Source organism: Kribbella sp. NPDC055071 (assembly GCF_053608045.1).
On record NZ_JBSGUS010000011.1, the window covers coordinates 55,727 to 111,958 of the forward strand.

Annotated in this window: 58 protein-coding genes (2 of these 58 only partly in view); 27 read left to right on the top strand and 31 right to left on the bottom strand. The window is 67.2% G+C overall.

What is annotated here, in order from left to right; translation table 11 throughout:
- Together ACWF4Z_RS19380 and ACWF4Z_RS19385 are read right to left on the bottom strand one after the other, a co-directional pair.
- Nucleotides 1-212 carry the start of a hypothetical protein gene (locus ACWF4Z_RS19380; protein ID WP_452244459.1) on the bottom strand. The gene continues 667 nt to the left of window position 1, outside the view, so only the first 212 of its 879 coding nucleotides appear in the window; it begins with the start codon at nt 210-212; its stop codon lies off the left edge, out of view.
- Between the two features lie 9 nt (nt 213-221).
- Nucleotides 222-1,004, bottom strand: coding sequence for a sigma-70 family RNA polymerase sigma factor (locus ACWF4Z_RS19385; RefSeq protein ID WP_452244460.1), 783 nt, complete (start codon nt 1,002-1,004; stop codon nt 222-224).
- Between the two features lie 183 nt (nt 1,005-1,187).
- On the opposite strand from ACWF4Z_RS19385, the gene ACWF4Z_RS19390 reads away from it, so the two are divergent.
- Nucleotides 1,188-1,901, top strand: coding sequence for an NIPSNAP family protein (locus ACWF4Z_RS19390; RefSeq protein ID WP_452244461.1), 714 nt, complete (start codon nt 1,188-1,190; stop codon nt 1,899-1,901).
- A 149-nt stretch (nt 1,902-2,050) separates the two neighbouring features.
- Nucleotides 2,051-2,989 carry a serine protein kinase RIO gene (locus ACWF4Z_RS19395; RefSeq protein WP_452244462.1) on the top strand — a complete coding sequence of 313 codons (939 nt, stop codon included), beginning with the start codon at nt 2,051-2,053 and terminating at the stop codon, nt 2,987-2,989.
- A 49-nt stretch (nt 2,990-3,038) separates the two neighbouring features.
- On the opposite strand, the gene ACWF4Z_RS19400 is transcribed toward ACWF4Z_RS19395, so the two are convergent.
- The gene (locus ACWF4Z_RS19400) at nt 3,039-4,694 is read right to left on the bottom strand and encodes an FAD-binding dehydrogenase (RefSeq protein ID WP_452244463.1); all 1,656 of its coding nucleotides are present in this window, start codon (nt 4,692-4,694) and stop codon (nt 3,039-3,041) included.
- A gap of 201 nt (nt 4,695-4,895) precedes the next feature.
- Between ACWF4Z_RS19400 and ACWF4Z_RS19405 the strand changes: the two genes are divergently transcribed.
- Nucleotides 4,896-5,312: a hypothetical protein gene (locus ACWF4Z_RS19405; RefSeq protein ID WP_452244464.1), complete on the top strand. Its 417-nt coding sequence runs from the start codon at nt 4,896-4,898 to the stop codon at nt 5,310-5,312.
- A gap of 66 nt (nt 5,313-5,378) precedes the next feature.
- On the opposite strand, the gene ACWF4Z_RS19410 is transcribed toward ACWF4Z_RS19405, so the two are convergent.
- On the bottom strand, nt 5,379-6,008 hold the full coding sequence (locus ACWF4Z_RS19410; RefSeq protein ID WP_452244465.1) for a TetR/AcrR family transcriptional regulator: 630 nt from the start codon (nt 6,006-6,008) through the stop codon (nt 5,379-5,381).
- A 116-nt stretch (nt 6,009-6,124) separates the two neighbouring features.
- Between ACWF4Z_RS19410 and ACWF4Z_RS19415 the strand changes: the two genes are divergently transcribed.
- Both ACWF4Z_RS19415 and ACWF4Z_RS19420 read left to right on the top strand, forming a co-directional pair.
- Nucleotides 6,125-7,273, top strand: coding sequence for a phosphatidylinositol-specific phospholipase C1-like protein (locus ACWF4Z_RS19415; RefSeq protein ID WP_452244466.1), 1,149 nt, complete (start codon nt 6,125-6,127; stop codon nt 7,271-7,273).
- Nucleotides 7,274-7,280: 7 nt separating this feature from the next.
- Nucleotides 7,281-7,730 (top strand): OsmC family protein, encoded by a 450-nt coding sequence (locus tag ACWF4Z_RS19420; protein WP_452244467.1) that lies wholly within the window; start codon nt 7,281-7,283, stop codon nt 7,728-7,730.
- Nucleotides 7,731-8,110: 380 nt separating this feature from the next.
- Here ACWF4Z_RS19420 and ACWF4Z_RS19425 read toward each other — a convergent pair whose 3' ends face one another.
- Nucleotides 8,111-8,251 (bottom strand): hypothetical protein, encoded by a 141-nt coding sequence (locus ACWF4Z_RS19425; RefSeq protein ID WP_452244468.1) that lies wholly within the window; start codon nt 8,249-8,251, stop codon nt 8,111-8,113.
- Between the two features lie 71 nt (nt 8,252-8,322).
- Nucleotides 8,323-9,477 (bottom strand): FUSC family protein, encoded by a 1,155-nt coding sequence (locus ACWF4Z_RS19430; RefSeq protein WP_452244469.1) that lies wholly within the window; start codon nt 9,475-9,477, stop codon nt 8,323-8,325.
- A gap of 67 nt (nt 9,478-9,544) precedes the next feature.
- Here ACWF4Z_RS19430 and ACWF4Z_RS19435 point away from each other — a divergent pair, with 67 nt between their 5' ends.
- Nucleotides 9,545-10,048, top strand: a complete 504-nt coding sequence (locus tag ACWF4Z_RS19435) for a DUF5709 domain-containing protein (RefSeq protein ID WP_452244470.1) — start codon at nt 9,545-9,547, stop codon at nt 10,046-10,048.
- On the opposite strand, the gene ACWF4Z_RS19440 is transcribed toward ACWF4Z_RS19435, so the two are convergent.
- Nucleotides 10,029-11,360, bottom strand: coding sequence for a cytochrome P450 (locus ACWF4Z_RS19440; RefSeq protein ID WP_452244471.1), 1,332 nt, complete (start codon nt 11,358-11,360; stop codon nt 10,029-10,031). The genes ACWF4Z_RS19435 and ACWF4Z_RS19440 overlap by 20 nt on opposite strands.
- Nucleotides 11,361-11,565: 205 nt before the next feature.
- Nucleotides 11,566-14,580, bottom strand: a complete 3,015-nt coding sequence (locus ACWF4Z_RS19445; RefSeq protein WP_452244472.1) for an alpha-mannosidase — start codon at nt 14,578-14,580, stop codon at nt 11,566-11,568.
- Between the two features lie 166 nt (nt 14,581-14,746).
- Between ACWF4Z_RS19445 and ACWF4Z_RS19450 the strand changes: the two genes are divergently transcribed.
- Nucleotides 14,747-15,802 (top strand): TAXI family TRAP transporter solute-binding subunit, encoded by a 1,056-nt coding sequence (locus ACWF4Z_RS19450; RefSeq protein WP_452244473.1) that lies wholly within the window; start codon nt 14,747-14,749, stop codon nt 15,800-15,802.
- 91 nt (nt 15,803-15,893) lie between these two features.
- Here the strand turns inward: ACWF4Z_RS19450 and ACWF4Z_RS19455 are convergent, their stop codons facing one another.
- On the bottom strand, nt 15,894-17,234 hold the full coding sequence (locus tag ACWF4Z_RS19455) for a sensor histidine kinase (RefSeq protein WP_452244474.1): 1,341 nt from the start codon (nt 17,232-17,234) through the stop codon (nt 15,894-15,896).
- A gap of 36 nt (nt 17,235-17,270) precedes the next feature.
- Nucleotides 17,271-17,936, bottom strand: a complete 666-nt coding sequence (locus tag ACWF4Z_RS19460) for a response regulator transcription factor (protein ID WP_012918592.1) — start codon at nt 17,934-17,936, stop codon at nt 17,271-17,273.
- 118 nt (nt 17,937-18,054) lie between these two features.
- Here ACWF4Z_RS19460 and ACWF4Z_RS19465 point away from each other — a divergent pair, with 118 nt between their 5' ends.
- Nucleotides 18,055-20,079, top strand: a complete 2,025-nt coding sequence (locus tag ACWF4Z_RS19465; protein WP_452244475.1) for a TRAP transporter permease — start codon at nt 18,055-18,057, stop codon at nt 20,077-20,079.
- Complete coding sequence (locus tag ACWF4Z_RS19470) at nt 20,076-21,053, top strand: TAXI family TRAP transporter solute-binding subunit (RefSeq protein ID WP_452244476.1); 978 nt, start codon at nt 20,076-20,078, stop codon at nt 21,051-21,053. Before ACWF4Z_RS19465 ends, ACWF4Z_RS19470 begins: the two co-directional genes overlap by 4 nt.
- A 747-nt stretch (nt 21,054-21,800) precedes the next feature.
- On the opposite strand, the gene ACWF4Z_RS19475 is transcribed toward ACWF4Z_RS19470, so the two are convergent.
- The 3 genes from ACWF4Z_RS19475 to ACWF4Z_RS19485 all read right to left on the bottom strand — a co-directional run bounded on the left by ACWF4Z_RS19475 (nt 21,801) and on the right by ACWF4Z_RS19485 (nt 24,640).
- A complete protein-coding gene (locus ACWF4Z_RS19475; RefSeq protein ID WP_452244477.1) occupies nt 21,801-22,454 on the bottom strand; it encodes a hypothetical protein in 654 nt (217 codons plus the stop codon).
- A gap of 148 nt (nt 22,455-22,602) precedes the next feature.
- A complete protein-coding gene (mgrA, locus tag ACWF4Z_RS19480; RefSeq protein ID WP_452244478.1) occupies nt 22,603-23,628 on the bottom strand; it encodes an L-glyceraldehyde 3-phosphate reductase in 1,026 nt (341 codons plus the stop codon).
- Between the two features lie 133 nt (nt 23,629-23,761).
- Nucleotides 23,762-24,640, bottom strand: a complete 879-nt coding sequence (locus tag ACWF4Z_RS19485; protein ID WP_452244479.1) for a phosphotransferase — start codon at nt 24,638-24,640, stop codon at nt 23,762-23,764.
- A gap of 84 nt (nt 24,641-24,724) precedes the next feature.
- Here ACWF4Z_RS19485 and ACWF4Z_RS19490 point away from each other — a divergent pair, with 84 nt between their 5' ends.
- Nucleotides 24,725-25,348, top strand: a complete 624-nt coding sequence (locus tag ACWF4Z_RS19490; RefSeq protein WP_452244480.1) for a flavin reductase family protein — start codon at nt 24,725-24,727, stop codon at nt 25,346-25,348.
- Nucleotides 25,349-25,414: 66 nt separating this feature from the next.
- Here the strand turns inward: ACWF4Z_RS19490 and ACWF4Z_RS19495 are convergent, their stop codons facing one another.
- Entirely contained in the window at nt 25,415-26,464 is a 1,050-nt protein-coding gene (locus ACWF4Z_RS19495) for a hypothetical protein (protein WP_452244481.1), read from the bottom strand.
- Nucleotides 26,465-26,613: 149 nt separating this feature from the next.
- On the opposite strand from ACWF4Z_RS19495, the gene ACWF4Z_RS19500 reads away from it, so the two are divergent.
- The 10 genes from ACWF4Z_RS19500 (at nt 26,614) to ACWF4Z_RS19545 (ending at nt 33,768) form a co-directional block, all read left to right on the top strand.
- Nucleotides 26,614-27,186, top strand: a complete 573-nt coding sequence (locus ACWF4Z_RS19500; RefSeq protein ID WP_452244482.1) for an acyl-CoA thioesterase — start codon at nt 26,614-26,616, stop codon at nt 27,184-27,186.
- 3 nt (nt 27,187-27,189) lie between these two features.
- The gene (locus ACWF4Z_RS19505) at nt 27,190-27,852 is read left to right on the top strand and encodes a potassium channel family protein (RefSeq protein WP_452244483.1); all 663 of its coding nucleotides are present in this window, start codon (nt 27,190-27,192) and stop codon (nt 27,850-27,852) included.
- A 104-nt stretch (nt 27,853-27,956) separates the two neighbouring features.
- Nucleotides 27,957-28,442, top strand: a complete 486-nt coding sequence (locus ACWF4Z_RS19510) for a MarR family winged helix-turn-helix transcriptional regulator (RefSeq protein WP_452244484.1) — start codon at nt 27,957-27,959, stop codon at nt 28,440-28,442.
- 1 nt (nt 28,443) lies between these two features.
- Nucleotides 28,444-29,676 (top strand): glycoside hydrolase family 3 N-terminal domain-containing protein, encoded by a 1,233-nt coding sequence (locus tag ACWF4Z_RS19515; protein WP_452244485.1) that lies wholly within the window; start codon nt 28,444-28,446, stop codon nt 29,674-29,676.
- Nucleotides 29,676-30,020: a YidH family protein gene (locus tag ACWF4Z_RS19520; protein ID WP_452244486.1), complete on the top strand. Its 345-nt coding sequence runs from the start codon at nt 29,676-29,678 to the stop codon at nt 30,018-30,020. The genes ACWF4Z_RS19515 and ACWF4Z_RS19520 overlap by 1 nt, the downstream gene beginning before the upstream one ends.
- 24 nt (nt 30,021-30,044) lie before the next feature.
- Complete coding sequence (locus tag ACWF4Z_RS19525; RefSeq protein ID WP_452244487.1) at nt 30,045-30,353, top strand: DUF202 domain-containing protein; 309 nt, start codon at nt 30,045-30,047, stop codon at nt 30,351-30,353.
- A gap of 305 nt (nt 30,354-30,658) precedes the next feature.
- The gene (locus ACWF4Z_RS19530) at nt 30,659-31,291 is read left to right on the top strand and encodes a DUF47 domain-containing protein (protein ID WP_452244488.1); all 633 of its coding nucleotides are present in this window, start codon (nt 30,659-30,661) and stop codon (nt 31,289-31,291) included.
- Between the two features lie 2 nt (nt 31,292-31,293).
- The gene (locus ACWF4Z_RS19535; protein WP_452244489.1) at nt 31,294-32,292 is read left to right on the top strand and encodes an anion permease; all 999 of its coding nucleotides are present in this window, start codon (nt 31,294-31,296) and stop codon (nt 32,290-32,292) included.
- A gap of 89 nt (nt 32,293-32,381) precedes the next feature.
- A complete protein-coding gene (locus ACWF4Z_RS19540) occupies nt 32,382-33,521 on the top strand; it encodes an anion permease (RefSeq protein WP_452244490.1) in 1,140 nt (379 codons plus the stop codon).
- A 13-nt stretch (nt 33,522-33,534) separates the two neighbouring features.
- Complete coding sequence (locus ACWF4Z_RS19545; protein ID WP_452244491.1) at nt 33,535-33,768, top strand: hypothetical protein; 234 nt, start codon at nt 33,535-33,537, stop codon at nt 33,766-33,768.
- Between the two features lie 55 nt (nt 33,769-33,823).
- Here the strand turns inward: ACWF4Z_RS19545 and ACWF4Z_RS19550 are convergent, their stop codons facing one another.
- Both ACWF4Z_RS19550 and ACWF4Z_RS19555 read right to left on the bottom strand, forming a co-directional pair.
- Nucleotides 33,824-34,348 carry a hypothetical protein gene (locus ACWF4Z_RS19550; protein ID WP_452244492.1) on the bottom strand — a complete coding sequence of 175 codons (525 nt, stop codon included), beginning with the start codon at nt 34,346-34,348 and terminating at the stop codon, nt 33,824-33,826.
- 179 nt (nt 34,349-34,527) lie between these two features.
- A complete protein-coding gene (locus ACWF4Z_RS19555) occupies nt 34,528-35,274 on the bottom strand; it encodes a lysophospholipid acyltransferase family protein (RefSeq protein ID WP_452244493.1) in 747 nt (248 codons plus the stop codon).
- Between the two features lie 164 nt (nt 35,275-35,438).
- Between ACWF4Z_RS19555 and thiC the strand changes: the two genes are divergently transcribed.
- Entirely contained in the window at nt 35,439-37,061 is a 1,623-nt protein-coding gene (thiC, locus tag ACWF4Z_RS19560; RefSeq protein ID WP_452244494.1) for a phosphomethylpyrimidine synthase ThiC, read from the top strand.
- Here the strand turns inward: thiC and ACWF4Z_RS19565 are convergent.
- On the bottom strand, nt 37,040-38,023 hold the full coding sequence (locus ACWF4Z_RS19565) for an alpha/beta hydrolase (RefSeq protein ID WP_452244495.1): 984 nt from the start codon (nt 38,021-38,023) through the stop codon (nt 37,040-37,042). The two genes, thiC and ACWF4Z_RS19565, sit on opposite strands and share 22 nt — an antisense overlap.
- The gene (locus ACWF4Z_RS19570) at nt 38,016-38,582 is read right to left on the bottom strand and encodes a PadR family transcriptional regulator (RefSeq protein WP_452244496.1); all 567 of its coding nucleotides are present in this window, start codon (nt 38,580-38,582) and stop codon (nt 38,016-38,018) included. The genes ACWF4Z_RS19565 and ACWF4Z_RS19570 overlap by 8 nt, the downstream gene beginning before the upstream one ends.
- A 246-nt stretch (nt 38,583-38,828) precedes the next feature.
- Between ACWF4Z_RS19570 and ACWF4Z_RS19575 the strand changes: the two genes are divergently transcribed.
- Together ACWF4Z_RS19575 and ACWF4Z_RS19580 are read left to right on the top strand one after the other, a co-directional pair.
- Entirely contained in the window at nt 38,829-39,428 is a 600-nt protein-coding gene (locus ACWF4Z_RS19575; RefSeq protein ID WP_452244497.1) for a transposase, read from the top strand.
- On the top strand, nt 39,425-39,979 hold the full coding sequence (locus tag ACWF4Z_RS19580) for a hypothetical protein (protein WP_452244498.1): 555 nt from the start codon (nt 39,425-39,427) through the stop codon (nt 39,977-39,979). Before ACWF4Z_RS19575 ends, ACWF4Z_RS19580 begins: the two co-directional genes overlap by 4 nt.
- On the opposite strand, the gene ACWF4Z_RS19585 is transcribed toward ACWF4Z_RS19580, so the two are convergent.
- Nucleotides 39,973-40,581, bottom strand: a complete 609-nt coding sequence (locus ACWF4Z_RS19585) for an RDD family protein (RefSeq protein WP_452244499.1) — start codon at nt 40,579-40,581, stop codon at nt 39,973-39,975. The genes ACWF4Z_RS19580 and ACWF4Z_RS19585 overlap by 7 nt on opposite strands.
- 34 nt (nt 40,582-40,615) lie before the next feature.
- Complete coding sequence (locus tag ACWF4Z_RS19590; protein WP_452244500.1) at nt 40,616-41,368, bottom strand: RDD family protein; 753 nt, start codon at nt 41,366-41,368, stop codon at nt 40,616-40,618.
- Between the two features lie 106 nt (nt 41,369-41,474).
- Here ACWF4Z_RS19590 and ACWF4Z_RS19595 point away from each other — a divergent pair, with 106 nt between their 5' ends.
- Complete coding sequence (locus tag ACWF4Z_RS19595; protein WP_452244501.1) at nt 41,475-41,918, top strand: DUF2752 domain-containing protein; 444 nt, start codon at nt 41,475-41,477, stop codon at nt 41,916-41,918.
- Nucleotides 41,919-41,965: 47 nt separating this feature from the next.
- On the opposite strand, the gene ACWF4Z_RS19600 is transcribed toward ACWF4Z_RS19595, so the two are convergent.
- On the bottom strand, nt 41,966-42,610 hold the full coding sequence (locus tag ACWF4Z_RS19600) for a DUF4190 domain-containing protein (RefSeq protein ID WP_452244502.1): 645 nt from the start codon (nt 42,608-42,610) through the stop codon (nt 41,966-41,968).
- A gap of 105 nt (nt 42,611-42,715) precedes the next feature.
- On the opposite strand from ACWF4Z_RS19600, the gene ACWF4Z_RS19605 reads away from it, so the two are divergent.
- Nucleotides 42,716-43,351, top strand: coding sequence for a hypothetical protein (locus ACWF4Z_RS19605; protein WP_452244503.1), 636 nt, complete (start codon nt 42,716-42,718; stop codon nt 43,349-43,351).
- A 79-nt stretch (nt 43,352-43,430) separates the two neighbouring features.
- On the opposite strand, the gene pstB is transcribed toward ACWF4Z_RS19605, so the two are convergent.
- From pstB to pstC, 3 genes are read right to left on the bottom strand one after another with little or no spacing between them, the layout of a single operon-like run.
- Complete coding sequence (gene pstB / locus ACWF4Z_RS19610) at nt 43,431-44,207, bottom strand: phosphate ABC transporter ATP-binding protein PstB (protein ID WP_452244504.1); 777 nt, start codon at nt 44,205-44,207, stop codon at nt 43,431-43,433.
- Between the two features lie 21 nt (nt 44,208-44,228).
- Entirely contained in the window at nt 44,229-45,149 is a 921-nt protein-coding gene (pstA, locus tag ACWF4Z_RS19615; protein WP_452244505.1) for a phosphate ABC transporter permease PstA, read from the bottom strand.
- The gene (pstC, locus tag ACWF4Z_RS19620; RefSeq protein ID WP_452244658.1) at nt 45,146-46,180 is read right to left on the bottom strand and encodes a phosphate ABC transporter permease subunit PstC; all 1,035 of its coding nucleotides are present in this window, start codon (nt 46,178-46,180) and stop codon (nt 45,146-45,148) included. Before pstC ends, pstA begins: the two co-directional genes overlap by 4 nt.
- A 308-nt stretch (nt 46,181-46,488) precedes the next feature.
- Here pstC and ACWF4Z_RS19625 point away from each other — a divergent pair, with 308 nt between their 5' ends.
- Complete coding sequence (locus tag ACWF4Z_RS19625) at nt 46,489-46,701, top strand: hypothetical protein (protein WP_452244506.1); 213 nt, start codon at nt 46,489-46,491, stop codon at nt 46,699-46,701.
- Here the strand turns inward: ACWF4Z_RS19625 and pstS are convergent.
- The 4 genes from pstS to ACWF4Z_RS19645 form a co-directional block, all read right to left on the bottom strand.
- On the bottom strand, nt 46,694-47,806 hold the full coding sequence (pstS, locus tag ACWF4Z_RS19630; protein WP_452244507.1) for a phosphate ABC transporter substrate-binding protein PstS: 1,113 nt from the start codon (nt 47,804-47,806) through the stop codon (nt 46,694-46,696). The two genes, ACWF4Z_RS19625 and pstS, sit on opposite strands and share 8 nt — an antisense overlap.
- A gap of 340 nt (nt 47,807-48,146) precedes the next feature.
- Nucleotides 48,147-48,620: a bifunctional nuclease family protein gene (locus ACWF4Z_RS19635; RefSeq protein WP_452244508.1), complete on the bottom strand. Its 474-nt coding sequence runs from the start codon at nt 48,618-48,620 to the stop codon at nt 48,147-48,149.
- 165 nt (nt 48,621-48,785) lie between these two features.
- On the bottom strand, nt 48,786-49,664 hold the full coding sequence (locus tag ACWF4Z_RS19640; RefSeq protein ID WP_452244509.1) for an NUDIX hydrolase: 879 nt from the start codon (nt 49,662-49,664) through the stop codon (nt 48,786-48,788).
- A 9-nt stretch (nt 49,665-49,673) separates the two neighbouring features.
- Nucleotides 49,674-51,833, bottom strand: coding sequence for an RNA degradosome polyphosphate kinase (locus ACWF4Z_RS19645; protein WP_452244510.1), 2,160 nt, complete (start codon nt 51,831-51,833; stop codon nt 49,674-49,676).
- 115 nt (nt 51,834-51,948) lie between these two features.
- Between ACWF4Z_RS19645 and ACWF4Z_RS19650 the strand changes: the two genes are divergently transcribed.
- Nucleotides 51,949-53,004, top strand: a complete 1,056-nt coding sequence (locus ACWF4Z_RS19650) for an alpha/beta hydrolase (RefSeq protein WP_452244511.1) — start codon at nt 51,949-51,951, stop codon at nt 53,002-53,004.
- 695 nt (nt 53,005-53,699) lie between these two features.
- On the opposite strand, the gene ACWF4Z_RS19655 is transcribed toward ACWF4Z_RS19650, so the two are convergent.
- From ACWF4Z_RS19655 to mshD, 3 genes are all read right to left on the bottom strand, one after another.
- Nucleotides 53,700-53,996, bottom strand: a complete 297-nt coding sequence (locus ACWF4Z_RS19655) for a PKD domain-containing protein (RefSeq protein ID WP_452244512.1) — start codon at nt 53,994-53,996, stop codon at nt 53,700-53,702.
- A gap of 647 nt (nt 53,997-54,643) precedes the next feature.
- A complete protein-coding gene (locus ACWF4Z_RS19660) occupies nt 54,644-55,276 on the bottom strand; it encodes a DUF6318 family protein (protein WP_452244513.1) in 633 nt (210 codons plus the stop codon).
- Between the two features lie 169 nt (nt 55,277-55,445).
- Nucleotides 55,446-56,232 carry the 3' portion of a mycothiol synthase gene (gene mshD, locus ACWF4Z_RS19665; RefSeq protein ID WP_452244514.1) on the bottom strand. The gene runs 161 nt beyond the window's last position, so the window shows 787 of its 948 coding nt (coding positions 162-948); its start codon lies beyond the right edge, outside the window; its stop codon occupies nt 55,446-55,448.

Consider the following 56,232-nt stretch of genomic DNA (forward strand, 5'->3'; position numbering starts at 1 on the left):
AGCGCGAGCAGGTCGTCGAGATCGTCCTGCAGCTTCCGCGAGACCAGGTTCGCCACCCAGGCGGCGACGGTCGGCTTGCGCATCGCCTTCAGCCGGGTCGATCCGACCTGGTCGCCGTCCGCCTTCAGCTGCTTCGCAAGCTCGTTGCGGGTAGCGATGAAGTCGGCCGCCGGCGCCGCGTACAGCGCGTCTGCCGCCTCCTCGAAGTCCACACGCCGACGCTACCCCACCGCCAGCTGCCCGCGGAGGTTGTCGAGGATGCCACGCAGCAGGCGGGAGACCTGCATCTGGCTGACGCCGAGCTCGTTGCCGATCTCTTCCTGGGTGAAGCCGTTGCGGAAGCGCAGCTCGAGGATGCGCTTGTCCCGGTCGCCGAGGCTCGCCACTGCCGGGGACAGGGTGTGCACGTTCTCGACCAGGTCATAGCCGTCCTCGGCGTCGGCGACCGACTCGAGCAGGCTGGTGCCACCCTCGACCGAACCGGGCGCGTCCAGCGACAACGCGGTGAAGCAGCCGCGTACGGCGCCTGCCTCGGCGACGTCGGCCGCCTCCGTCCCGATCGCCTCGGCGGTCTCCTCGTTCGTCGGGACGTGCCCGAGGCGCTGGATGAGCTCGGGCTCGGCAGCGGCGATGCTGCCCTGGATCTCCTGGACCCGGCGGGGTGGTCGGACGGTCCACGCGCAGTCGCGGAAGTATCGCTTCAGCTCGCCGCGGATCGTCGGTACGGCGTATGACAGGAACGCCGTGGACGCGTCGATCCGATAACCGTTCGCGGCCTTGACCAGACCGAGGTAGGCGACCTGGTCGAGATCGTCGGAGTCCACGCCCTTGCTGCGGTACCGCGACGCGATCGAGCGGGCCACGGGAGCGTTCAGGATGACGACTTCGTCCAGTAGCTGCTGGTGGCGCGGATCCGGTACGGCATCGGCTTCGAGCAGGAGGTCGTGGGTGGTGTCGGCAATGCGCTGCTTGGAATCATCGGTGCTGACAGCTGCGATCGTCACGGGAGAAACCTCGTCGTGTCGTTGTGCAGGTCGGTGGCTTCACGGGTTGAACCACTACCTCCACCAGATCAAACTCAGCCGCCCGTTGCAAGTCTTCACGGGTTAAATGTGTTTGAACGACCACTCACAGTGATGTCTCAATCCTGTCAGCACCTGTCAGGTATCGCTGGTTCACTCACGGCTATGGACGACTGCTGCGCCGTGGTGGACCTGCGTCAGTACACGCTGCATCCCGGGCAGCGCGACACCTTGATCGACGTCTTCGACGAGCACTTCGTCGAGGGGCAGGAGTCGGCCGGCATGCACATCGTCGGACAGTTCCGCGACCTCGACGACCCGGACCGGTTCGTCTGGATCCGCGGGTTCCCGGATCTCGAGGCCCGGGCCGAGGCGCTGAACGCCTTCTACTACGGTCCTGTCTGGCGTGAGCATGCCGCGACGGCGAACGCGACGATGATCGACTCCGACAACGCGCTCCTGCTCAAGCCGCTGTGGTTGGGCGCCGGGTATCCGTCGCGTGAAGCGCCGCGCACCCCGCCCGCTCCGGCCTCGGTGATCGCCGGCGCCGTCTATCACCGTGGTTCGGTGCATGACGGCTTCGTCGAGTTCTTCGCCGACCACGTCGTGCCGGCGTTGCGGGATTGCGGTGTGGAGCTGGTGGCGGCGTTCGACACGTTGGTTGCCGAGAACAACTTTCCCGCGCTGCCGTTGCGGGATGAGGTCGTGGTGGCGTGGTTCGCCCGGTTCGACGACGACGCTGCGTACGACGACCATCGCCGGCGGCTCGCGGGATCCGAGCGATGGCAGCGGCACGTGCTGCCGGAGCTTGTCTGCCGATCGGTCGCGCCGGCCCAGGAGTTGCGGCTCCGGCCGACCGGTCGATCCCAGCTGCGATAAATAGATTGCGCGGCCCGGGACGGGCGTGCATCCTGGTTCAGCCGGTTAGCGACTAGCGCTGCCTGGACCTAAGGAGGGCTGACGGATGGCCATCACTGTGCTGCGGCATGTCCGCGTCAGTCTCACCTCAGAGTTCAGGAGCACTCCAGATGTCTTCCGACGTCTTTCGTCGTACCGAATCACACTTTTCTGACCACATCACCGACCTCGACTCCCGCTGGGCCGAATTCACCGGCGAAGAGTCGCAACCTGATCCGGCGGATGCCTTCGTCTTTCGTTTTCAGGAAGTCGAAGAGCAGTTAGGTCCGGATCAGCGCTGGTCCACTTGGCTGGACGTCGAGCGCGGCTCTCGCGGCCCGGAACCACGGCCCGCCTGGGTAGTGACGGAACAGGCCGCGATCGATACCGAGCTCGGCGTCCTCAAAACCGGTAAGGAAGCCGACGTCTTCCTGCTCGAACGGGCCGTCGAAGCCATCGGCGACAACCCGGCGCGTTCCTCCCTGCTCGCCGCGAAGCGGTACCGCTCGGAGGAACACCGGTCCTTCCACCGGAGTTCGTCGTACGTCGAAGGCCGGCGGACCCGCAACAGTCGCGACACCCGCGCGATGGCGAAGAAGACCGCGCACGGCCGGAACGTCGCCGCCGGGCACTGGGCCTATGCGGAATGGGACGCGCTGAACCGGCTGTGGAAAGCCGGTGTCCCGGTGCCGTATCCGGTGCAGATCGACGGCACCGAGCTGCTGATGGAGTTCATCGACGACGGCGAGGGCGGGGCCGCGCCACGGCTCGCCCAGGTCCGGCCGTCGAAGGAGCTGCTCGGCCAGTACTTCGAGCAACTCCGCGACGGGATGCGCGAGTTGGCCAGGGCGGGGTTGGCCCACGGTGACCTGTCGCCGTACAACGTGCTGGCCCAAGGGGATCGCATCGTCATGATCGACCTCCCACAGGTGATCGACATCGTCGGCAATCCGAAGGGGATGGACTTCCTCCTCCGCGACTGTCACAACATGGCCACCTGGTTCACCAACCGGGGTCTGGACGTCGACGAACAAGAACTGTTCGCCGACCTCCTGACGATGGTGTTCTGAGCGGTCTTCTGGGTGGTCTTCTGGGCGGTGCTACGCCAAGGCGGTGTCGTTACGACACCGCCTTGGCTGCCGCGCGTCCCGCCGTACGGCCCGTGAAGAGGCAGCCGCCGACGAAGGTGCCTTCCAGCGAGCGGTAACCGTGCACACCGCCGCCACCGAAGCCGGCCACCTCGCCGGCCGCGTAGACGCCGGGAAGCGGCGTGCCGTCGGTGCGGAGGACACGGGAGTCGAGGTCGGTCTGCAGACCGCCGAGAGACTTGCGCGTCAGGATGTTCAGCCGTACGGCGATGAGCGGGCCGGCTTTGGGGTCGAGGATGCGGTGCGGGGGCGCGACCCGGATCAGCTTGTCGCCCCGGTAGTTCCGGGCACCGCGCAACGCGGTGACCTGCAGATCCTTGGTGAAGGTGTTGGCCAGCTCGCGGTCGCGGGCGACGATCTGACGCTCCAGGTCGCCGAGGTTGATCAGGCTCTCGCCGGTCAGGTCGTTCATCGCGCGCACCAGATCGGGCAGGTTGTCGCGGACGATGAAGTCGGCGCCGTTGTCCATGAACGCCCGCACCGGGGCGGTCGCGCCGCCGCGGGCACGGCCGAGCACCGCCTTGATGTCCTTGCCGGTCAGGTCCGGATTCTGCTCCTGGCCGGACAGCGCGAACTCTTTCTCGATGATCTTCTGCGTCAGCACGAACCACGTGTAGTCGTACCCGGTCGTCATGATGTGCTCGAGTGTGCCGAGGGTGTCGAACCCGGGGAACAGCGGTACCGGGAGTCGCTTGCCGGTGGCATCGAACCAGAGCGACGACGGACCGGGCAGGATCCGGATGCCGTGCATCGGCCAGATCGGGTCCCAGTTCTGGATGCCTTCGGTGTAGTGCCACATCCGGTCACGGTTCACGTACCGGCCGCCGGCCTTCTCGGTGATCGCGAGCATCCGGCCGTCGACATGCGCCGGTACGCCGGAGATCATCCGCTTCGGCGGCTCACCCATCCGCCTCGGCCACTGCTGCCGGACGAGATCGTGATTACCGCCGATGCCGCCGGACGTGACGATGACGGCCTGCGCGGTCAGGCTGAAGTCGCCCACTTCGACCCGCGAACTGGCGGCGCCCCGTACGACGTCGCTCGCCTCCAGCACCTTGCCCGCAACGCCGTCGACCACTCCGCCCGTCACCGTCAGCTCGTCGACCCGATGCCGGAACCTGAACTCCACCAGGCCTTTGGCCGCAGCCTCACGGACCCGTCGTTCGAACGGCGCGACCAGCCCCGGCCCGGTTCCCCAGGTGATGTGGAAGCGCGGGACCGAGTTGCCGTGGCCGTCGGCGTTGTACCCACCGCGCTCGGCCCAGCCGACGACCGGGAAGAACCGCACACCCTGGGCATGCAGCCACGGACGCTTCTCGCCGGCGGCGAAATCGACGTACGCCTCGGCCCACTGGCGGGCCCACTTGTCCTCGTCGTCGAGCCGGTCGAACCCGGCTGAGCCGAGCCAGTCCTGCAGCGCGAGGTCGTGCGAGTCCTTGATCCCCATCCGGCGTTGCTCGGGGGAGTCGACGAACATCAGCCCGCCGAACGACCAGAACGCCTGGCCGCCGAGTGACGCCTCGGGTTCCTGGTCGAGCAGCAGCACCTTCCGGCCCGCGTCGGCCAACTCGGCGGTGGCGGCCAACCCGGCCAGTCCCGCCCCGACGACGATCACATCCGCATCCATGCGTGTCCCCTCTCGGTGGCTCCATGTATAGCGCAACCGCACAGCCTGGTGGAGCCGAAAGCTGACACGGAAAATTGTTTGTGCGGACGTGGAACCGACTGGGTGTGAGTGGCGTCTCACCGTTGTGCGGCAAGGGCCGCGCAAGGCAGTTCGACTACGACGACCGCGCTGCTCGCGGGCGGCGCGTCGGGGGTGAGTGCCATGTTGACGATCGTTGTGCTCGGTGGATTCGGCCTGGTGCTGCTGGTTGCGGCATGCATCGGGGCGGACGTGATCGCCGGTCTCCGGCGAAGCGACACCCCATCGAGTGTGGAAGAGAAGACCGCGGGACGAGTGATCCGGGTCAGAGGCCCGGTCCGCGGTCAGCTGGACGGCGGGAGCCCGGCCGAATACACCGAGGTCACCGTCGAGTACTACACCCGCCGGGGTGAGGGACCCTTCGAGGTCTCCCGCAAACTCCCGCTGGGCAGCAGGATCGCGTACGCCAAGAACGACCGGGTGATCGTGAGCTACGACGTCCGGACGCCCCGCCGCGGACGCATCGCGGGCCGGGTCAGCCACTGGCCCCAGCTCGGACCGCGCTCCGCACAGTCCGCCGACCCGGTGCCACAACCCTAAGATTTATTGCGCTACCGCCCCATCACCCCTCGCCAGCGGCGAGGGTTTTCCAGTTACCGCACCTGCCTACTGCGACGGCAGGTGCGGTGCCAGCAGGGCGTAGAGGGCCGGGCGGCCCTGATCCAGCACGTACGCCGCTTCGTCCGCCGGCAGCCGGTCCGCCAGGTGGGCCAAGGCCTCGCCCATCGCGATGCTCAAGGTCACGACCAGCCGGAAGTCGTGGGTGTTGGCCGCACCGAACCGGACACTGAGCAGCTCTGCGAACTCGCCCGCGTGCTGATCGTCGAACTCACCGGGCTTGGTCTCCAGCTCCGGATCGCCCAGTCCACTCAGGACCACCGCGCGGAACCCAGGATCGGTCCGGTGCATCTCCCGGAAGGTGTCCAGCGTCACGTCGACCGCGTCGCGCCAGGTCGCCACCGTCGCCAGCCGCTCGCTGACGGCCTCGGTGTAGCGGGCCTGGTTCCGCCGTTCGATCGCCTGGATCAGGCTGCGCTTGTCCGGAAAGTAGCGGTACACGCTGCCGACCGCGATCTCGGCCCGTTTCGCGATCCCGCTGGTCGAAGCCGCGTCGTACCCACGCTCGACCACCTCGGCGCAGGCCGCGTCCAGGATCCGCTCGACCTGCCGGCTGGCGCGATCCTGGGTCGGCGTCCGGCGCAACGGATACGCCCCCGATGTCACCATGTCGCTCATTGTCCATCCTTGGAGGGGACAACGTTGCCACCTTCCTGTGACAGATTGCCGACAGATCGGCGTCATCACCGCCGACCGACAATCTGGCCGACGGCCAGAGGGAGGGAAGACTTCGTATGCGTTTCAGCAGAACAGTCGTCGCGGGGATCGCGTCCGCGGCCGTCGCAACGTCCGGCCTCGCCGGTACGGCGCTCGCCCGGCACGAGCCTGGAGTCGCCGGCAACAGCCTGCGGCTGAACCAGATGCAGGTGGTCGGCTCGCACAACTCCTACCACCGCGAGCTCAGCCCGAACGAGCAGAAGGTTCAGCAGCAGCAGAACCCGGGCTCGGTCGACCTCTGGTACTCGCACGCGCCGATCACCCAGCAGCTGGAGGACCAGAACGTCCGGTCCCTCGAGCTCGACCTGTTCCCGGACCCGGCGGGTGGGCTGTACACCTACCCGCTGATCCGCAAGCTGACCGGCCAGGGACCGCTGACCGACCCGGCGATGGCCCAGCCCGGGATCAAGGTCATGCACGTCCCGGACTTCGACTACAACACCAACTGCGACACGTTCGTGCTGTGTCTGCAGCAGGTGAAGACGTGGTCCGACCAGCACCCGAACCACGTGCCGATCGCGATCAACCTCGAGCTCAAGCAGTCCGACCCGGCTGTGGTCGCTGCCGGTGGGGTCAAGGCTCCGCCGTGGGACGCGACGAACCTGGACAGCGTGGACACCGAGATCCGGTCGGTCTTCTCGGAGCAGGAGCTGTTGTCGCCGGACGACGTACGCAAGCCTGGTCTGACGCTGGAGCAGTCCGTGCTGACGAAGGGCTGGCCGAAGCTGAGCTCGGTCCGAGGTCAGGTGATGTTCTACTTCGACAACGGTGGTCCTGGTGAGATCCGGGACACCTACACCGCCGGCAAGCCGAACCTGGAAGGCCGGGCGGTCTTCACCCGCGGTCCCGAGGGCGCTCCGGACGCCGCGGTCACCGAGGTGAACGACCCGCGTGGTGCTGGTGAGGCCGAGATCCAGCGGCTGGTCGGCAAGGGTTACTTGGTACGGACGCGGTCCGACGAGCCGATGGCGACGATCCGGGACAAGGACTACACCCGGCTCGGTATCGCGCTGGACAGCGGCGCGCAGTGGGTGACCACGGACTTCCCGGTCGCCGGGATGGCTGCTCGCTACGACAGCGACTTCGTCGCCAAGCTGCCCGGGCACACCCCCGTACGCTTGAACCCCGTCACGGCACCTGCCAAGGCGGCTGTCTCGGAAGGATGAGTTGAGCATGTCGGAGCACGTGGTCGATGTCAGTTGGAGCCGCGGTGAGTACGAGTTCACCTACGACACCTACAACCGCGACCACGAATGGCGCTTCGACGGCGGCATCACCGTCCCCGGCTCGGCGAACCCGAAGTACCTGGGCAATCCCGGCCCGGTCGACCCCGAAGAAGCGTTCGTGGCAGCACTCTCGTCCTGCCACATGCTCACCTTCTTGTCGATCGCGGCCCGGAAACGCCTGGTCGTGGACACCTACGACGACCACGCCGTCGGCCTGATGGCCAAGAACCCCCAGGGCCGCCTGGCCATCACCGAAGTAACCCTCAACCCCACCATCACCTGGTCCGGCGAGGTTCCGTCCGACGAAACCCTCGCTCGCCTGCACCACCTGTCCCACCAAGAATGCTTCATAGCCAACTCGGTAACCACCGAAGTAAAAGTCGCCGGCCTCGAGTAACCAAAAGATAGCGGGGGGCCGGGTGCCTGGCTGAGGTCGCACCCGGATCTCCAGGCCATCACAATCTCCGACCAGCGGCGGACTCACGCCTGACCTCGACCAGAACCACAGATTGTGATGGCCTGGAGATCGCTCACTCAACAATCTTCTGGTGGGCAATGACAAAAACCACCCGCCGGACTGGCCTGAGCCTCGCGCAAGCGGCGTCAGGACAGTCGGCGGGTGGTTTTGGGATGCACCTCTGTGGTGGTGCATCCGGACGGATCCGGCGGCGCTTCGCACTGGGCGCCTCTGCGTTGCGTGCGATCTCCGTGCGGTCTGGCTCGGTGGGCCCGACCGTCCGGCGCGCTGCCTGGATCCGTTCGTCCGGTTCGCGCCAGTTAGTGCTTGGCGGCGGCGTCGCTCCGGTCGTCCGGTGTGGGGGTGGTCGTTTCGACGGCCAGCAGGTCCTCGAGCTCGCGGACCTCTTGGGTGGCCATCGCGGTCATCAGTCGGTGGATCGTCATGCCTGTGAGACGCACCGCGGCACCAGGTATGACGGAGATCCTGACAAACTTTTCGATGTGACCTGGACCACGCCGTAGTCAGGCGGCTACTTCTCGTCCAACCCGTCCAGCCGCAACGGCACCAGCTTGCGTGCTTCGTCGTACGACGTCCCCGTCAGCTCGAGCAGGTCGACGACGGTCGAGCGCATCTGGCCGAGCACGACCACGGCGGACAGGCCGGTCGGCAGCGGCATCTCCGCGGTACGGCGGCCGAGCTCGCCCAGGACGCGGTGAGCCGCGGTTTCGGCCTGCGGCTCGAACAGTGACTCGGCGATCAGCCGAGTACCGTCCGCGAGGCGTTCGAGGAGCATCGGGTACTCGGCCGGCATCTCCTCGTCGCGCCAGACCGAGACCGCGCACCGGCGGACGAGGACGCGGATGTTCCGGATCGCACGGTCGAGCGGGATGACCAGGTCCGCGATCTCCTGCACTCGACCGCGGTGCCGACGCCGGAACGGCGACAGCCGGACCACGGCCACCCCTTCGGCTGCCGCGCTGCGGAGGTCGTCGAGCTGCGATTCGCTGGCGCGGGCCCGGCGCAGGGCGTCCGTGATTGCGTCCTCGTTGCGGGTGCGGAGACCATCAGCGGTCTCGATCAGGATCGCGGCGAGCTCGTTGAGTACGCCGGTGGCTTGTTGCCGGGGGCGCCTGATCGCGGCGGCGGGAGCGATCGTGGCGGCGGCCAGCGCGACCACCCCGCCGAGGACCGCGTCGAGCCAGCGGCTGAAGCCGGCGCCCGGGTTCGGCAGGAGGGTGGTGACGATCGCGGCCTGGACGCCGGCCTGGGTGGTCATCAGCGTGCCGGCGCCGAGCAGGACGGCAACGCTCATCGCCAGAGCGATCACAAAGACGATCTGGATGATGCCGGTGCCGAAGAAGCGGACGAACAGGTCACCGACGCCCACCCCGACCGCGACGCCGACCATCACCTCGGCGACTCGGCGTAACCGCTGGCCGAAGCTGAACCCGAGACACACCATCGCGGCGACCGGCGCGAAGAACGGTTGCTTGTGGCCCACGACGTACCGGGCCAGCACCCAGGCCACGCCGGCGGCGAGCGCGCACTGGGCGATGAAGAAGGCTCGGTTGCGCCAGCGTTCGAGCCTGCGGGCGATCGAGGCGCGCGAACGGCGGGCTGCCCGCGGCGCGATGTCGTCGCGCAGCTCCCGCAGCTGGTCCAACGTCAACCTGACCGGATCCACGCGCCCCATTCTGCGGTACAGGCCCCCCGGCTTGATTCATCCGCGCCCGAAGGGTCAGGGTGTGCACATGAGTGACAACAACCGTGAGGACTACGGCAGCTACAGCGTCGATGACGAGGATCAGCTGCAGGCGGAGGACACCCTGAACGACCGCGGGGTGGACGATCTGCTGGACGAGGGCTACTCGCCGCCGGAGAAGTGGTCCGCGGGCGAAGGCTTCGGTACGACGGCCGACGAGGCGCTGGAGGGGGAGACGCTGGATCAGCGGATCGCCCAGGAGGTTCCGGACGTCGACCCGTACGCCGAGGACGGGGAGGACGTCGGCGGCCCTGAGGTCGGCGTACAGCGCTCCGGGCGCCTGGTCGCGCCGGACGAGGGCGCGCACAGCGACGACGACCAGGAGCTGGTGGCCGAGGACGTCGGCTTCGACGGTGCCGCCGCCTCTGCCGAGGAGGCGGCCGTTCACGTCGTCGACGACGAGGACGACTTCGAGCTCGAGGACGATGACGACGAGGACCGCGAGTCGTACCAGGACGTGGACCTGGGCGACGTCACCGATCCCGAGGAGTAACAGCCACTACCGCACCCTTGCCGGGGACCAGCGTGACGTTCTTGGGTTGGGCCGGCTCCGGTTCGGGGTGCGGGGCGGTGAAGTCGTAGGCGGCGAGGGCGGCGCGGAGGATCTCGGTTCCTTCCATCAGGGAGAAGCCGGCTCCGATGCACCGCCTCGCTCCACCGCCGAACGGGATCCAGGTCCCGGGCGCGGGCGGGTCGTCGGACAGGAAGCGCTGCGGCCGGAACTCCTTCGGCAGCGGGAAGTGCTCACCGTCGCGGTGGACCAACCCGATCGCCGCCATGATCGTCGTACCCCGCGGCAGCCGGTAGCCGGCGATGTCCGCGGTCTCGGTCAGGCGCCGCCCGACCTGGTACACGACCGGGTGCAGGCGCAACGCCTCCTTGACGATCGCCTCGAGTTCGTCGTCGGCGCCGCCGTCCGCGGCCCGCTGACCGAACTCCAGGTCCTCCGGGCTGCGGGCCAGTTCGTGGAACGCCCAGGCCAGCGCTGTCGCCGTCGTCTCGTGACCAGCGAGCAGGAGCGTGACCAGTTGGTCCCGCAGCTCCTCGTCCGTCCAGTTGCCGGCGGCAAGCAAACGGGAGAGTACGTCGGTCCGTCCGCCGAGATTCCCGCGACGCTTGGCGATCTCGTCGTACAGGATCTCGTCGACCTTGCGCTGCGCCTCCAGGAACGAGCGCCACGGGCGGATCTTGAGCAGGGGTGGGTAGAAGCCGCCGAGCATGATCACCGGTGAGACCGACACGATCTTGTCCATCAGCGGGCGGAGCGTGTTCAGCCGGTCGACGTCGGTCACGCCGAAGATGACCTGCAGGATGATCTCGAGGGTGAGGTTCCGCATCCGTTGGTGGACCTTGAACGGCTGCCCGGGGGTCCAGGTCGCGACCTCAGCTTTCGCCAGCTCGTGAACCATTCCGGCGTAGCCGCGCAGTGCCTGTCCGGAGAAGGCCGGCATCAATTGGCGGCGCATCCGGACGTGGTCCTCGTCGTCCAGCAGCAGCAGCGAGTGCGCGCCCATGATCGGCTCGAGCACGGTGTTGCCCTCACCCGCGTGCATCACCGACGGCGGGCTACCGAACACCTCGCGGATGTGCTCCGGCCGGCTCAGCACGACGCAGACCCGGCTTCCCGGGACCAGCCGGATCGTGAACACATCGCCGTACTTGTCCCGCATGCGCGGGAAGAACGTCTTGCGGTGACTCGCGAACAACACGGTCTGAACCAGGGTGGGAAGCCGCGGCCCCGGCGGCAACGTCCGCGCAGTCTGCCGATCGAGCGTCCGCGCCCCGAGCAAAGGTGTCGAAGCCATAACCCCAAGCTACGTCAGCCGGGTAAACACCAAGCATCAACAGCCCCAACCCCGCACCGCCCCCACCGCCCCCGCCATTTGCCTGGTCCACCCACCAAATCGGGGGTTCCGGACCCGTTATCAGGGTCACAAACCCCGGAATTGGTGGGTGGACCAGGCAAATCCACTTGGTGGCGCGCTCGAGGGTGGGCGCGCCACCGGAGGTTCAGGGGCGGGTGAAGCGGAGGGTGAGGATTTGGAAGGGGCGGAGGTCCAGGGCTACTCCGTTGTCCTTCAGGTCCCGGTCGGCCAGGTGGCGTTCGAGGAGGTCTACCTCGGTGACCGCGGTTGTCTCGAAGCTCGGCTTGATGGTGGCTCGGGAGCGACCACCGCTGGACTCGTAGAGGCGGACCACGACGTCGCCGGAGCGGTCGTCGGCGAGCTTGACCGCCTCGACGACGATGTTGTCGTTGTCGAGGGCAACCAGCGGCTCGACACCGTCGGCGCCCGTGACCACGCGCTCGGGGAGGTTGATCCGGTACCCCTCCTCGATCGCCTCGCCGATCCCGGCGCCGACGACGAGCGCGTGGTTCACGGTGTGAACGCCCTGGTCGGTCAGCGGGTCGGGGAAGCGCGGTGCCCGGATCAACGACGTGCGGATCGTGGTCGTCGTACCGCCGTCCTCGCGCGCGGTCCGGTTGACGTCGTGCCCGTACGTCGAATCGTTGACCACGGCAACGCCGTACCCCGGTTCGCCGACGTGCACCCACCGATGCGCGGCGATCTCGAACTTCGCCGCGTCCCAGGAGGTGTTCTGGTGGGTCGGACGGAAGATGTGCCCGAACTGTGTCTCGGACGCCGACCGGTCCGCGTGCACGTCGACCGGGTACGCCGCCTTCAGGAACTTCTCCGACTCGTGCCAGTCCATCGACGTCTCGATCTCGACCCGCTTCGTCCCCGGCCGCAGCCGCAGCGTCTGCGTCACCGACGACCGGTTGAACGACCGCTTCACCACAACGGTCGCGACGCCGTCGACGGCGCTGAAGTCGACCGAGTCGACCTCCGTCACGTCGCGGACGTTGTTCTTGTAGAACGAGTCGACGTCCCACGCGTCCCAGTGGTTCGGGGTGTCCACGTGCAGCTGCAGAAGGTTGCCCACGGCACCTGGCGCGATCACCTCGCGCCGGGCCTCGACGTCGTACAGCGAGGTGATCAGACCACGCTCGTCGATCGTGACCCGGACCAGTCCGTTGTCCAGTACGCCGTCCTGCACCGTCACGGACTGTCCTTCGCCCGCGGCCACACCCGCACCGAGACCGGCAACGCCGTTCCGCCCGTGCGGCGCGGCGTTGAAGACGATCTGCGCGGAACCCGACCCGGCCAGCGCCTGCTGGGCCTTCGCGATGATCGCCTCGAGCTCCGACGCCAACCGCGCGTACGTCGCCTCGGCCTCGCGGTGCACCCACGAGATCGACGACCCCGGCAGGATGTCGTGGAACTGGTTCAGCAGCACGGCCTTCCAGATCCGGTCCAGGTCCTCGTACGGGTACGCGTCCAGCTTGCCGGCGACCACGGCCGCGGCCGACCAGAGCTCGGCTTCGCGGAGCAGGTGCTCGCTGCGCCGGTTGCCCTGCTTGGTCTTGGCCTGCGACGTGTAGGTCGCCCGGTGGATCTCCAGGTAGAGCTCACCGGACCAGACCGGCGCGTGGTCGCGGTACTCCTCCTCGGCCGCGGTGAAGAACTCGGTCGGCGACTCGATCGTCACCTTCGGCGAGGACTCCAGGTCGTGCACCCGGCGCGCGGTCGCGATGAACTCACGGGTTGGGCCGCCACCACCATCGCCGTACCCGAACGGCACCAGCGACCGCGTCGCCGAGCCGTTCTCCTGGAAGTTGCGCTGCGCGTGCGCGAGCTCGCGACCCGACAGGTCGGAGTTGTAGGTGTCGATCGGCGGGAAGTGGGTGAAGACGCGCGTCCCGTCCAGGCCCTCCCACCAGAAGGTGTGGTGCGGGAACTTGTTCTCCTTGTTCCAGGAGATCTTCTGGGTCAGGAACCACTTCGACCCGGACAGCTTCACCAGCTGCGGCAGGGCCGCGGTGTAGCCGAACGAGTCCGGCAGCCAGACCTCCTGGGTGTCGATCCCGTACTCGTCCAGGAAGAACCGCTTGCCGTGCACGAACTGCCGGGCCAGCGCCTCGCCGCCGGGCAGGTTGGTGTCGGACTCCACCCACATGCCACCGACCGGGACGATGTGGCCCTCGGCAACGGCCTTCTTCAGCCGCTCCCACACCTCGGGGTAGTTGTCCTTCACCCAGGCGTGCTGCTGGGCCTGCGAGAACGCGAAGACGAGCTCCGGGTACTCCTGTGCGAGGGTGGCGACGTTCGAGACCGTCCGGGCTACCTTGCGCCGGGTCTCCCGCAGCGGCCAGAGCCAGGCCGAGTCGATGTGCGCGTGCCCGACCGCGGACAGCTGGTGCGCGCTCGCGTGCGCAGGGCGGCTCAGTACGTCGGTCAGCTGCGCGCGAGCGTCCGCGGCGGTACCGGCAACGTTCTCGTAGTCCAGGGCGTCCAGCGCGCGGCTCAGGGCCCGCAGGATCTCGCGGCGGCGCGGCTCCTGCGGGGACAGCTGCTCCTGCAGGCTCCCCAGCGCCTCGAGGTCGACGATCAGGTCCCAGACCTCGGCGTTGAACACGGCCAGGTCGGCCCGGGTCAGCGTGTAGATCGGCGTCTCGCCGAGCTTCGCGCCGATGTCGACCTTCGCGGTGGCGTTGTCGAGCGGGATCTCCGGGTTGGCGGCGCCCTCGACGTAGAACTCGATCGAGTCGCCCGGGGAGGCCGCCGTGCCGTCGGGGCCGAGGATCGAGAGCGGGGCGTAGGTCTGCCGCGGGTGCAGGCCCTTCAGCGGTACGCCGGAGGTCGTGTGCACCAGGCCCTCCGCGGAGAACCCGGGGCCACCGCTGAAGCCGAGGTCGATGACCGCCTCGATCTCGCGGCCGGCCCACTCGGCCGGCACCTGGCCGCTGAACTTGAACCATGCGGTACCCCAGGCGGGACCCCACGGCTGGCCGATGGCGGCCGGCTCGAAGGTCTGGGCCAGCGCCTCGGCGGGGGACACCGGCTCACCAGGGGCGTGCCACACCTCGATGTCCAGCGGGACCGCCGCGCCGTAGATCGCGGGGCGGATCCGCTCCCGCAGGGCGCGCCTGAGCCGCTCCTCGATGAGTTGACGGTCGTCGTGCACGAAATCATCCTCCGGAGGGGGTCTGCCGCGGCCCATGCGACCGCAGGCTGACAACGCTGTCACACCCACCCCTGGCCCGTCCAGACGCAGTTCACCGCGATCTCTCCCGGTAGCGGTTCGATGACGTCGCTACCGGCGCGGCCCCATTGTTGTCTAGGTTGTGTGCATGGATCGCCCCCGCCTGCTCACCCCTGCCCGGCCGACCGGTCTGACCCGGCGCAGCGTCCTCGGCTTCGGCGCGGCCGCCGCCTCGGCGCTGCTCGTGCCCGGCTGCTCGCGTGGGCGCGCCGACGAGCCGGCTCCGAGTGAGGCGGCCAAGCTCGCGACCGGGAACGCCGGCGGTGTCTACGCCCAGTTCGGGGCGGCGCTGAGCGCGCTGGTGAGCGAAGTCACGGGGATGGAGCTCAAGCCGGTCGCGACCAACGGGTCGATCGACAATCTGCGGCAGCTGAGCACGGGCAAGGCCGACCTCGGGTTCAGTACGTCGGACTCTGCGCTGGCCGCCTACGAGGGCACCGGGGAGTTCAACCCCGGTCGGCTGAAGATCCAGGCGCTGGCCCGGTTGTACGACAACTACGTGCACGTCGTCGTGCCGATGGCCTCGAAGGTGTCGAGCCTCGACGACATGAAGCCGACCAAGCTGGGCCGGAAGCTGGTCGTCAGCGTCGGCCCGAAGAACTCCGGGACCAAGGTCGTCGCGGACCTGATCCTGCAGACCGCCGGCGTCGAGGTGACGCCGCGCTACCTGTCGCTGGAAGACGCGGTCGCGCAACTGGAGAAGAAGGCCGAAAACCCCAAGTACAACGGCATCGACGCGCTGATCTGGAGCGGGGGCATCCCGACCACCCCGATCGGAGCGCTGCAGAAGTCGATCGGCTTCCGGCTGGTCGACATCGGCGTGACCGCGCAGAAGGTCGCGCTGCGGAACTTCGGCGGTTACGTGGTCTCGTCGATCCCGCCCTCGCAGTACGGGCTGGCCAGTTCGGTGCCGACCCTGGCGATCCCGAACTACCTGCTCTGCAAGCCGAACCTGTCCAATTCCTGGGCCTGGTGGACGGTCAACACGTTGTTCCGGCGGCAGTCCGACCTGATCGGCAACCCTGCCGACCCGACGAACTACCACCCGGAGGCCGGTGCGCTCGACCCGCGCTCGGCGATCGCGACGATGCCGATCCCGCTGCACCCCGCCGCCGAGAACTGGTTCCACGACAACCACATCTGAGCCCCGGCAAGAAACCACACAGCCCGTACGGCGTTGCGTCGTACGGGCTGTCCATGCCACCTAGGGCCACCTAGGGCCACCTAGGTTGCTGTCAGACGTCGTAGTCGTCGATCAGGGGGACGCGGACCTCGATCACCAGGCCGCCGCCGATCGGTGGGCGGGCGACCACGCGGCCGCCGACCCGGGCCGCCTCGGAGCGGACGATCGCCAGGCCGAGGCCGGTGCCCGGCATCTCCCGGTGGTGCGCGCTGCGCCAGAACCGTTCGCCGACCTTCTTCAGGTCGCGCGATCCGAGCCCGAGGCCGTGGTCGCGGACCGACATCACCACTTCGGTGCCGTCGCGGGTGACCGAGACCTCGACCGGCGGAGCGCCGTACTTGGAGGCGTTGTCGAGCAGTACGTCGAGGATGTCGTCGACCTCGAGCTCCGGCGCGACACCGCCCGGGACCATCTCGCCGATGATCAGCTCCAGGTCGTCGGCCGAGTACACGGCCTTCCACCCGACCAGCCGCTCCTTGACCGCCTGGGCCAGGTCCAGTGGCGCCTCGTTGCCCTCGACCTCGGCACCCGGGCGGTCGGAGCCGGCCAGCCGCGACAGCCGCTGGACGATCCGGCCGAGCCGGTCGATGTCGCTCAGCGCGAACCGTGCGGTCGGTGAGAGCCGGGACAGGCCCTCGATGTGGATCCGGGCCGAGGTCAGCGGCGTACGCAGCTGGTGCGACGCGTCCGCGACGAACTCCCGCTCGCGCTGCCTGGCCTGGTGCAAGCTGAGCGCCATCGAGTTGAAGCTGTCGCCGAGCCGCCGGAGCTCCGGTGCACGACCGTCCGTCGACACCCGGGTATCGAGGGCGCCGCGGGTGATCTGGTGGGTCGCGTTGTCCAGGTCCTTCAACGGCCGCAGCACCCAGCGGGTGATCGGCCGGACGATACCGATGATGATCGCGCCGATGCTGATCAGCAGGCCACCCAGGAGCAGGAGCAGCTTGTTCTGTACGTCTTCGCGGGCGGTGTCGGTCGGGACCCGCAGTACGGCGGCCCCCAGCACACTGCCGTTGTTGACGACCGGACGGGACACGACCATCTCGCCCGTACGCCACGGCCACAGCGCCGGTGGCTCGGCCGGCAGCCGACCGGCCAGCGTGCTGTGCAGCGCCGTGTCGATGTCGGGCTCCTTCACGTCCACACCGGACACCGAGGTCGCGACCACCCGGGAGTCGACGTCGACCACGAAGACCGGGGTGTTGTAGAGCTCCTGGTAGCGGACCGCGAGTTCACGCAGGTTCGCGATGTCGCCGGTCTGCAACGGGGACTCCGCCATCGTGGCGAACCAGTCCGCGTCGTTGCTGCGGGACAGGAACAGTGTGCGCGACGCACCGGTGGCGATGAAGTTGGCCAGCGGTACGACGGCGACGATGGCCAGCGCGACCACCATCGGAACGAGGGACTGCAGTAGTCGACGGCGCAACGGTCAGTCCGAACCCAGGCGGTAGCCGACACCGCGGATGGTCTGGACCAGCTCGGGCCGGCCGAGTTTGGCGCGAAGGCTCGCCACGTGCACGTCCATCGTGCGCGACGAGGCCTCGAAGACGGACTGCCACGCGTACAGGGCCACCTGTTCGCGGGGAACCACCCGGCCGTGGTGTGCGGCCAGCACAGCAAGCACGTCGAACTCCTTGCGGGTCAGGCTGATGGGCTTGTCCGCAACCTGAACCGTCCGAGCCTCGATGTCCACGGTCAGGTCGCCGACAGTCACCCGGGGGCGGGGCTGCAAGAGGCCGGTACGACGAAGTACAGCATCGATGCGGGCCAGGAGCTCGGAAATCGCGAACGGTTTCACCACGTAGTCGTCGGCACCGCTGCGCAACCCACGGACCCGGTCCGCGGCCTCACCTCGCGCGGTCACCGCGATCACCGGGACATCGGAGACCGTCCGGATCTGCCGGCACACGTTGATACCGTCCCCGTCCGGCAGCCCGAGGTCCAGCAGAACCAGGTCCCCGGGGTCCGCCGCGAGGGCGTCGGCGGCCGTCCGGACATGGGTCACCATCAAGCCGTAACGCCGCAACGCCGGTATCAGGGCATTGGCGATATCGAGATCGTCTTCGACCAGCAGAATCCTGACGGCGCCACTCATGCGGTGATCGTAGGCCAGGTGACGCTCATATGTGTCAGATCTTGGTAAAGACGTAATCACGCGACTCCACCCAGTGGTCGGCATCGTTAGCCTTCCGGACACAGGAGGGAACCGGTAGATGACTGTCGGTGTCGGTACGGGGGACAGCATGACCACGCCCTCGGACGAAGAACTGGCCGAGTACGAGCAAGAACGGCCCGCTCGGCGGCTTCGACCTGCCCTGGACCTGGCGATCTCGGTCTGGTGCGCGGTCATCAGCGTCGGCGTGCTCGTGCAGGTGTTTTTTCCACTACCACAAGGCACGCAGTTTTACTTGGTGATCTTTCTCGCAGCCGTTCTGCCGATCACGCTGCTGTGTTACCGGGGCTTTCGCGTGCCGGCGTTCCTGAATCCGTTCAAGGCCCGGTCGCACAACGATCCCGGCATCACCGACTGGATCCTCGCCGCCGTGGCCTTGGTGGTGTGTGTCTACCCGCTCTTCGACTTCGACGGTTATCTCGAACGGCGACAGGCGCCGACCACGCTGGACGTGGTCGCGGGTGCGGTCCTCCTGGTCCTCTTGCTCGAGGCATGTCGTCGGACGACCGGCTGGGTGCTGCCGGTGGTGAGCCTGCTGTTCATCGCGTACGCGTACTACGGCGGCTACCTGCCCTACACCTGGTCGCTGGCGCATCAGGGCTTCAACTTCGACGCGATCATCGCGCAGTTCACGATGGGCACGGCCGGGTTCTACGGGACACCGTTGAGCGTGGCGGCGTCGTACATCGTGCTGTTCACGATCTACGGCGCAGTGCTCGACTACTCCGGTGCCGGCAAGTTCTTCATCGACCTGTCCTTCGCTGCCTTCAAGCGCAGCCGTACGGCGCCGGGCCGGACCGTCACGCTGGCCGGCTTCCTGCTCGGCAGCGTCTCCGGATCCGGTACGGCGACGGCCGTCTCCCTCGGCACGGTGTCCTGGCCGATCCTGCGTCGCGCCGGGTACCCGCCCGAACCGGCCGGTGGAATGCTCGCCGCGTCCGGCATCGGCGCGATCCTCTCGCCGCCCACGCTGGGTGCGGCGGCGTTCATCATCGCCGAGTTCCTGCAGGTCTCGTACCTGACGGTGCTCGGGTACGCCGTCATCCCGACCATCCTGTACTACCTGGGCATTCTGCTCGCGATCGAGATCGACGCCCGTAAGCACGGGACCACGTCGGCCGAGACGTCGACCGACTCCGCGTGGCGGTTGCTGCTGCGGTTCGGGTACCACTTCCTCTCGCTGTTCGTGATCATCGGCTTCATGGCGGTCGACGTACCGCCGTTCAAGGCTGTGGTCTACGCGGTGGTGATCCAGTTCGCGTTGTCGTTCCTGGATCGCGAGCATCGGCTGACGGCCGGGCGGTTGTTCAAAGCGCTTGCCCAGGGCACCCGTTCGGTGTTGCCCGTGGTGGCCACGTGTGCGACCGCCGGCGTGATCGTTGCCGTCACCACGCAGACGGGTCTCGGGCTGAACCTCGCGGAGATCATCGTCGACGCGGCCCACGGGCTGACCGACAACCACACCGTCGTACTCGTCCTCACGGTGGTGTTGTCGGCGTTCGCCGTACTGATCCTCGGGCTTGCCGTGCCGGTGACCGCGTCGTTCATCATCGCCGCGGTGATCATCGCGCCGGCGCTGGTGCAGCTGGGGGTGACGCAGCCCGAGGCGTACATGTTCATCTTCTACTACGCCGTACTCTCCGAGGTCTCGCCGCCGACCGCACTGGCCGCTGTCGCGACGGCCGCGATCACCGGTGGCAAGGTGATGCCGACGATGTGGCAGGCGTGGAAGTACACGCTGCCTGCGTTCTTGGTGCCGTTCGCGTTCGTGCTCACCGACAATGGCGCGCACCTGCTCGGTCAGGGATCGCTCGTCGGCATGGTGTGGACGTGTCTGGTTTCGATGCTGGCGGTTGGTGCACTGGCCGTGGTGACGGGTGGGTGGATCGTTGTTGCCGCGGGTTGGGTCGAGCGGTTGGTGTGCGTGCCGGCCGCGATCCTGCTGCTTTACCTCGCGCCCGTAACCATCATCGTCGGAATCTGTTTGCTACTTGTTGCCGTCGTCATCAATCTGGTCCGGCGGCAACGCCAGACCTCTTCTTTGGAAGGATCCGTGAGCCTATGAGACTCCGTCGCCTCCCCACCGCCGTGGTGGCGCTCGCCGCTGCCGTCTCACTTGTTGCCTGCGGTGGTCAGCGCGAACCTTCCGGATCCGGTACGGCGACTGGTGGCCGCCTGACCATTGCCACTGGCAACACGACCGGCGTCTACTACCAGCTTGGTGGTGCGTTGGCGTCGGTCATCTCGCAGAAGGTCTCCGGGTATCGCGCGACCGCTAGCGAGACCGGTGCCTCGGTGCAGAACGTGCAAGGCTTGGTGGCGGGGAACTACGACATCGCGTTCTCGCTCGGGGACACGGCGTCCGATGCGGTCAAGGGTGAGAACAGCTTCACCTCGAAGCAGGACGTCGTCGCGTTGACCCGGCTCTACAACAACTACACGCAGGTTGCCGTGCGTACGTCGGCGAACGTCAACTCGATCGCCGATCTGAAGGGCAAGCGGGTCTCGACCGGCTCGCCGAACTCCGGGACCGAGGTGATCGCGCGGCGGTTGCTGGCGGCGGCGGGGCTCGATCCGGCCAAGGATGTGACCGCGCAGCGGCTCGGTCTGCCGGAGTCGGTGGATGCGATGAAGTCCGGCTCGATCGACGCACTGGTCTGGTCCGGCGGGCTGCCGACCGGCGGGATGACAGACCTGTTCACCAGCATGGGTAAGGGCGTGAAACTCTTGCCTCTGGTGGATCTGTTGCCCAAAATGCAGGACAAGTACGGGTCGATCTACGCCCAGGCGCCGATCCCGGCCGCGACGTACAAGCAGCCGGCCGACGTGGCGACGATCATCGTGCCGAACGTGCTGCTGGTCCGCAAGGACATGAAGGACGACCTCGCCGAGCAGCTCACGAAGGTCATCTACGACAACATGGACGCCTTGGTCGCGGTGAACGCCGCAGCCAAGGGCATCACGCTGGACAACGCCGACAAGACCGACCCGGTGCCGTTGCACCCCGGCGCGAAGAAGGCGATCGACAGCCTGAAGTAACCCCCAGACCGTCCTCCCCCGCACACCAGGCGCAGCGGGGGAGGACGCAGGGCCCACCTCCGCACACCAGGCGCAGCGGAGGCGGGACCCAGCCGGCCCCACAACCAGGCGCAGTGGAGCCGGCCGACCGGGCCCGCCCCGAGGAGGCATCCAAAGGACCCGGGCCCGGTCACCCCACCGCCTTCGCCCAGCACCAGAACACCCCACACCCGGCTCGCCCGCCCACCCCGGCTGGTTGTCGCCAGCTCACCTGGTTTCTGTTAGTTGAGGGTTATTCATAACCCTCAAAGAAGAAGAGCAAAAAAGAATAAGAAACAGTAAAAAAGATAGAGTGGCTGGGTGCCTGGCTGGGTGCCTGGCTGGGTGCCTGGTGGGTGAACCGACGATCGTGCCGAGGTCGCGCACCGGACCGTGTCCAACTGGCTGAGCGACCACCCTCGGCTCGTCAGGCGAGCAGTCACAGCAGCCGCACCCCGACCGCCAGGCCATCACAATCGTCGTCCAGCAGGCGACTCACGCCTGACCTCCACCGCAACCGTGGATTGTGATGGCCTGGAGAACGCTCACTCAGTGACTGGTCCTCGGCAGCCCCGATCCCTCGGCTGTGGTGAGTCGCCGCACTCCTCACCCGCCGACCACCGACTGGCCGCGCCTACGGACCAGGCCCGCCAGGCAACCAGCCCCTCTACTTTTCTGTCCCTGTTCTTTTTCCTTTCCTCCTCTTCTTCTCTGGGTTATGAATAACCCTCAGTTGTCTTTTTCTTCGGTTTGGATGGGGGTGCCGTAGAGGTAGTGGGAGAGGGTTGAGTCTCGTTTGGGGTGGGCGTGGTAGTTGGTTGGGACTACTCGGCCCTCGGCGTTGTCCCAGGCGTTGTCGGCCATGCGCCACATGCGGTGGGCCAGACGACCAGCCATGCCGGTGTGCGGGGAGTGCGGGTGTGCGCGAGTCGGGGCGACCTCCTCCGCCTCGAGGAGGGTCTCGGTCAGCGTGTTCACGTCAGAGCCGTCCAGCTGTTCACAGATCTGCCGGCCGTACGACGTCTCCATCGCCTCGTGCTCGGCAAGCAGACCGTCGATCCGCCGCCAGACATCGTCGTGACGCAGATGCAGTACGCGACTGTCGCCGTTCTGGCGTCCCTTCAGGAACCGCAGTGAGCGCTCGAGCTCCTTCGCGTTCCCGACATACCGGCTGACCAGGTCCCCGCCGCCGGGCAACCGCCGTACGTGCGGCAGCAGGACGTCCTCGGCGGCGGCCAGATGCTGGGCCGCTATCGCGTAGAACCAGTCGGTCTGATGCCTACGCTCCGGATGCGCCGCCGCCGGGTGATGAGCCGGTTCGGCCAGCTCACGAATCCGGGCGTGTTCGTAGGTCAGAGCCATTTCCAGCGTTGAAGCGGTCATGGCAACCACCTCCAGGGGGGTCTCCCCTTCAGCCTGTGCCTAACCCTCCCCCACCGCAACCACCCGAAAGCACTCCGTAACCGCCTGAACGGAGAAAGCCTCCGTCCGAGCGGGACGACCGCTGCGGATGGAGGCTTCTTCGTGAGTTTCAGGCGTCGGAGCTGCGCTTCCAGAGGTTGATACCCGCCTCGACGGCGTCGGCGTCGATGGCTTCGAGCTCGTCCTCGGAGAACTTGAGGTTCTTGACCGCGGCGAGGTTGTCCTCGAGCTGGGAGACGCTGGAGGCGCCGATCAGCGCGCTGGTGACCCGGTGGTCCCGCAGCGTCCAGGCGAGCGCGAGCTGCGCGACGGACTGGCCGCGCTCCTTGGCGATCTCGTTCAGCGCGCGGACGTGGGTCAGGATCTCCTCGGTCGGGGCGTCCGTCTTGCCGAGCCCGGCCCGCGAGTCCTCCGGTACGCCGTTCAGGTAGCGATCGGTCAGCACACCCTGCGCGAGCGGCGAGAACGCGATCACCCCGATGCCCAGCTCACCGACGGTGTCGAGCAGGTCCTCCTCAATCCAGCGGTTCAGCATCGAGTACGACGGCTGGTGGATCAGCAGCGGCGTCCCGAGCTCCTCGAGGATCCGCGCCGCCTCCCGGGTCCGATCTGCCGAGTACGACGAGATCCCGGCGTACAGCGCCTTGCCCGACCGCACGGCCGCGTCGAGCGCGCCCATCGTCTCCTCGAGCGGCGTGTCCGGGTCGAACCGGTGCGAGTAGAAGATGTCGACGTAGTCGACGCCCATCCGGCTCAGCGACTGGTCCAGCGAGGCGAGCAGGTACTTCCGCGAGCCGCCACCCTGACCGTACGGCCCCGGCCACATGTCGTACCCGGCCTTGGTGGACAGGATCAGCTCGTCGCGGTACTTCGCGAAATCGCGCGCGAAATGCGTCCCGAAGTTCGTCTCGGCCGAGCCGTAGGGCGGACCGTAGTTGTTCGCCAGGTCGAAGTGCGTGACGCCGAGGTCGAACGCCCGCCGCAGGATGTCGCGCTGCGTGGCGAACGGCTTGTCGTCGCCGAAGTTGTGCCACAGCCCCAGCGAGATCGCGGGCAGCTGCAAACCGCTGCGCCCGGTCCGCCGATAAGCCATCTGGTCGTCATACCGGCCTTCAGCCGCCACATAGTCAGTCACGGAACCCCAGTCTGCCCCATGTCCCGACATGTGCAAACCCCTTGTTTTACAGCACAAACCACAGCACTAACACCCAGAACCCCACCTTCTTGATCCCGCCCCCACCCGACCACACTCCGGAGTCGGGCCACGGTCAGGCGAGGGTGGGCCAAGGGGCTGGGGGAGCGGTGGCGAAGAAAGTGAGGATGTTGAGGATTCGGCTGGCCGGAGGTGCGGTCCAGTGGCGCTGGTCGGGCCAGGGCCCGGCGGTCAGTTTGCCGAGTCCCCAGGCCAGGTGGAACCAGAGGATCGCCGCGGCCAGCTCTTCCTCGCGTACGGCGGAGTCCGTGTGCCGCACGTACGCCGGGAGGATCGCCGCGACCTGCGTGAGCGGCAGCTTCGCGAACTCCATCGCCGGTGGTGCCCAAGCGGCGTCACCCCAGTCGATCAGCGCGCGGAGCTCGTCATCGGGTCCGGCGAGAAGGTTGTGTGCGGCAACATCTCCGTGGATGAGCACCTTCGGGCCGGTGCGGTCGAACCGTTCGGCGAGCCGGGTGAACCATCCGGCCAACCAGTTCGCCGTACCGAGATCGACGTAGCCGCGGTCGGCCAGGTCATCAACGGTCCGCCACGGATCGCCCCAGTCGTCCTCCGGCACGCCGGGGATCGGCACCCGCCCGATCCGGTGCAGCAGCGCGAGTTGCTCGGCCAATCCGGTCGGGACCCCGGCCGGCTCGATCCCGTGCACCCGCTCCATCACGACGTACGGCGCGTCGATCAGCCTGCGGCTCCCGTCGTACTCGACGATCGCCGGTGTCAACACACCCACGAACCGGGTCACCGGTACGACGTTGGTCTCCTTGCGGAGGTCGTCTTCGTACTCCGGCCGGGATACGCGCAGGAACAAGTCGTCGCCGAGGACGAAACCCCGGTTCGCGACTCCGCCGGGCACCTCGGTGACCTGCCAGGGCTCCACGCCATGCCGCTGGGCGATGGCGGTCACCTGGTGCAGGAACTCCTGTTGCTCGCCCAATCCACTTCTCCGTCGAACTGTGTCGCCGGCGCGGTCCGGGTGGCGGGGCGCGGCGGCATCCACCGAGTTTGATGTACTGGCTCTGTGCGTGTCGATGTGGATCCGGAGTCCGTAGGGCGACGAGAGTTCTACGCGTTGCTGAATTCCGTGGTGGTGCCCCGGCCGATCGCGTGGGTCTCCAGCCAGTCGGCCGACGGCGTGCTGAACCTTGCGCCGCACTCGTTCTTCACGGTGTCGTCGGTGCAACCGCCGATGGTGCAGTTCACCTCGGTCGGTCGCAAGGACAGTCTGAACAACGTCGAAGCCACCGGTGAGTTCGTGGTCAACTTCGCCGCTGAACCGTTGTACGAGCAGGTGAATGCCTCCGGCACCAACTTCTCCCCGGACGTCTCCGAGTTCGACGCGATCGGCGTCCACACGGAGCCCTCGACGACGGTCGCCGTTCCCCGGGTCGCGGAATCGCCGGTTGCGATCGAGTGCACCCTGCACGCCACCATCGGTCTCGGCGACTGCACCCTCGTCATCGGCCACGTCCGCCACATCGCCCTCGACGAAGCGGTCCTGGTCGACGGCCACCCCGAGATCCAGCTCCTCCGCCCACTCGCCCGCCTCGGCAAAGACGAGTGGTCCACGATCGGCGAAGTCCGCACCATCACCCGAATCCGAGCCAAAGACTGGCCCGGCCACTTCACCCCACCAACCGCCTAACTCCAGCTCCGGGCATCGCTTGGCTCCGGTACCCGAGCACCAACTGCTTCCACTCCCGCGCATTGGCTACTCCCTGCTGGGTTCTTGGGTGGCTAGGTGGTGGGTGAGGGCTTCTAGGTGGGGGGAGAGGCGGAGGGGGGTGTGGTCTGGGGAGGTGGTGGTCGAGGCGTGCCAGGTGAGGGCGGCGGGGAAGGTCGGGTCGGGGATGACCAGGTGGACGTCGGGGGAGAGCGGGCCTGGGTCGTGGTCGTAGGAGCGGGCGGCGAGGTTGAGGAGTTGGCCTAGGGCCGGGATGACGGAGAGGTCCTTGATGACGTGGATCAGGAGGAGCTCCCGGGCAGGGAGGGCGACCAGAGCGCCGTGAGTCAGGTGGTCAAGGTGGAGGGACTCGTGCAGGACGGTGTCCAGGACGAGTGCGCGGGAGGCGGCGAACGAGCTGCCGGTGACGAAGGCGATGCGGATGTCGTCGTGATCGACCCACTCGACGTCGTCGGTACGGCTGCGGAGGTTGGTCAGGCCGATGTGCTCTGCGGCACTCCAGGTGAGGCCGAGGTCGGACGGATTGAGGAACATGGCGACGATGCCGTTGTCCTCGGTGGCAGGGACCGAGAGCAGGCCGGGCACGAAGTCGGGACGATCAGCTGTCCAGTCGGGCGGGAGCGCGTGGCGAGGGACGAGGCGCTGGATCAGCTCCTGCTCGGGGTCGGTCGGCGGAGCCGGCGGGCCGTGTCTGACGGAGTCGAGCAAGTGGCGGAAGTGATTCTCGATCAGGTCGGGCCAGCACTCCTCCTGGTATCTGGACAGGGTCCGGGCGAGATTGGTCAGGCCGAGAACCGGGCCTGAGGCGGACGACGCCACCGGGACGAGGGCCGCGCCGCCCTCGTAGGTGACGTCGAGCCCGAGCCGGGACGCGACGTCCAGGCCGATGTGCACGAGGAGCGTCGCCTGCTGCCGGCTGAGCGGAGTAAGAGCCGGGTCCGCCCAGTCGGAAGGGTCGCCGTCGGAAGGGTCGCCGTCGACCTGGTCGCCGCCGAGATAGTTGCCGCGGGCATAGTTGTCGTGATCGGTCCGGGGATGGTTGTCGGGTGCGTGGCCTGTGCAGTGGTGGATGGTCATCGGAGCCACCTCCTCGCCCAAGAAAGTACGAGTTTCGGCTCCCGCCGCGACCGGCGATTTCGAACCTGTGGATAACCAAGGCTCGAAGTCGTGGCGGATCAGGCGGGATAGTCTGCGCAGACCCTGCCAGGTGAGTTGAAGGAGTTCGTATGTCCAGCAGTCCGTCGTCGCGGTCGACTTCCGAGACGCGGCTGTCGTTGTCGCACATCACCGCGCAGAACGAGACCAACCTGCTCGGCACCGTGCACGGTGGCGTGATCATGACGTTGGTCGACTCGGTGGCCGGAGTGGTCGCGGCGCGGCATTCGGGTGGGCCGGCGGTCACGGCGTCGATGGACGAGATGGTGTTCCTGGTCCCGGTCCGGGTGGGCGACGTCGTGCACTTCAGCGCGCAGGTGAACTGGACCGGTCGCAGTTCGATGGAGGTCGGCGTGCGGATCACCGCCGACCGGTGGGACTCGGTGGGACCACAGATGCACGTCGCATCGGCGTACCTGGTGTTTGTCGCGGTCGATTCGGATGGGTCGCCGCGGGCGGTGCCGCAGGTGGTCCCCGTGACGGACGAGGATCGGCGCCGGTTGCGCGAGGCCGAGATCCGCAGGAGCCACCGCCTCGCCCGTCGCGCCGCCATCATCGAGTCCCGCGAGCAAACCGCCCGCGAAGAAGCAGCCCAAGAAGGAGCAGCTGCACAAGAGGCAGCCACAGAAGAGAGCCGAGGCTAGACGGTGAGCGTGTTCGGGAGCGCCCGGCGGCACCCGTCGGCGATTCTCCTGGTGGTGCAGCTGCTAGGTGTCCTTGTCTATCCCGCGATGGAGGGCTCCCGCACTGGTCGGGTTGCCTTCGAGATCCTCGGCATCGTCGTACTGGTGCTCGCCGTCGTCTCCGTGCGCGCGACGCCCGGCCTGACCTGGGTCAGCATCGGCCTCGGCATCCCGGCGGTCGTGCTCTCACTCGTCGACGCCTTCAACCCGACCGAGCCGGTCGTCGCCGTCTCGGCGGTCCTCCACGCCGCCTTCTACTTCTACGCGGCGTACAGCCTGCTGCGCTACATGCTCTCCGACCACGACGTCAGCGCCGACGAGCTCTTCGCCACGGGTGCGACGTTCACCTTGGTGGCCTGGGGCTTCGCGTACCTGTACGTCTTCGTGCAGGCACTCGTCCCCGGCAGCTTTACCGCGGCCGTCGATCCGAGCAACGATCGCACCTGGATGGAGCTGCTGTTCCTGAGCTTCACGACGATGTCCAGCACAGGCCTCAGCGACATCATCCCGATCACGGCCTGGGGACGGTCCGTGGTCATGCTCGAGCAGCTCGCAGGCGTTGGGTACGTCGCCATGGTCGTCTCCCGTCTCGTCGGCCTGACCATCACCCGCCGCAGCAGCACCTGAGCCGCAGCAGCACCTGAGCCGCGGCAGCACCTGAGTCGCAGCAGCACGTAAGGCCCCGACGCGGCAGACGAGCGTGACCGAGCTGTACTGGATACGCTGCGGGGATGGCGGAAACCCGGTGGCTGGACCAGAAGGAACAACAGGCCTGGCGCGCGTTCATTGCGGCACAGCGAGTGGTGAACGGCCGGATCGAGCAACAACTCCAGCGCGACGCGGGCATCCCGCATACGTACTACGAAATCCTGGTCCGATTGTCCGATGCGCCAGAGGGCCGGCTGCGGATGAGTGAGCTCGCGGTCGCCACGCTGGGCTCACGCAGCCGGCTGTCGCACGCGGTGAATCGACTCGAGCAGAACGGCTGGGTCCGGCGGGAGGGTATCGAGTCCGACCGTCGTGGCCAGGTCGCGATTCTCACCGAGATCGGCCGGCAGAAGCTGGTCGAAACGGCACCGGGCCACGTCGAGGAGGTCCGGAAGTCGATCTTCGACGCACTCACCGAAGAGCAGGTCGAGCACCTGTACGACGTCTGCGCGACACTGGCCCGGCACTCCGGCGACACGGTCGACCGCGCCGCCTGGGAGCGTCGCTGAGATGAGGCGTCCGGTCGCGTTGATAGCGCTGACAGCGCTCGTGGTGGCCGGCTGCAGCGACACCAACGCGCCGACCGCCGGACCCACCACGGCCCCGTCCCCCTCGGTGCCGCTGCCGACGACCGGCTCGCCCACGGAAACACCGTCAGAAACGCCGACGTCGACACCGACAACGCCCACCCCGCCCGCGACGCCGACGAGTTGCGTCGACGCGAAGCTGAACACGCTTACTCTGCGCGAACAAGCGGCCCAGCTGATCATGACCGGGATCAGCGCCAACGGCATGACCTCCGCCCAGCGACCCATCGTGCAGAAGCAGAAGCCCGGCAGCGTTCTCCTGCTCGGGAACGGCGGAAGCCTCGCGCACACCCGCACGGTGACGGCCGCCGCCACCGCCGCCGCGACGGTGAAGGGCATCCGGCCGCTGATGGCAGCGGATCAAGAGGGTGGTCAGATCCAGCGGCTGAAGGGCTCCGGGTTCGATCGCATCCCGGCGGCGACCGTTCAGGGGACGTGGTCGAGTGCCAAGCTCACCGCCAGCGCGACGCAGTGGGGCAACCAGCTCAAGCAGGCAGGGGTGAATCTGGATCTAGCGCCCGTTGCCGACGTCGTACCGAACTCGCTGAAGGCGCAGAACGCGCCGATCGGCCAGCTGGACCGCGAGTACGGCAACACGCCGGGCGAGGTCGGCCCACCGGTCCAGGCGTTCGTCCGGGGAATGAAGAGCGCCGGTGTGATGACGTCGGTCAAGCACTTCCCCGGACTGGGCCGAGTGCGCGGCAACACCGACTTCTCGGCCGGCGTGGTGGACAACGTCACCGTACGACGGGATCCCGACCTGCAGACGTACGCCGACGGGATCCAAGCCGGCACCGCCATGGTGATGGTCTCCACGGTCACCTACACCAAGATCGACCCCAAGAACCGCGCGGTGTTCTCACCCACGATCGTGCAGGGCATGGTCCGTGGTGACCTGGGCTGGCAGGGTGTCGTGATCACCGACGACGTCGGAGCGGCTGCCGAGGTCGCCTCGGTGCCGGCTGGGCAGCGGGCGACCCGGTTCGTCGCCGCGGGCGGGGACATCGTCATCAACGCCACAGCGGGGCTGACCGCCACCATGGTGACCGCACTGGTGGTCAAGGCCCAGCAGGACAAGTCGTTCGCCGCGAAGCTGACCAGTAGCGTGAGGCGTGTGCTGACGCTGAAGCAGGACCACGGCCTGATGAGCTGCTGATGACCGAGCAACCAGAGGAGCGAGAGCCCGACTACCGCTTCACCCTGGCCAACGAACGCACCTACCTGGCCTACCTCCGGACGGCCCTGGCCTGCTACGCGGGCGGGCTGTCCGCGGTGCAGTTCCTCGACCTCGGTCTGAACCGATGGCCGGCCCGGATCCTCGGCGGGATTCTGGTACTCGCCGGAATCGTCGCAACAGCCGGCGCCTACCGCCGCTGGCAGGCGAACCTGACCGCGATGCGGCGCGGTGGACCGCTCCCGGTGACCCGGCTGCCCTTGATGCTCGGGGCAACTATCGCCGTCGTCGGGCTGGCCGGCTTCCTCTTCGCCCTGTGGCGATGAACACACTGCGATGACGACACTGCGATGACCACCCCCGACCCCGGCCTGCAGCCCGAGCGCACCCTCCTGGCCTGGCGCCGGACCGCGCTGGGATTCATTGCCAACGGCATTCTCCTGCTTGCCTCCGGCCACGGTTCGTCGGACGTCCGGACCGGCCTCGGCATCGTCGTTCTCGTGCTGGCGTTGGGCTGTTGGGCCGCGGTGGGCGCGGTGTACCGCCGCGCGAACGGCTCGCACGTGCAGGCCCTCGGCCACCATTCGGTCCTCCGCGTCGCCGCCGGCCTGGTCCTGGTCGTCGGGCTCTTCGATCTGTACGCCGTCATCACGCACTGAAACCGATCAGTTACCAACCGTTCGTGTCTTCCCGGACGAGTTCACGGCGACGCGATACGTTGACCCGGCCGAATGCCACGTCTCCTGGCCTTTCCCCTGAGGGCATGGCTTCCGGGTTCCTGCCTACTGCGCAGCACTCGGCGGCGCACCTCGCCGCACTGTGGCGAAGGCCACGATGCTCCGCATCGAGACCTCCACCCCAGCACGCCGAGCCACACCCCCGAGCACTTGCTCGCTACGTCAGGAACCCGAAAGCCATGCCCTAGCATGTTCACGGTTTGTCCCTCGTTCATCCGGAGCTTGAAGTGCCGTTACGTCTGCGTCCGAACGACCCGACGTTCTACGACCTTTTCACCGAGTCCGCCAACCACCTTGTGGACGGATCCCGGATCCTGGCCGAACTGCTCGGCAGTACAGCCGGCACCGGCCTGTCGTCCAGTCACCAGATCGCCGCGGCGATGAAGGATGCCGAGCACGCGGCCGACGAGACCACGCACTCGATCATCCGCCGGGTCAACTCGACGTTCGTCACCCCGTTCGACCGCGAGGACATCTACCGGCTGGCCTCGGAGCTCGACGACGTGATGGACTTCATGGAGGAGGCCGTCGACTCGGTCCACCTGTTCAATCTGGACGAGCTCCCGGAAGAGATCGCCGAGCAGATCGAGGTCCTCCAACGGGCCGCCCAGTTGACCGCCGAGACGATGCCCCGGCTGCGCACGATGAAGGACCTGGCCGAGTACTGGATCGAGATCAACCGCCTGGAGAACACGGGCGACGCCGTCCACCGCCGGTTGATCGCCAAGCTCTTCAGCGGCGAGTACGACGCGCTCACGGTGATGAAGGTCAAGACCGTCGTCGATCTGCTGGAGGCGGCGATCGACGCGTTCGAGCACGTCGCCAACACCATCGAGCAGATCGCCGTCAAGGAGAGCTGAGCGTGGAGTTCGCGCTCGTCATCGCCGTCGTCGTCATCGCGCTCTTCTTCGACTACACCAACGGGTTCCACGACGCCGCCAACGCGATCGCCACCTCGGTCTCCACCCGCGCGCTCACCCCGCGGGTGGCGCTGGCGATGTCGGCGGTCTGCAACTTCCTCGGCGCGCTGGCCGGCACCGAGGTGGCCGAGACCGTCGGTAAGGGCATCATCACCGCGCCCAGCGGCAAGCACGGCCTGGTAGTCGTGATCGCCGCGCTCCTCGGCGCCATCAGCTGGAACCTCATCACCTGGTACTTCGGCCTGCCCAGCTCCTCGACCCACGCGCTGATCGGCGGACTCGTGGGGGCCGGCCTCGCCTCGACAAGCGTCGTCCTGTGGTCCGGCATCGTGGACAAGGTCGTCATTCCGATGGTCCTGTCGCCAGTGGTCGGCTTCCTCGGCGCGTTCGCGGTGATGATCGCGATCCTGCACATTTTCCGTCGGAGCAATCCGAGCAAGGTGACCCGCGGTTTCCGGCTGGCCCAGTCGTTGTCGGCCGCGGCGATGGCGCTGGGCCACGGTCTGCAGGACGCGCAGAAGACCATGGGCGTGATCTTCCTGGCCCTCGTCACCAGCGGTCACGTGCGGCCGGGCGACGGCATTCCGCTGTGGGTGAAGTTCGCCGCGGCCACCGCGATCTCGCTCGGGACCTATTCGGGCGGCTGGCGGATCATGCGTACGCTCGGACGCCGGATCATCCACCTGGATCCGGCCCGCGGCTTCGCCTCCGAGGCGGTCGCCGCGACCGTCCTGTACGTGATGGCGATCGGCCTGCACGCTCCGGTCTCGACCACCCACACGATCACCTCCGCGGTGATGGGTGCGGGCGCGACCAAACGCCTGTCGGCCGTCCGCTGGGGGGTCGCGCGGAGCATCGCGGTGGCGTGGGTCCTGACGATCCCGGCCGCGGGCCTGGTCGCGGCCCTGTGTTACGCACTGGCCCACCTGATCTTGGAGTAAGTTCCCTGAATCGGTTCACGTCAAGTTCACTCACCGGGCCTACGGTCGATCGACGCTGCTGATCGTCCGCCCTCAAGGAAGTGATCACGATGGACCTGTCCTTCCTCGTCGTGGTGGTGATCGTCACCGCTTTGGTGTTCGATTTCACCAACGGATTCCACGACACCGCCAACGCGATGGCGACCTCGATCGCCACCGGCGCGCTCAGACCCAAGGTCGCGGTCGGTATCTCCGCCGTCCTGAACCTGGTCGGCGCGTTCATCTCCACCGAAGTCGCCAAGACGATCTCGAGCGGCATCGTCGACGACACCAAGGTGACCGTGCCGGTCATCTTCGGCGGCCTGGTCGGCGCCATCCTGTGGAACCTGCTGACCTGGTACTTCGGCCTGCCGAGCTCCTCGTCGCACGCCCTGTTCGGCGGCCTGATCGGCGCCACCTGGATCGCGTCCGGATCCAGCGCCGTGCACTTCACGACCGTCGTACAGAAGATCATCATCCCGGCCGTGGCCGCGCCGATCGTGGCCGGTGTGGTCGCGCTGCTCGGCACGTACCTGGCCTACACGATCACCCAGCGGTCGCGGCAGAAGACGGTCAAGGAAGGCTTCCGGGCCGGCCAGATCGCCTCGGCCTCGCTGGTGTCGCTGGCGCACGGTACCGGTGACGCGCAGAAGACCATGGGCGTCATCACCCTGGTGCTGATCATCTCGGGCAGCCAGACAGCGGGCTCCAGGCCGCACGTCTGGGTCATCCTCGCGGCCGGTCTGGCGATCTCGCTGGGCACGTACCTCGGCGGCTGGCGGATCATCCGCACGATGGGGAAGGGCCTGACCGAGATCGAGTCGCCGCAGGGCTTCGCCGCGGAGACCAGCTCGACCGCGGTGCTGCTGGCCTCGTCCCACCTGGGCTTCCCGCTGTCGACCACCCAGGTCTGCTCGGGCAGCATCCTGGGCGCCGGCCTCGGCAAGAAGCTGGCCGAGGTGCGCTGGACCGTCGCCGGCCGGATGGCGGTGGCCTGGCTGTTCACGCTGCCGGCCGCTGCGCTCGTCGGCGCGCTGGCCGGCCGGGTGGCCGACAGTGGCAACTTCGGTGTCGTCATCATTGCTGTCCTCGCGGCCGTGGCCGGTGGCGGCATCTACCTCGCCTCCCGCCGCCGCCCGGTGACGTCAGGCAACGTGAACGAGTACCCGAGCAGCAGCACGCCGGCCGCCACCCCGGCTGCGGCGGCCTGAGAGGAGTACGGCGATGCACATCGACTGGGGTTCGCTCGCTGAGGTAGCACTCGTCAGCCTGATCTTCGGGGTCGGACTGGCGGTCCTGTTCGCGCTCGGCGTGAGCGCGATGGCGCGCCGGGCCGTGTCGATCGACGAGAAGAAGGCGCCGTCGGTCGTCGACACCGGAGTGGCCGGCCTCTGCTTTGCCGCGTGCCTGGCTGCAGTGTTCTACGGGCTCTACCTGATCATCCCGCAGTTCCACTGACAGTTCCGCGTACGACGGACAGTCCGCTCGAGGACTGTCCGTCGTACGGGCAGGTTCAGCGGTTCCAGCGCCGTACCGACTTGGCGACGTCCTTGGCGCGGATCGAGCCGAGGTTGTACTCCCACGCGGACGCGAGCTTGTTGCCGAGGACTCTCGCGTCGAGGTAGGTCTTCGGCCGCACCGCCACCGCCCACGTCGCTGCGGCCGCGTGGCCCTGCTGGTGGAGCAGGTGGTTCACCGTCGCCTCGATCCGGCTCCGGTTCTTGCCGTCCAGACCCTCGGTGGCCCAGCGCTGCAGGATTGCCGGGTCGTCGGACGTCATCCGGGCGAGGTACGTCAGCGGGCCGCGCCAGAAGCCGCGGCTACCGATGTTGTCCAGGCTCTCCAGCGGAAACCAGCCGTTCTGGCTGCGGCGTCCGTTCACGGCCGACTCGATCTCCCGGGCGCGGTCGGATGCCATCCCCTGAGTGGCCCATTCGACGAAGTACGTCCCGGCGTCCGGGATGTGCTCGGCCACATGTGGTGCTACCGCCAACGTCCCCGGTTCGAACAGATGGAGCTCTTCCGGTGAATCGAACACTACCTTCCCCGCCCGCCTGAGTACCGCGGCCGGGAGTACCACTTGCCCGGCCCGCCGCACAGGGACCCCCCAGGTACCTGCTCTGCCAATCACTGCGACTGCCTTAGTACCCTCGTTCCGGTCCGAGGGTCAAGGTCCTGTCCGTGCCAGGAGCTGCCGGGAACTGCCGGGGAACTGGTCTAACGACGTTTTGCCGCCCGGCGAGCGGCCTCCTCCTGGTCCAGCCGCTCCGCCTCGGCCGGCGTCGGTGCGCCACCGCCGTACGCGGCCGGCAACCACCAGGCACCGGCCGGTTGCTCGGGGTACGCACGGATGGTCCGGTCGAGCATGCCGGCCATCGTCGTACGCAACTGATCGGTCGCTTCGGTCGCGTCGTCGTCGGTCGTCACGGTCATCGGCGCGCCGACGGTGATCGCGATCGTGCGATGCCGGGACAAGTCGCGGGGATGGTCCTTGGTGAGCATCCGCTGGGTGCCCCACAGGATCAGCGGGATGATCGGAACGCCGGCCTCCGCGGCCATCCGGACCGTGCCGGACTTGAACTCCTTGAGCTCGAACGACCGGCTGATCGTCGCCTCCGGGAACACCCCGACGACCTCACCGGCTCGCAGGTACTCAACCGCCTTCCGGTACGACGCAGCGCCGGCGTCCCGGTCCACCGGGATGTGATGCATGCCGCGCATCAACGGTCCGGAGACCCGGTTGCGGAACAGCGAGTCCTTGGCCATGAACCGCACCAGTCGCTTGCTCGGCAGAGCGCCGTACCCACCGAGGATGAAGTCGACGTAGCTGATGTGGTTCAGCGCGATCAGCGCACCACCGGTCCGTGGCACGTTCTCCGTGCCGCTGAGGTCGAGCTTCACGTCCAGCACTGTGAACGCCGTCTTCACGAAGCCGATCACCGGCGGGTACACGAGGTCTCGCATTCCTCGACGCTACCGGTGGGGTCAAGACGGCAGGTTAAGGTGGCCAGGACAATTCAAGATCGCGGGAGCTCGCACCGTAGTGGGCTGAGAGGGCGGCTGGTTTCGAACCGGCGCCGCCGACCGCCGAACCTGTCCGGGTAATTCCGGCGTAGGGAGCGCAACCTGTGACAACCATCGGCAACGACGTTCGACCGACTGTCACCACCGGGCCGATCTCCGGCTCGGAGAAGATCTACCGCGGCGAGCTGGGTGTCCCGGCGCGTCGTGTCCACCTCACCAACGGCGAGCACTTCGACCTCTACGACACGTCCGGTGTCTACACCGACGCATCGGCCGAGATCGACGTACAGGCCGGTCTGCCCGCACTCCGGCGGGACTGGATCCAGGCGCGCGAGCCACTGACCCAGCTGGCGCACGCGCGCGCCGGGACGATCACGGCGGAGATGAGGTACGTCGCCGTCCGGGAGGGCGTCGATCCGGAGTTCGTCCGGTCCGAGGTGGCCCGGGGCCGGGCGGTGATCCCGGCGAACCGGCGGCACCCGGAGAGCGAACCGATGATCATCGGGAAGAAGTTCCTGGTGAAGGTGAACGCGAACATCGGCAACTCGGCCGTGAGCAGCTCGATCGAGGAGGAGGTCGAGAAGCTCGTCTGGGCGACCCGCTGGGGCGCCGACACGGTGATGGACCTGTCCACCGGCAAGAACATCCATGCGACCCGGGAGTGGATCCTGCGGAACTCTCCCGTCCCGATCGGGACGGTTCCGCTGTACCAGGCTCTCGAAAAGGTGAAGGGTGATCCGGCCGATCTGTCGTGGGAGGTCTATCGCGACACGGTGATCGAGCAGTGCGAGCAAGGTGTCGACTACATGACCGTGCATGCCGGCGTGCTGCTGCGGTACGTGCCGCTGACGGCTCGGCGCGTGACCGGGATCGTGTCCCGTGGCGGTTCGATCATGGCCGCATGGTGCCTGGCACATCACCAGGAATCCTTCCTGTACACGCATTTCGCCGAGTTGTGCGAGATTCTCAAGGCGTACGACGTGACGTTCTCGCTCGGCGACGGATTGCGGCCGGGGTGCATCGCGGACGCGAACGACGCCGCCCAGTTCGCCGAACTGCGGACGCTCGGGGAGCTCACCCGGATCGCCTGGGAGCACGACGTCCAGGTGATGATCGAGGGTCCGGGACACGTGCCGATGGACAAGATCGCCGAGAACGTCCGGCTCGAGGAGGAGCTCTGCGGCGAAGCGCCGTTCTACACTTTGGGGCCGTTGGCAACTGATGTGGCGCCGGCCTACGACCACATCACGTCCGCGATCGGCGCGGCCCAGATCGGCTGGCTGGGTACGGCGATGCTCTGTTACGTCACGCCGAAGGAGCACCTCGGCCTACCGGATCGTGACGACGTGAAGACCGGGGTGATCACGTACAAGATCGCCGCCCACGCAGCTGATCTGGCCAAGGGACACCCGGGTGCGCAGGACTGGGACGACACGTTGTCCCAGGCAAGGTTCGAGTTCCGGTGGGAGGATCAGTTCAACCTCTCGCTGGATCCTGACACGGCCCGCTCCTTCCACGACGAGACGTTGCCGGCCGAGCCGGCCAAGACCGCACACTTCTGCTCGATGTGCGGGCCGAAGTTCTGCTCGATGCGGATCACCGCCGACATCCGGGCGTACGCCGACGAGCACGGCCTGAACACCACCGAGGCGATCGAGGCCGGCTTCGCCGAAATGTCCGATTCCTTCAAATCCAAAGGGAAGCTCTACCTGCCCTTGGCCGACTGACCCGCGGTGATCCACGCGCCGACCTGGCCGGCCGCGGCATTGAGCACACTGAGATGAGTAGCTCCCGGCAGGACCGTCACCGTCGAACGGGGCGCCTGCCGGGAGTACTCGGCGAGTTTCGTGGCATCGAAGACCTCGTCGTCCGCGCCGACCCAGACGCCCAGTGGTGCTTGGAGTGAGTGCAGATCGGCGGCGCTGTCGGCAGCGTTCTGGGCCAGCGCCATCGCGACTGTGTAGCGGTTGATCAGGTTGGACTCGCGCAGCTCGGCGGTGGAGTAGGCGAAGCCGAGCGCGACCGAGTGTTGGTCGAGTCGACCATGACTGATCGCGTTGACCACGAACGGGCGTTTGCAGATCGTGGCGAAATTGCTGCCCCTGGCAACCTTCTCGGTATCCGAGTGCAGCCCGTAGTCCGGCGCCAGGAACACGTAGCCCGCGATCGGGTCGTGGATCCGGCTCAGGCTGTTCAGGATCAGGCTCGCCCCGGCCGAATGCCCGCCGGCGAAGGTAGGCACCGTCGGCCACTTCTGGTGCACGAACTGGATGACATCGGCGGTGTCCTGCCAGACCTGCTGCTGTGATGGGGTATCGCCCCGCGGACCACCGGATGCGCCGTGGCCGCGGATATCGACCAGGTACGTCGCGATCTGGTACTTCCTGGTCAGCGCCTGCGCAAAGGGGTAGTAGCCGGCCAGACTGTTCGCGCCCGAGCCGTGGTAGAAGACGAGCGTGGCGACGGGATGCGCCGGGATCTGAGCGTAGTAAGCAAGGTGGACGCCGTCCGAAGCGGTGACGAAACCGGTCGGGTCGGTGCGGATGTCTTTGGTACCGTCGGATTTCAGCGCGCCGGTCGGTGGTGTCGGGAACGAACACGGCACCTTGGCCACGGCGACGCCGCCTCCGATCAGAGCCGCTATCACCGCAACCACGATGCCCAGGGCGACTTTCCGTTTCTTAACCACGACTGGCCCCTTCGATCAGTTCGTCGGCGCGGTCGCACCAGGTCAGCTCGGCCGCGGCCATCGCCAGCGTGTGCTCGCGGACCAGCCGCGCGGCGAGCAGATCGCCGGGCCGTCGCTTTCGCTGGACCGGATCCCAGTGCGCACCGGGGACGATCGCTTCCGCCTTGGCCTGCGAGGCTTTGGCCGCCTCACGGCGTTGCGCAACTAGTTGCCTGGTCACCTCGATACCGGCGTGGTCGCTGAAGAGCAGCTTGACCAGGTTCTCGTCGCGCCGTTGGGTCGGCTTCGGTGGCTCGCCGAGCCACTCACGCAGCGCCTCGGCACCATCGTCGGTCAGCCGCCAGACCAGGTCCTCGGTCTCGGCCGGCTCGATCAGGCCGGCCGCAGACAGCGCGTCGAGCTGTGCGTACAGCTGGCCGTAGCTGACGCCCCAGAAGTGGCCCGCGGAACGCTGCACGGCCTGCCGCAGCTGGTAGCCGTTGCGGGGGCTGAAGGCAAGGAAGCCGAGGATCGTCCAGGCGGTCGGAGTGAGCTTCGTATATCTGGCAGATATAGGCACGAGACCAGAGTACGCCGTTCGCGGCGGCCGATCGGGCAGAAGAATCGGCCCGAAATGCGCTGACGCTCGGTGAAGTCATGCGGTGAGTCGGGATGCCGACAGGCCTGGATCAGGCGGAGAATTGGGGGAATCGATGCCCTGGAGAGCGATCACTGGGAGTGATTGGGTGAACCGATTCAGGTTTTTTCCTTCACTCTACGTGAATAAGACTGTAGCCTTAACACGTTCGGAAGGAGGTGCAGGGCGATGGTCTTCGTTCTCACGGTAGATCAGCGCGGCAGCCGAAGCATGGGCGATCTCGTACCCGAGGTATTGAACTCCCTGAACCGCCGGCCGCGGCGGACCGGCTTGCTCCGCAAGTTCGAGCGGACCGCCGGCGACGAGGTGCAGGGCGTTCTGTCGGAGGCACGGGCCACGATCGACGTGATCGTCGAGCTGCTCCGCCTGGACAGCTGGTACGTCGGGCTCGGGGTCGGTGAGGTGACCGAGCCACTGCCGCGCAGCACCAGGGCCGGCGGTGGGCCCGCGTTCGTGTTCGCACGGGAGGCGGTGACGCGGGCCAAGTCGAGCCCCCACCACGTCAATGTGGTCGGCTCCGATCCACGGCTGGCCGAGCAGGTGGAGACGGTCCTGTGGCTGATGGCGTCGGTGCTACGACGTCGGAGCGACCGTGGCTGGGCTGTGGCCGATCTGCTGACCGAAGGACTCACCAGGCGGGAGATCGGCGTGAAGCTGGGGATCAGCCAATCGGCGGTGACACAGCGGGCGCAGGCCGCCGGGTTCGCCGAGGAACAACGTGGACGGGTGCTGGCGACCGAGTTGCTCGAGGCTGGGGTCGCTGCGTGACGGCACTCATCTTGTCGTTGACCGCTGCCGGTCTGATCCTCGCCGTCCTGGCGTGGGTTCCCAAGGCCGGCTCCAACCTCGAGATCGTGCTCAGTGCAGTCATGCTGGCCTGTCTGGTCGCAGTGGGCCTGCTGCTGCTGGCCGGCCACGGTGTGGTCGGCTGGCCCGAGCGCTGGTGGAACGTCCTGCTCCTGTTGTCGGGAGGACTCGCGCTGACCGGCGGTGGGCCGCTGACGACGTCTGTGCTCGCGTTGGTGGACCGTGGCAACACCAGGGCTCAATCGACGCAGAAGGCTGGTGAGGTGCTGCGTGGTGGCGCGCTGATCGGATCGCTCGAACGGGCCGCGATCTTCGCCGCTCTGGTCTCGGGCTGGCCGGAAGGCATCGCCGTGGTCCTGGCGATCAAGGGACTCGCCCGCTACCCCGAGCTACGCAGTCCGGACCAGCCCGCCTCGGTCACCCCGCAGGCCGTCGCCGAGCGCTTCATCATCGGCACCTTCACCAGTGTGCTCTGGGCGGTGACCTGCGCCGCCTTCCTCAAGTCTCACTGAGGATCAGCGCGGATGACGACGTCGTTGACGATCTTGTCGTGCCAGGTCTGCGACTTCTCGTCCCAGAGCGGCCAGAGCACGTTCAGGATGCAGAACTGGTTGAACAGCCAGGCGAGCAGCTCACGGCCCAGAGTCGCTCCCACGCCGATCAATTGACCAGTCTGCGCGTGTACGACCCGAAGGCCGGTCAGCTTCTTGCCGAACGACTGGCCGGTGCGGCCCTGCTGGATCACTCGGCTCCAGACCCACAACAGGAACGTGAGCAGGAACCCGACCCCCATGGACGCTCCGCCCCGCGGTCCGAGCTCGTCACTGTCGCCGTCGAGGGCCAGCGCCACGATGATCCCGATGAACCACGGGATCGCGACGATCAGGTAGTCCAGGACGTAGGCCCCGACCCGGATCGGCCAGCTGGCCAGCTCCCCGGGCGGCGCGTAGCCATAGCCGTAGCCGCCCTGGCCGGGAGCAGCTTGCTCGTAAGGGTTGTAGCCCTGTGGCGGATACTGACCGGGCTGACCCGGTGGGAACTGGGGTTGATAGCCGGGGTGCCCCGGCTGACCAGGTGGTTGCTGCGGTTGGCCGTCGTACGGAGGGGTGGTCACCTGCGGTCCTTCCTGGTGCAGCCGGGGACCGACGTCAGAGCTTGATGACGTAGGTGTTCATGATCTTGTCGGCGAACGTCTGTCGCTTCTCGTCCCACAGCGGCCACAGGTACCCGATGTCGCAGGCTGCGCCGTCGAGGAAGTGGCAGAGCTGGCGTACGAACGTCTTGCCTGCGCCGATCGGCTGACCGGTGTCGGCGCCGACCAGCTTCAGGCCGAGGACCTGCTTGCCCACGGTCTGGCCGGTGCTGCCCTGGCGGATGATGATGTTCCAGATCGCCAGACCGATGGCGGCCAGATAGAAAACGATGCCGATGATGGCGAGAGCCGAGCTGTTGGTGCTGGCGAGCGCAGCGCCGAGTGCGAACGGCACGCCGATGATCAGGAAGTCGATCAGGTACCCGCCGACCCGGTTCGGCCAGGCGGCGAGGTTGTCGGGGATCGGCGCCGTGCCGTAGCCAGGCTGCCCGTACGGCTGACCGTAGCCGGGCTGCTGCCCGTACTGACCAGGCTGCTGGCCATATCCCGGCTGCTGCTGCCCGTACTGCGGCTGCTGGCCGTAACCCGGCTGCTCGCCATAACCGGGCTGCTGCTGCCCATAGCCAGGCTGTTGCCCGTATCCCGGCTGTTGCTGGCCGCCGTAGCCGGGCTGCTGCTGCGGCTGCCCGTACTGGCCCGGCTGCTGCCCAGGCTGGCCGTACGGACCAGGCTGCTGCGGCTGGCCGTATTGACCCGGCTGCTGTGGGTCCTGCGGGCCGTAACCCGGCGGTGGCGTCGGAGAGCTCACGACGATCCCTTCTAAATGATGTGCGTTGAGGAGTGGGTTGCAGGCTAGTGCTGCGACGGCTCAGACCTGGCAGCGGATCCCAGGTGTTGAGAGTTACCGTGGTGCGGTGAGCCTTTCGCTGAGCGTCGTACTCCGGCCGACCGGTCCGGTCCAGCCACTGGACCGGCGAGTGTGGGGCCTGACCGCGGTGGGAGTGGGCGGGTTCGGGCTGGCCGCCGTCTACCAACTGTCGGGAAGCCACCACATCGGCCTTCCGTGCATCCTGCACGCGACCACCGGGCTGAACTGTCCACTCTGCGGATCGACCCGGATGGCAGCCGCCTTGCTGCGCGGCGACCTGGACGCCGCATGGCACTTCAACCCGGTCGTCCTGGTCCTCGGACCGCTTGTCGGGGTTGCCGTCGGCTACCAAGTCCTTGCCTGGGCGCTCGAGTCCGCCCGCGTGATTCGCCTGCCCCGCCTGACGATGAGCCGGCGGATGGTCGACTGGCTGACGTACGCCGTCATCGCCCTGCTCATCGTGTACGGCGTCGCCCGCAACCTCAACTGACTCGTCGCCGGGGCCTGGTCCAGGCGCCCGGCGACGATTGCGGTCCGTCAGGTGTTGATCGTGCCGGTGAGGTAGAGGATCCCGCTGATCACGATCGACACGATGCCGCCGATCCAGGCCACCTTCGCCAGCGTGTCCGACTGGCCCTGCTCACGGTATTTGCCCTGAGCAATCAGGCCGAGCACGATCGCGGCCGGGCTGCAGCAGAACCAGCAGACGATGCCGATGATCGACAGCACCTGCGGTGTGCTGCTCTGCGGGGCGGCGCCGCCGTACCCGTAGCTGCCGGGCTGGCCGGCGTACTGCCCGCCGTACGCGCCGGGCTGCTGCTGACCGTAGTCCCCGGGCTGCTGGCCGTACTGGCCAGGCTGCTGCTGCCCATAGCCAGGCTGTTGCCCGTATCCAGGCTGTTGCCCGTAGCCGGGCTGCTGTTGCCCGTACGGGTCCGGTTGGCCCGTCTGGCCCGGATACCCAGGCTGGCCGTACCCAGGCGGCTGCTGTTGCCCGTAGCCGGGCTGCTGACCGTACCCAGGCTGGCCGTACTGGCCCGGCTCAGGGGCCGGCTGGTCGTACGGACTGGATTGGCCAGGCTGACCGTATTGGCTGGGCGGCTGCTGTCCCGGGGTCTCGGGGGTGTCCTGCGGCCGGTCCTGGTCGTTCTGGTCGTCGCCCGGAGGCGTCGGAGTGCTCACCGCGGTTCCCTTCTGAGAACGTCGAGGAATCCCCGCAGGCTATCTTTTCCACAGGTCGACGGTCACCTCTCCGCGCCGGATCCCCAGACACCCTAGGCTGAGCAGGTGACCGAGACCCCTCAGCCGCCGTCCGATCCACGCCCTGATGATTCATCGGGGGCGTCATCGGCCGAGCCCACCCGTCATCTGCCGGCGCAGTACGACCCCCCGGCGCAGTTTCCGCCGCCGCCGATCTACGAGGCCGCCCCGGCGCCGCAGCCCGGTCCGTACAACCCGCCACCCGGGCAGTACGGTCAGCCTCCGGCCCAGTACCAGCCGCCGGCCGGATCGTTCCTGCCGCCCACCAGTGGGCCCCCTCAGCCGGTGCAAGGCCTGCCCATGCAGGCGTTGCCGACCGGTCCGGTGCTCGTGACCGTCGGCGACATCTCGGTCGAGCAGTTCCGGATCGTGACGCCCGCGGGCGTGCTGCCGACCCAGGGGACGAACTGGTCGGCGATGGACATGACGCGGACCGAGGAGAAGATCCCTGCCTGGGCGATCATCCTGGCCATCGCCTTCGCGCTGGCCTGCCTGCTCGGCCTGTTGTTCCTGCTCTGCAAGGAGAAGAAGACGACCGGCTTCGTCCAGATCACCGTGCAGAACGGTAACCGCACGCACAACACCCACGTCGGGGTGAGCTCACCGCGCGAGGTCGCCGAGGTGCTTGCCCGGGTCAACTTCGCCCGGACCCTCTGCATCTGAACGGCTTTCGGCCACAAACACCACCGGCCGCCGCGACCGAACTGATCACGGCGGCCGGTGAATTCCGGCGTACGACGACTTAACCGAAGCGGCCGGTGATGTAGTCCTCGGTGGCCTTCTCGGTCGGGTTCGAGAAGATCTGCTTGGTCGGCGCCATCTCGATCAGCCGGCCGGGCTTGCCGGTCGCGGCCAGGTTGAAGAAGGCGGTCTGGTCGGAGACGCGGGCCGCCTGCTGCATGTTGTGCGTGACGATGACGACGGTGAACTGGTCCTTCAGCTTCTCGATCAGGTCCTCGATCGCGAGCGTCGAGATCGGGTCGAGGGCCGAGCACGGCTCGTCCATCAGGATCACCTCGGGCTCGACCGCGATCGCCCGGGCGATGCACAGCCGCTGCTGCTGACCACCGGACAGACCCGCGCCCGGCTTGTCGAGACGGTCCTTGACCTCGTTCCACAGGTTCGCGCCGTGCAGGGACCGCTCGACCACCTCGGTGAGCTTCTTGCGGTCCTTGACGCCGTTCAGCTTCAGGCCGGACGCGACGTTGTCGAAGATCGACATCGTCGGGAACGGGTTCGGCCGCTGGAACACCATGCCGACCACGCGGCGCACAGCGACCGGGTCGATCCCGGCGCCGTACAGGTCCTGCTGGTCCAGCAGCACCTTGCCCTCGACGCGGGCGCCGGGGATGACCTCGTGCATGCGGTTCAGGGTCCGCAGGAACGTCGACTTGCCGCAACCGGACGGGCCGATGAACGCCGTGACCGAGCGAGGCTCGACCGTCATCGACACATCCTCGACGGCCTTGAAGTTGCCGTAATAGACGTTGAGGCCGCTGACCTCGATGCGCTTTGCCATATCGACTCAGTACCTCTCTGACTACTTCGAGTTGATCTTGCTGAACCGGGCGATCAGCCGGGCCAGGATGTTGAGGACAAGAACGAGCAGGATCAGTGTCAGCGCCGCCGCCCAGACCCGGTCGGCCGCGTTGGGCAGGGCCAGCTCGGTCCGGTCCTGATTGATCATCGTCGGCAACGCACCCATGAATCCAGAGAACGGGTTCAGGTTGATGTTCTTGGAGTAGCCGACCAGGATCAGCAGCGGCGCGGTCTCACCCATCACGCGGGCCAGGCCGAGCATGACGCCGGTGATGATTCCGCCGAAGGCCGTCGGCACGACCACCTTCAGGATCGTCTTCCACTTCGGCACACCGAGCGCGTACGACGCCTCGCGTAACTCGTCCGGTACGAGTTTGAGCATCTCCTCCGTCGACCGCAGGACGACGGGAAGCATCAGCAGTACCAGCGCGAGCGAGACCGCGAACCCGACGCGATTGAAGCCGAGGATCGTAATCCAGACCGCGTAGATGAACAGCGCGGCGACGATCGACGGAACACCGGTGAGGATGTCGATCATGAAGCTGACCACCTTGGCGGCCCGCGTGCCCTTGCCGTACTCGACCAGGTAGACCGCGCCGAGGATGGCGATCGGCACCGCGATGACGGTGGTGATCAGCGCCATGATCAGCGTGCCCATGATCGCGTGGTAGGCGCCACCGCCCGCGCGGCGGACGGTGATACCGCGCTGCGACTCGCTCCACCAGTTCGCGTCCAGCAGCAGGTGGTAGCCCTTGCCGATCACGGTGGCGAGGATCCAGATCAGCGGGATCATCGCGAGAATGAAGGCGAACACGATCAGCACAGTGGCCAGCGTGTTCTTGAAGGCCCGGCTGCCCGACTTCCCGGACAGGTCGAGGGCCTGACCGTCGTACGCCGGTTTGTTGGCGGTAACTGTGGTCATGACGTCGCTCCCCCTTCAGGTGCCGCGGCGGACGCACTCGGGGTGGGCTTCCGGCGGGTCTTCTTACCGCCGGGACCGCTGCGGTCGACGATGATCCGGGCCGCGGAGTTGACCAGGAACGTCACCACGAACAGCACCAGGCCGGCCGCGATGTAGGCGCCGGTCTTCTCCGGCGAATCGAACTCGGCGGCGTTGTTGGCGATCTTCGACGCGAACGTCTCGCCACCGGCGAAGATCGAGGGGTTCCACGGGTCGTTGCCGTTCGGCACCGACAGGATGATCAGGACCGCGACGGTCTCACCGAGCGCGCGGCCGAGGCCCAGCATCGACGCGCTGACCACACCGGAACGCCCGTACGGCAGGACCGACAGCTGGATCATCTCCCAGCGGGTCGCGCCGAGCGCGAGCGCGCCCTCGCGGTGCGAGATCGGTGTCTGCGCGAAGATCTCGCGGCTGATCGCGGTGACGACCGGAAGGATCATGATCGCCAGCACCACCGAGGCGGTGAAGACCACGCCGATGTTGTCGCCCGGCGGCTTCTCGAACAGCGGGATCCAGCCGAGCGCGGCCGAGATGCCGTTGATGACCGGGTGCAGGATCGGAGCGAAGAACAGGATGCCCCACAGGCCGTACACGATCGACGGTACGGCGGCTAGCAGGTCGACGGCGTACGCGACCGGTTGGGCCACCGCCTTGGGTGCGTAGTAGGTGACGAACAGCGCCACCCCGATCGCGACCGGGACCGCGATGAGCATCGCGATGATCGAGCTGATCACGGTGGTGTAGAACAGCGCCGCGATACCGAACCGCGGCTGGTCGCCACCGGGCTCCCAGATCCGGGAGAACAGGAAGTTCGACTTGTCGTCGAGCAGCGACGGAATCGCCAGCGCCAGCAGGAAGATGCCGACGAACGCGACGATCAGGATCACCAGGCCGCCGGATCCGCGGGCCAGGCCACCGAACAGCCGGTCACCGAGGTGGCCGACCGGGCCGAGGTTGAGCGCCTTGCCTTTCGCGTCGGCCGTCGCCACCGCGGCCGCGGGCTGGCCGGCGTCGTGCTGGCCGGCGTCGTGCTCGGCGGCCTGGTGCTCGGTGGTCAGGCCGCCGAAGCTTCGCAGGCCCGGTGCGGAGGTCTCGTCGACGAGATCCTCGATCCTGGGTTCTTCCTGGCCGGCCGGGCCCGCCGTGCTCGCTGCCGGATTCGCCTCCGGGTCCGCGGCCACCTGGTCCGCGGTCGGGGTACCGGCGTTCGCCTGGTCCGGGGTGTTGGCCGTCGCCGCGTCGGCGGCGGTGCCGTCCGGCCGGTCGGGCGGTTCCGTGCCGTCTGGACTACTCATCGATGGTGCTCCAAGCGCCTGGGTCGTGTGGTCAGGTCTGCTTCACGGTCTGCGTCGGCCCGATCCACCGGGCTCCGGTCGGGTCGCTCGCGGTCCGTTCCGGTTCCGACGAGGCGAAGCCCCGGCCGTCCTCCGAAGACTCGGGACCGGCCGGGGCTCGCATCATTGCTTCTTCACACTGCTTCGTCGGTCAGTTGATCGACGACTTCAGCTGATCGCCTGGATGGCGGCGTCAACCTTGGTCTGGATCTCGGCCGGAAGCGGCGCGTAGTTCAGATCGGTCAGCGACGACTGGCCGTCCTTGCTGACGAAGTAGCTCAGGAAGCTCTTCACCAGCGCGGTCTTCTCGGCCGGCAGGCCCTTGGTGCAGGCAACCTCGTAGGTGACCAGGATGATCGGGTACGCACCCGCGGCCTTGGTCGCGTAGTCCAGCTTCAGGGCCAGGTCGGTCCCGGTGCCGGCCGGCTGCGCCGCAGCCAGAGCCTTACCCGCGGACTCGGCGGACAGCTCCACCGGCGTGCCCGAGCCGTTGTCGATCGAGGCGACGGTCAGCTTGTTGTCCACCGCGTACGACCACTCGACGTAGGTGATCGAGTTCTTGGTCGACTTCACGCCTTCGGCGACACCGGCCGACTTCTCCTTGCCGGCGCCCGTGCCGGTCCACTTCTTGGCCGGCTCGCCGGTCCAGGCGCCGCCGCCGGCGGCCTTGAGGTACTTGGCGAAGTTCTCGGTGGTACCGGACTCGTCGGACCGGAAGAAGACCGAGATCGGGGCCGACGGGAAGGTGACGCCCGGGTTCAGCTTGGTGATCGCCGGGTCGTTCCAGGTCTTGATGGTGCCCTGGAAGATCTTCGCGGCGGTCGGGCCGTCGAGGACGAACTTGGAGACGCCGTCGACGTTGATCGCGATCGCGACCGGGCCGATGACCATCGGCAGGTCGATGGCCGGGTTGTTCGCGCAGCGCTTGGTGGCCGCGGTCATCTCGTCCGGCTTCAGGGCCGAGTCCGAACCGGCGAAGTCGACCTGCGCCGCGTTGAACTGCTTGATGCCCGCACCGGAACCGGTCGGGTTGTAGTTCACCGTGACGTCGGCGCACTTCTCGTTGTACTTGCTGATGACTTCGTCGATGGCGTTCTTCTGCGCCGAGGAGCCCTCAGCGTTCAGGGTGCCCTGCGGGCAGTCGGCACCGGCCGAGGACGACGTGCCCCCGGGGCTCGAGGAACCTGACGGCTCCGGGTCACTGCCACAGGCGCTCAGAGCGAGGACGCCGAGGGATGCCACGGCGACAGAGCCGACGCGGAGCAGACGATTGACGGACACGAGAATGTTGCCCTTCTACGGGGATCAGACATCTGAACTTCCACAGACGGTAGGGAGAACAGGTGACCGACCGGCCCGCGAGGGGTGAACGAGCGGTGAACGATTCCGATAGCGTGTGCGACGTCTGGCGTGCCTAAAGGCGGCCAACAGGTGAACTGAGTTAAGAGCCGTGACGCTCGGTGGCCACAAGACCACATTCGCTCACGTTTTGGTAACGCTGAGCGCATTCTCCCCCGAGACCCTCGCCACGCCGTAGTAGATCACCACGCCCGCGGCACTGCGATACATGGTGCCGAATGGTTATCTGCGCCGGCCGAAACCGAGGTGTCGGCCGGGATCGTCAGCTGGAGAAATCCTCTGGAGCGACGCCGTCGAGGAACTTACGGAAGCGTTCCAGCTCGGCCTGTTCCTCCTCGGGGGTGGCGACGCCGGCCTCGAGGAGTACTTGTTCGGTGCAACGGATCGGCGTACCGAGTCTGACGGCCAGGGCGACCGAGTCGCTCGGCCGGGCCGAGACACGGACCCCGTTGGCGAGCACGAGCTCGGCGTAGAAGACGGCGTCGCGCAGCTCGACGATCTCGACCGCCTCGATATGTACGTCGAACGCCTGGATCAGATCACGCATCAGGTCATGGGTCAGCGGCCGCGACGGGCGCAGCCCCTGTTCCTCGTAAGCGATCGCGGTCGCCTCGACCGAACCGATCGAGATCGGCAGATAGCGGTAGCCCTCGGTCTCGCGCAGCATCATCACGGGGGCCCGGTTGGGCGATTCCATCCGGATCCCGATCAGTGTCAGTTCTCGCATCATCGTCATGGTGCGCCCGAACCTCTCCTCAGACCCGCGCCCGGTGGGACGCCGGGTTCCTCGGTAGGAACATACCCGTCACACCCAGTGTCACCCGGACACGCCCACGGCTGTGCCTGGATCGTCACCGACCCGTGCTTGTAGCGCATCCTTCGTGTGTCCTAGGGAGCCTTTTCACGGCGGGCCGAAGCGCTCATGGACGATGCGGCCGTCAGCCAGCCGGTGCGCGACGAGAAACGCGCCAGTGGCGAACTTGCCCACCTTGAGCCCCAACTCCCGGGACAACGCGGGCAGAACCGGACGGTGCGAGCACACCACGGTCACCCGGCCCGGAGCCCACGCCTTCTCGGACAGTCCACGCAGGTTGTCCGGATCCGCGTCGTACCCGCGTTCCGAGATCTCTGGCCACAGGTGGATGTGTCGCTTGATCGAGGCGGCGTACGGCGCGATCGTGGCGACGCACCGCTCCGCGTCACTGCTGATCAACCGGTTGACGCCGAGAGCCGCCAGTACGCCGGTCAACCGCTCGGCAACCGCCGTACCGGCATCGGTGAGCGGACGGTCCGTGTCTTTGCCGTCCCACTCCTTCCGCTTCACCGCCTCTGCGTGCCGCACCACGACGAGTGTGGAGATCACCGGGATCGTGGGGTCCAGAGCGTCAAGAATGTCCACATCACGCGGATAGCTCAGTTTCACGCGCGCTTTGTCCACAGCGAGCCAGGTCACCTCGTCGACCTCGTCGTTCGGCGTGAAGCCGATCTCGTCGACCGGTACGGCGGACCAGTAGTGGACGAGCTTCTGCGCCGTACTGCCGTTCCTGCGGACCGGATAGCGCTGCACACCGAGCGCTGGGCCGAGCACGACCCGCTGGCCGGTCTCTTCCTCGATCTCTCGCCGCGCGGCGAGCAATATGTGCTCGTGCGCGGTCAGCTTGCCCTTCGGCAGGGACCAGTCGTCGTAGCGGGGCCGGTGCACCAACAGCACCTGCCGGGTCCCGCGACGCTCCCGCCACACAACCCCACCCGCGGCGATGACGGTCGCCGGGACACTCATGAATTCACCCTACGTAATGGGTTCCGCTATCCTGCGCCGCCCCAGGGTGGCGATGAGTTTCTCCTGCAGGTCGCGCAGCGGCTGGCCGTCCTCACCGGTCAACCTGGCCTGCCAGGTGTCGTCCGGCTGCAGCCACCACGAACCGGTGCCGTCGTCCATGGCCTGGTCGAACAGGTCGCTCAGCTCGGTGACGTGGTCGGGCTCCTTCAGATGCACCAACACCTCGACGCGGCGGTCCAGGTTCCGGTGCATCAGATCGGCCGAACCGATCCACACCTCCGGCTCACCGCCGTTCTCGAACATGAACACCCGGCTGTGCTCGAGGAACCGGCCCAGGATGCTGCGGACCCGGATGTTCTCCGAGAGGCCCGGTACGCCGGGCCGGATCGTGCAGATGCCCCGGATCCACAGCTCGACAGGTACGCCGACCTGTGAGGCTCGGTACAGCGCATCCGACAGAGCCTCGTCGACCAGGCTGTTCACCTTGATCCGGACACGTGCCGGGCGACCGGCCAGGTGGTGCTCCACCTCACGGTCGATCCGCTCGACGAGCCCCCGCCGTACCGACTGGGGTGCGACCAGGATCCGGCGGTAACCGGCGCTGCGGCCGAAGCCGGAGAGGTGGTTGAACAGCAGCGCGACGTCCTCGGTGACCACCTTGTCGCTGGTGAGCAGGCCGAGGTCCTCGTAGAGCCGGGCGGTCTTGGGGTGGTAGTTGCCGGTGCCGATGTGCGCGTAGCGGCGCAGTCCGTCCGGCTCGTCGCGAACCACCAGCGAGAGCTTGCAGTGGGTCTTCAGGCCGATCACGCCGTACACGACGTGACAACCGGCGTGCTCGAGCTGCCGAGCCCACTTGATGTTGGCCTGCTCGTCGAAGCGGGCCTGGATCTCCACCAGCACCAGCACCTGCTTGCCGGCCTCGGCGGCGTCGATCAGCGCGTCGACGATGGGCGAGTCGCCGGACGTGCGGTACAGCGTCTGCTTGATCGCCAGCACGTGCGGATCGGCGGCGGCCTGCTCGATGAACCGCTGCACACTCGTCGAGAACGAGTCGTACGGGTGGTGGACCAGCACGTCGCGCTGCTTGAGCGCGTGGAACATGTCCGCCGGGTTGGCCGTCTCGACCTCGGACAGGTGCGGGTGGGTCGACGGGACGAACGCCGGGTACTTCAACTCCGCCCGGTCCAGGCTCGCGATCGTGAACAGGCCACGCAGGTCCAGCGGGCCCGGCAGCTCGAACACCTCGGCCTCGGTGACGCCCAGCTCGGACAGCAGCAGCGCCTTCACCTGCGGGTCGATCGACTCCTCGACCTCGAGCCGGACCGGCGGACCGAATCGGCGGCGCAGCAGCTCCTTCTCGAGCGCGGCCAGCAGGTTCTCGGCGTCGTCTTCCTCGACCTCGAGGTCCTCGTTGCGGGTCACCCGGAACGTGTGGTTCTGCGTGACCTCCATGCCCGGGAACAACTGGCCGAGGTGGGTCGCGATGACGTCCTCGAGTGGGACGAACCGGCCCTCGGCGACCCGCACGAACCGCGGCAGCAGCGGCGGCACCTTCACCCGGGCGAAGTGCTCGCCGCCGGTGTCGGGGTTGCGGACCACGACGGCCAGGTTGAGGCTGAGGCCCGAGATGTACGGGAACGGGTGCGACGGGTCGACCGCGAGTGGCGTCAACACCGGGAAGACCCGGTCCCGGAAGAACCGGGTCATCTCCTCGCGCTCGGTGTGCTCCAGCTCGTCCCAGCGCAGGATGTCGATGCCTTGCTCGGTCAATGCCGGCTGGACGACCTTGCGCCAGGTCTCGGCCTGTCGATCCATCAGCTCCCGGCTGCGGGCCAGGCTCCGGTCCAGGACTTCGCGGGGGAGGAGGCCGCTGGCCGCACGAACGGCGACACCCGCGGCGATACGGCGCTTCAGACCGGCGATCCGGACCATGTAGAACTCGTCCAAGTTGCTGGCGAAAATGGCCAGGAACTTCGCCCGCTCGAGCAGCGGGATCCGATCGTTCTCGGCCAGTTCCAGGACGCGCTGGTTGAACGCGAGCCAACTCAGCTCGCGATCGGAGAAACGGTCCGCCGGGAGGTCGCCCGCCGCCGCGATGTCGTACGGCGGCTCGACGTCGTACTCCCGGTTATGGGACGCCAGCAAGTCTCCAGCCACGTCCACCAGCATCCCATCCTTTGGTGAATGCCGGGTAGCCATCCGCCGATTGGCGGTGTGACATTTCCGTTGCCTCGGCGTCGGCATCACAGTCCCGGTTGGTCGTGGGTTGCTAGCGTCACTCCTTGTGAACCCACGACTGGACACGGTGCTCCGTGGCGCGGTGAACGCCGTACAGGCGAATGCGCTGACCCCGCTGTACGCGTTACCCATCGCCGTACGGCGACGACTGGCCGGCAAGCCGATCCAGATCGACGGCAACACCCTCGACCCGGAGATCCAGCTGCTCGTCCGGGCGGAAGGGTTGTTGCCGACCACAACGAAGTCCGACGCGGCGACGGCTCGTGCGCACATGACGTCGTTGACCCGGTGGATCTCTGGTCCCGTGATCGAGCTACAGCGTGTGACTGAGCTCACCGTGCATGGCGCTGACGGTCAGCTCGGCGCGCGGCTGTACGTCCCGCGGGATGCGGGTCGCGGCTTGCTGGTGTTCTTCCACGGCGGCGGCTGGGTTGTGGGGGATCTCGACACGCACGACGCGCTGTGCCGCTCGCTCGCGTCCGATGCCGGCATTCGCGTGCTGTCCGTCGACTACCGGCTCGCCCCCGAAGCGCCCGCGCCGACCGCGGCCGAGGACGCGATCGCTGCGTTCACCTGGGCCGTCGACCACGCCGAGGACCTAGGCGTTGATCCCGCACTGGTCGCAATCGGCGGCGACAGCGCCGGCGGCAACCTGGCGGCCGTCGTCGCCCAACAGGCCGTACGCCGCAAGCTCCCGCAACCCGCGCTCCAGGTCCTCCTGTACCCCGCTCTGGACCTGGTTGGCCGCCGCCCCAGCCGAGACCTCTTCGCCGAAGGCTTCTTCCTCACCGAGAACGACATCATCTGGTTCCGCGACCACTACACCCCGGACCCCACCATCCGCCCCGACCCGATCGTCTCGCCCTTGAGAGCCGAAGACCTCACCGGCCTCTGCCCCACCTACCTCTCCACCGCCGGCTTCGACCCCCTCCGAGACGAAGGCAACGAATACGCCACCCGCCTGTCCGCCGCCGGCAACGCCCTGACCCACACCCCCCACCCCTCCCTGACCCACGGCCACGCCAACCTCCTGACCCTCCCCGGCGAAACCCGCCAAGCCCACAACCACCTCACCGCCCACCTGAGATCAGTCCTGCACTAAGAGCAAGAGAAAGCCCAGAAAACGGAGGGTTATTCAGAAATCCTCAAAGAAGAAGAGCGGGGAGGGTGATTCAGAAGTTCTGAAGACCCGGAGCAAAGAACAAGAGTAAGAACGTTAAAAAGGCAGAAAAGAGAAAATAGAGAGGGTACTGGGTGCCTGGCGGGCTGGGTGCGTCGGTGCGGGCGGTTGGTGGTCGGCGGGTCAGAGACGTGCCGGCATCGAGTCGTGGATCGCGGTCGGCCAGACACACGCCACCACGCCACAATCCACGACTCGAACCACCCAGCAGGCACGCAAGGCATCCGCACCCCGGGCTGCAGGACCGCTCACTCAGCGACTGGTCTTCGACAGCCCCGATCCCTCACGCACCGCGGTCATCGCATTCCCGACACGCCAACCACAGGCCGCCCGCACCTACGCACCCAGCCCGCCACGCGCCCAGCCACTCTATCTCTTCTCTCCCTGTCCTTCCTTTCTCTTGCTTTCTTCTGTGAGGGGTTCTGAATAACCCTCCAGGGAAGCAACAAAGGGACGTGAATGCCAAGGAAAGAATAAAGATAGAGAAAATAGAGGACTAGCTGCCTGGCTGAGGTCGGCATCGGCGCGACCGTCAGCACCTGCGCGGACTGCCGGTGCATGCAAAGGCCCGGGCACGTCGAGGTCCTCAGCCGGTTATCCACAACCCCGCCGTCAGATCAGCGAGTCGGATCAACCAACTCCGGGACAGCCTCCCGAACCTCCAACGGCGTGGCTGGGCCGGTGATCGGGACGGTGCCGTCGATGTACTGCCAACCGGTGTCCGCGACGTTGAAGCGAGCCGCGTAGTTGGTGGTCAGCGTGAGCTGGACCGATCCACGCCTCATGTACTTGTGCGTGATGTCCTTGGCCGGGTAAGGCTGACCAGGCGTACTCGTCGTCAACGCCGGCGTCCCATCCCCGAACCGCCAGGTATAACTGATCGGCGTAGCCTCCACCACGACCGGAAAACCCAACAACGTAACGGTCGTGCTAGAAACCTTGCTGTCCTCGGTATAAACAATAGTCTCGTAATTAACCAACGTCCGCCCACTCGGCTGCACCGTCACCGCCAACCCCGGAAACACAACACTCTTCGTCTCCGCCAACACCTGCTCCCAACTAACATCCTGAGGCCGAGGAACAACCACCCGAGCCGGCAACGTCCGCCTCGTCATAGTCAAATCCTCCGGCCCAGTCGGCGTACACCGACTAGGCCCCGGTACCGTCCCATCCGGCTGCATCCGCCCGCAAATGCCGATGTTGAGCTTGATGTCGACCCGATCCGAGGTGTCAGAGGTCTGTGGCTCCTTGGTTATTGGAGAACCTGGCGGCTGATGTTTCCCATTGGATCCCTTTGGGTGGTTCGCAGACCCCGCGTCGGACTTTCTCGCGGGGTGGCCGCTCGCCAAGCGCCCGCCGATCCGCTGCGTTGCCTTCGCCTTGGCGCCCTCCTTGGTCAGGTTGACGCTCACCGGAGGTGGGGAAGTGGTGGGTTTGGGGTTAGGTGATTCGACGGCCCGCGGGGCGAGTGGCGGCTCGGCCGACGCCCAGGCCCTTTCCGACAGGGTGCCGACGACGAGCAATACTGCGGCGAGCCCGCCGAGGAGCGGCTTCCCGAGAGTCATTTCTTGTCGAGTTTCATCTCGTACATCACCCAGTTACCGCCTTGAGGGGAAAGCGCGAACTCCAGTGTGTAGTTGGTTGCCTTGATATTGATCGGGCTAGCTGTAGGCGTCGCTCGACTCACATACGCGCCGACGCTGACACTCGCAGATCCGCCGATATTTCCACCCTGACCGCGAACCAGTTCCGCTACGTCCGTGATTCGCTCGCGGTAGTCGCCGGTCAGAAGACCGTTGGCGGCGTTGGATTTCGCAACGAATGCCGCATATGACTTGCAGTTCTCGCAGCCGGCCTCGCTGGCGCCAAGCAATAGGCTTGTATCGCCGGTGTCAGCCGCGTAATTTGTCAAGTCGTTGTAGTAATGAATGAATTGTTCAGCTGCGGCGAGCGTGAGGCCGTTGGCTGTACTCGGCCGCTCTGGCGGCGCGACTGTCCCCACGGAGCCGGTTGTCGGTCCGGCGGTGCTGGCCGGAGTCCCCTCGGTGCCGCTCGCGCTTGGGCTACCCGAATTCGAAGGCGGGGCGGTGTTGGGGTGGCCGGCTTCGGGGCTGCCTGAGGTGCAGGCGGTTAGTAGGGCGGTTGTGCTCAGGCAGGTTAGTAGTAGGACGGCCTGCCTGTTGCGGGTAGTCACCTGTGTCACCTCTCCGTAGTCGCCACCGATCGTAGTCGGGGGTGGGCCTGGGTGGCGATGTCAGAAGTGGCAGCTGTGGATAAGTGGAGATTGGGGCCAGGAGCCGTCCGGCTGGGGGGTTAGAGGCGCGGACGGCTCCTGGTAGGGGTGGGACGGGGTGGGGTGGGGTTTATGACGCGGAGTGAGCGGTTGGATTCGTTGTGAGGTCGTTCACAGGGGCGTATTGGACGTCCAGGGCTGCGGTCGCGAAGCCTAGGGCGGTGTAGAGGTGGCGGGCTGCGGTGTTGGTGCCGTCTACGTAGAGGACGATGGCGTCCAGGTCGCGGTCGTCTTGCAGATGGTGGAGGCCTTGGAGGGTGAGGGCCTTGCCCAGGCCGCTGCCCTGGTACGACGGGGAGACGCCGACCACGTAGACCTCGCCGACGCCGTCCTCGACCTTGGTCCAGTGGAAGCCGGCCACCGCGCCACTCTCGGAGTCCACAGCCAAGAAGAAGCCGTTCGGGTCGAACCAAGGCTGCTGCAAGCGTTCGGTCAGGTCGGCCGCAGTCCAGCTGCCCTGCTCGGGGTGGTCCGCGAAAGCCTGGCTGTTCACCTCCAGCCACGCCGCATCGTCCTGTCCAGGCACAAATGTGCGTACGGCGATGCCCTCGGGCCACACCGGGTCAGTAAGAGCGGCCCTGGTACGACGCAGGAAGTACAGCTCCCGTGTCACCTCCAGACCGAGTCGACGGGCGAGCTCGTCAGAGCCGGGGAGCCGTCCGTGGGCCCACACCCGGGTGCGGCTCTCGCCGTGATCCAGGAGCATGCGGAGTAGCGCCGTACCGGTGCCTTGTCGTCTGGAGTGGGGTGCGACGAACAGTTCGGCTGAGCCGTCTGGTGCGAGCGCGCCGTACCCGATGAGGTTCCGGGCGCTCTGGAGGCCGGACACCTCGATTGTGCCGGGGTCGCCGTCGTAC

Coding starts and splice junctions, on each gene's coding strand:
- ACWF4Z_RS19420 (WP_452244467.1), top strand. CDS start 7,281: ATGTCGGAGCACGTGGTCGATGTCAGTTGGAGCCGCGGTGAGTACGAG.
- ACWF4Z_RS19450 (WP_452244473.1), top strand. CDS start 14,747: ATGGATCGCCCCCGCCTGCTCACCCCTGCCCGGCCGACCGGTCTGACC.
- pstB (WP_452244504.1), bottom strand. CDS start 44,207: ATGGCAAAGCGCATCGAGGTCAGCGGCCTCAACGTCTATTACGGCAAC.
- ACWF4Z_RS19400 (WP_452244463.1), bottom strand. CDS start 4,694: ATGGATGCGGATGTGATCGTCGTCGGGGCGGGACTGGCCGGGTTGGCC.
- ACWF4Z_RS19455 (WP_452244474.1), bottom strand. CDS start 17,234: ATGGTGGTCGCGCTGGCCATCGTCGCCGTCGTACCGCTGGCCAACTTC.
- ACWF4Z_RS19465 (WP_452244475.1), top strand. CDS start 18,055: ATGACTGTCGGTGTCGGTACGGGGGACAGCATGACCACGCCCTCGGAC.
- ACWF4Z_RS19510 (WP_452244484.1), top strand. CDS start 27,957: ATGGCGGAAACCCGGTGGCTGGACCAGAAGGAACAACAGGCCTGGCGC.
- ACWF4Z_RS19525 (WP_452244487.1), top strand. CDS start 30,045: ATGACCACCCCCGACCCCGGCCTGCAGCCCGAGCGCACCCTCCTGGCC.
- ACWF4Z_RS19645 (WP_452244510.1), bottom strand. CDS start 51,833: ATGCTGGTGGACGTGGCTGGAGACTTGCTGGCGTCCCATAACCGGGAG.
- ACWF4Z_RS19555 (WP_452244493.1), bottom strand. CDS start 35,274: ATGCGAGACCTCGTGTACCCGCCGGTGATCGGCTTCGTGAAGACGGCG.
- ACWF4Z_RS19460 (WP_012918592.1), bottom strand. CDS start 17,936: ATGAGTGGCGCCGTCAGGATTCTGCTGGTCGAAGACGATCTCGATATC.
- ACWF4Z_RS19470 (WP_452244476.1), top strand. CDS start 20,076: ATGAGACTCCGTCGCCTCCCCACCGCCGTGGTGGCGCTCGCCGCTGCC.
- ACWF4Z_RS19625 (WP_452244506.1), top strand. CDS start 46,489: ATGGTGCTCCAAGCGCCTGGGTCGTGTGGTCAGGTCTGCTTCACGGTC.
- ACWF4Z_RS19515 (WP_452244485.1), top strand. CDS start 28,444: ATGAGGCGTCCGGTCGCGTTGATAGCGCTGACAGCGCTCGTGGTGGCC.
- ACWF4Z_RS19640 (WP_452244509.1), bottom strand. CDS start 49,664: ATGAGTGTCCCGGCGACCGTCATCGCCGCGGGTGGGGTTGTGTGGCGG.
- ACWF4Z_RS19395 (WP_452244462.1), top strand. CDS start 2,051: ATGTCTTCCGACGTCTTTCGTCGTACCGAATCACACTTTTCTGACCAC.
- ACWF4Z_RS19435 (WP_452244470.1), top strand. CDS start 9,545: ATGAGTGACAACAACCGTGAGGACTACGGCAGCTACAGCGTCGATGAC.
- ACWF4Z_RS19545 (WP_452244491.1), top strand. CDS start 33,535: ATGCACATCGACTGGGGTTCGCTCGCTGAGGTAGCACTCGTCAGCCTG.
- ACWF4Z_RS19410 (WP_452244465.1), bottom strand. CDS start 6,008: ATGAGCGACATGGTGACATCGGGGGCGTATCCGTTGCGCCGGACGCCG.
- ACWF4Z_RS19440 (WP_452244471.1), bottom strand. CDS start 11,360: ATGGCTTCGACACCTTTGCTCGGGGCGCGGACGCTCGATCGGCAGACT.
- ACWF4Z_RS19635 (WP_452244508.1), bottom strand. CDS start 48,620: ATGACGATGATGCGAGAACTGACACTGATCGGGATCCGGATGGAATCG.
- ACWF4Z_RS19475 (WP_452244477.1), bottom strand. CDS start 22,454: ATGACCGCTTCAACGCTGGAAATGGCTCTGACCTACGAACACGCCCGG.
- ACWF4Z_RS19495 (WP_452244481.1), bottom strand. CDS start 26,464: ATGACCATCCACCACTGCACAGGCCACGCACCCGACAACCATCCCCGG.
- ACWF4Z_RS19405 (WP_452244464.1), top strand. CDS start 4,896: ATGTTGACGATCGTTGTGCTCGGTGGATTCGGCCTGGTGCTGCTGGTT.
- ACWF4Z_RS19415 (WP_452244466.1), top strand. CDS start 6,125: ATGCGTTTCAGCAGAACAGTCGTCGCGGGGATCGCGTCCGCGGCCGTC.
- ACWF4Z_RS19575 (WP_452244497.1), top strand. CDS start 38,829: ATGGTCTTCGTTCTCACGGTAGATCAGCGCGGCAGCCGAAGCATGGGC.
- ACWF4Z_RS19390 (WP_452244461.1), top strand. CDS start 1,188: ATGGACGACTGCTGCGCCGTGGTGGACCTGCGTCAGTACACGCTGCAT.
- ACWF4Z_RS19500 (WP_452244482.1), top strand. CDS start 26,614: ATGTCCAGCAGTCCGTCGTCGCGGTCGACTTCCGAGACGCGGCTGTCG.
- pstA (WP_452244505.1), bottom strand. CDS start 45,149: ATGACCACAGTTACCGCCAACAAACCGGCGTACGACGGTCAGGCCCTC.
- ACWF4Z_RS19520 (WP_452244486.1), top strand. CDS start 29,676: ATGACCGAGCAACCAGAGGAGCGAGAGCCCGACTACCGCTTCACCCTG.
- ACWF4Z_RS19540 (WP_452244490.1), top strand. CDS start 32,382: ATGGACCTGTCCTTCCTCGTCGTGGTGGTGATCGTCACCGCTTTGGTG.